General features: G+C 44.4%; 48 protein-coding genes (1 of these 48 cut by a window edge). 19 read left to right on the top strand and 29 right to left on the bottom strand.

The window, feature by feature from the left end; genetic code table 11:
- The 3 genes from ACPUEY_RS02525 to ACPUEY_RS02515 form a co-directional block, all read right to left on the bottom strand.
- Positions 1–761: PIN domain-containing protein (locus tag ACPUEY_RS02525; RefSeq protein WP_425121041.1), on the bottom strand; the 761-nt coding region annotated here is incomplete at its 3' end.
- A gap of 21 nt (positions 762–782) precedes the next feature.
- Positions 783–1,784 (bottom strand): hypothetical protein, encoded by a 1,002-nt coding sequence (locus ACPUEY_RS02520; protein ID WP_425121039.1) that lies wholly within the window; start codon positions 1,782–1,784, stop codon positions 783–785.
- 227 nt (positions 1,785–2,011) lie between these two features.
- Positions 2,012–2,257, bottom strand: a complete 246-nt coding sequence (locus ACPUEY_RS02515; RefSeq protein WP_092819062.1) for a SlyX family protein — start codon at positions 2,255–2,257, stop codon at positions 2,012–2,014.
- A 33-nt stretch (positions 2,258–2,290) separates the two neighbouring features.
- On the opposite strand from ACPUEY_RS02515, the gene ACPUEY_RS02510 reads away from it, so the two are divergent.
- From ACPUEY_RS02510 to ACPUEY_RS02500, 3 genes are all read left to right on the top strand, one after another.
- Complete coding sequence (locus ACPUEY_RS02510; protein WP_425121038.1) at positions 2,291–4,201, top strand: ATP-binding cassette domain-containing protein; 1,911 nt, start codon at positions 2,291–2,293, stop codon at positions 4,199–4,201.
- A 106-nt stretch (positions 4,202–4,307) separates the two neighbouring features.
- Positions 4,308–5,243 carry a lauroyl acyltransferase gene (locus tag ACPUEY_RS02505; RefSeq protein ID WP_425121037.1) on the top strand — a complete coding sequence of 312 codons (936 nt, stop codon included), beginning with the start codon at positions 4,308–4,310 and terminating at the stop codon, positions 5,241–5,243.
- A 267-nt stretch (positions 5,244–5,510) separates the two neighbouring features.
- Positions 5,511–6,611, top strand: a complete 1,101-nt coding sequence (locus ACPUEY_RS02500; RefSeq protein ID WP_425121036.1) for a glycosyltransferase family 4 protein — start codon at positions 5,511–5,513, stop codon at positions 6,609–6,611.
- Between the two features lie 143 nt (positions 6,612–6,754).
- Here the strand turns inward: ACPUEY_RS02500 and ACPUEY_RS02495 are convergent, their stop codons facing one another.
- Together ACPUEY_RS02495 and ACPUEY_RS02490 are read right to left on the bottom strand one after the other, a co-directional pair.
- Positions 6,755–7,147, bottom strand: a complete 393-nt coding sequence (locus ACPUEY_RS02495) for a hypothetical protein (protein ID WP_425121035.1) — start codon at positions 7,145–7,147, stop codon at positions 6,755–6,757.
- A gap of 220 nt (positions 7,148–7,367) precedes the next feature.
- A complete protein-coding gene (locus tag ACPUEY_RS02490; RefSeq protein ID WP_425121033.1) occupies positions 7,368–8,498 on the bottom strand; it encodes an endonuclease/exonuclease/phosphatase family protein in 1,131 nt (376 codons plus the stop codon).
- A 189-nt stretch (positions 8,499–8,687) separates the two neighbouring features.
- Between ACPUEY_RS02490 and asd the strand changes: the two genes are divergently transcribed.
- The 5 genes from asd to truA all read left to right on the top strand — a co-directional run bounded on the left by asd (position 8,688) and on the right by truA (position 14,599).
- A complete protein-coding gene (asd, locus tag ACPUEY_RS02485) occupies positions 8,688–9,806 on the top strand; it encodes an aspartate-semialdehyde dehydrogenase (protein ID WP_425121032.1) in 1,119 nt (372 codons plus the stop codon).
- 139 nt (positions 9,807–9,945) lie between these two features.
- A complete protein-coding gene (locus ACPUEY_RS02480) occupies positions 9,946–11,391 on the top strand; it encodes a hypothetical protein (protein WP_425121031.1) in 1,446 nt (481 codons plus the stop codon).
- A gap of 69 nt (positions 11,392–11,460) precedes the next feature.
- Complete coding sequence (locus ACPUEY_RS02475; RefSeq protein ID WP_425121030.1) at positions 11,461–12,774, top strand: fimbrial protein FimV; 1,314 nt, start codon at positions 11,461–11,463, stop codon at positions 12,772–12,774.
- Between the two features lie 46 nt (positions 12,775–12,820).
- Positions 12,821–13,789: an asparaginase gene (locus ACPUEY_RS02470; protein ID WP_425121027.1), complete on the top strand. Its 969-nt coding sequence runs from the start codon at positions 12,821–12,823 to the stop codon at positions 13,787–13,789.
- A 12-nt stretch (positions 13,790–13,801) separates the two neighbouring features.
- On the top strand, positions 13,802–14,599 hold the full coding sequence (gene truA / locus ACPUEY_RS02465) for a tRNA pseudouridine(38-40) synthase TruA (protein ID WP_425121026.1): 798 nt from the start codon (positions 13,802–13,804) through the stop codon (positions 14,597–14,599).
- A gap of 129 nt (positions 14,600–14,728) precedes the next feature.
- Here truA and ACPUEY_RS02460 read toward each other — a convergent pair whose 3' ends face one another.
- Positions 14,729–15,736, bottom strand: a complete 1,008-nt coding sequence (locus ACPUEY_RS02460) for an AraC family transcriptional regulator (protein WP_425121025.1) — start codon at positions 15,734–15,736, stop codon at positions 14,729–14,731.
- A gap of 231 nt (positions 15,737–15,967) precedes the next feature.
- Between ACPUEY_RS02460 and infA the strand changes: the two genes are divergently transcribed.
- Positions 15,968–16,189, top strand: a complete 222-nt coding sequence (infA, locus tag ACPUEY_RS02455; RefSeq protein ID WP_001284370.1) for a translation initiation factor IF-1 — start codon at positions 15,968–15,970, stop codon at positions 16,187–16,189.
- A 135-nt stretch (positions 16,190–16,324) separates the two neighbouring features.
- The gene (locus ACPUEY_RS02450) at positions 16,325–16,738 is read left to right on the top strand and encodes a hypothetical protein (protein WP_425121023.1); all 414 of its coding nucleotides are present in this window, start codon (positions 16,325–16,327) and stop codon (positions 16,736–16,738) included.
- A 62-nt stretch (positions 16,739–16,800) separates the two neighbouring features.
- Here ACPUEY_RS02450 and leuB read toward each other — a convergent pair whose 3' ends face one another.
- The 5 genes from leuB to ACPUEY_RS02425 all read right to left on the bottom strand — a co-directional run bounded on the left by leuB (position 16,801) and on the right by ACPUEY_RS02425 (position 21,228).
- Entirely contained in the window at positions 16,801–17,880 is a 1,080-nt protein-coding gene (leuB, locus tag ACPUEY_RS02445) for a 3-isopropylmalate dehydrogenase (RefSeq protein ID WP_261181235.1), read from the bottom strand.
- A 44-nt stretch (positions 17,881–17,924) separates the two neighbouring features.
- Positions 17,925–18,488: a hypothetical protein gene (locus tag ACPUEY_RS02440; RefSeq protein ID WP_425121022.1), complete on the bottom strand. Its 564-nt coding sequence runs from the start codon at positions 18,486–18,488 to the stop codon at positions 17,925–17,927.
- A gap of 105 nt (positions 18,489–18,593) precedes the next feature.
- The gene (gene leuD, locus ACPUEY_RS02435) at positions 18,594–19,244 is read right to left on the bottom strand and encodes a 3-isopropylmalate dehydratase small subunit (RefSeq protein WP_092819075.1); all 651 of its coding nucleotides are present in this window, start codon (positions 19,242–19,244) and stop codon (positions 18,594–18,596) included.
- Positions 19,245–19,358: 114 nt separating this feature from the next.
- Positions 19,359–20,792 carry a 3-isopropylmalate dehydratase large subunit gene (gene leuC / locus ACPUEY_RS02430; RefSeq protein WP_092819076.1) on the bottom strand — a complete coding sequence of 478 codons (1,434 nt, stop codon included), beginning with the start codon at positions 20,790–20,792 and terminating at the stop codon, positions 19,359–19,361.
- A 244-nt stretch (positions 20,793–21,036) separates the two neighbouring features.
- Entirely contained in the window at positions 21,037–21,228 is a 192-nt protein-coding gene (locus tag ACPUEY_RS02425) for a hypothetical protein (protein ID WP_261181233.1), read from the bottom strand.
- A 201-nt stretch (positions 21,229–21,429) separates the two neighbouring features.
- On the opposite strand from ACPUEY_RS02425, the gene ACPUEY_RS02420 reads away from it, so the two are divergent.
- From ACPUEY_RS02420 to ovoA, 3 genes are all read left to right on the top strand, one after another.
- Positions 21,430–21,672 (top strand): DUF2061 domain-containing protein, encoded by a 243-nt coding sequence (locus tag ACPUEY_RS02420; protein ID WP_092819078.1) that lies wholly within the window; start codon positions 21,430–21,432, stop codon positions 21,670–21,672.
- A gap of 202 nt (positions 21,673–21,874) precedes the next feature.
- The gene (locus tag ACPUEY_RS02415; protein WP_425121021.1) at positions 21,875–22,747 is read left to right on the top strand and encodes a LysR family transcriptional regulator; all 873 of its coding nucleotides are present in this window, start codon (positions 21,875–21,877) and stop codon (positions 22,745–22,747) included.
- A gap of 147 nt (positions 22,748–22,894) precedes the next feature.
- Complete coding sequence (gene ovoA / locus ACPUEY_RS02410; protein ID WP_425121020.1) at positions 22,895–25,111, top strand: 5-histidylcysteine sulfoxide synthase; 2,217 nt, start codon at positions 22,895–22,897, stop codon at positions 25,109–25,111.
- A 54-nt stretch (positions 25,112–25,165) separates the two neighbouring features.
- Here ovoA and ACPUEY_RS02405 read toward each other — a convergent pair whose 3' ends face one another.
- Positions 25,166–25,411, bottom strand: a complete 246-nt coding sequence (locus tag ACPUEY_RS02405) for a DUF2789 family protein (RefSeq protein WP_425121019.1) — start codon at positions 25,409–25,411, stop codon at positions 25,166–25,168.
- A gap of 271 nt (positions 25,412–25,682) precedes the next feature.
- Entirely contained in the window at positions 25,683–26,333 is a 651-nt protein-coding gene (locus ACPUEY_RS02400) for an HAD family hydrolase (RefSeq protein WP_425121018.1), read from the bottom strand.
- Positions 26,334–26,515: 182 nt separating this feature from the next.
- Here ACPUEY_RS02400 and ACPUEY_RS02395 point away from each other — a divergent pair, with 182 nt between their 5' ends.
- On the top strand, positions 26,516–26,992 hold the full coding sequence (locus ACPUEY_RS02395; protein ID WP_086195300.1) for an RNA pyrophosphohydrolase: 477 nt from the start codon (positions 26,516–26,518) through the stop codon (positions 26,990–26,992).
- Between the two features lie 88 nt (positions 26,993–27,080).
- Positions 27,081–29,378, top strand: a complete 2,298-nt coding sequence (gene ptsP / locus ACPUEY_RS02390; RefSeq protein WP_425121016.1) for a phosphoenolpyruvate--protein phosphotransferase — start codon at positions 27,081–27,083, stop codon at positions 29,376–29,378.
- Between the two features lie 7 nt (positions 29,379–29,385).
- On the opposite strand, the gene ACPUEY_RS02385 is transcribed toward ptsP, so the two are convergent.
- The 3 genes from ACPUEY_RS02385 to ACPUEY_RS02375 all read right to left on the bottom strand — a co-directional run bounded on the left by ACPUEY_RS02385 (position 29,386) and on the right by ACPUEY_RS02375 (position 32,118).
- Positions 29,386–29,577 carry a DUF7230 family protein gene (locus ACPUEY_RS02385; protein ID WP_261181228.1) on the bottom strand — a complete coding sequence of 64 codons (192 nt, stop codon included), beginning with the start codon at positions 29,575–29,577 and terminating at the stop codon, positions 29,386–29,388.
- A 161-nt stretch (positions 29,578–29,738) separates the two neighbouring features.
- Positions 29,739–30,119 (bottom strand): YkvA family protein, encoded by a 381-nt coding sequence (locus ACPUEY_RS02380; protein WP_425121015.1) that lies wholly within the window; start codon positions 30,117–30,119, stop codon positions 29,739–29,741.
- Positions 30,120–30,438: 319 nt separating this feature from the next.
- A complete protein-coding gene (locus tag ACPUEY_RS02375) occupies positions 30,439–32,118 on the bottom strand; it encodes an acyl-CoA dehydrogenase family protein (protein ID WP_425121013.1) in 1,680 nt (559 codons plus the stop codon).
- Between the two features lie 94 nt (positions 32,119–32,212).
- Between ACPUEY_RS02375 and ACPUEY_RS02370 the strand changes: the two genes are divergently transcribed.
- The gene (locus tag ACPUEY_RS02370; RefSeq protein WP_425121012.1) at positions 32,213–32,833 is read left to right on the top strand and encodes a TetR/AcrR family transcriptional regulator; all 621 of its coding nucleotides are present in this window, start codon (positions 32,213–32,215) and stop codon (positions 32,831–32,833) included.
- Between the two features lie 180 nt (positions 32,834–33,013).
- Here the strand turns inward: ACPUEY_RS02370 and ACPUEY_RS02365 are convergent, their stop codons facing one another.
- Both ACPUEY_RS02365 and katG read right to left on the bottom strand, forming a co-directional pair.
- On the bottom strand, positions 33,014–33,451 hold the full coding sequence (locus tag ACPUEY_RS02365; protein WP_092819087.1) for a hypothetical protein: 438 nt from the start codon (positions 33,449–33,451) through the stop codon (positions 33,014–33,016).
- A gap of 223 nt (positions 33,452–33,674) precedes the next feature.
- Positions 33,675–35,867, bottom strand: coding sequence for a catalase/peroxidase HPI (gene katG, locus ACPUEY_RS02360; RefSeq protein ID WP_425121011.1), 2,193 nt, complete (start codon positions 35,865–35,867; stop codon positions 33,675–33,677).
- A 369-nt stretch (positions 35,868–36,236) separates the two neighbouring features.
- On the opposite strand from katG, the gene ACPUEY_RS02355 reads away from it, so the two are divergent.
- On the top strand, positions 36,237–36,638 hold the full coding sequence (locus ACPUEY_RS02355; protein WP_425121010.1) for a DoxX-like family protein: 402 nt from the start codon (positions 36,237–36,239) through the stop codon (positions 36,636–36,638).
- Positions 36,639–36,643: 5 nt separating this feature from the next.
- Here the strand turns inward: ACPUEY_RS02355 and ACPUEY_RS02350 are convergent, their stop codons facing one another.
- The 9 genes from ACPUEY_RS02350 to hcaE all read right to left on the bottom strand — a co-directional run bounded on the left by ACPUEY_RS02350 (position 36,644) and on the right by hcaE (position 45,912).
- Positions 36,644–37,699, bottom strand: a complete 1,056-nt coding sequence (locus tag ACPUEY_RS02350; protein ID WP_131272879.1) for an MBL fold metallo-hydrolase — start codon at positions 37,697–37,699, stop codon at positions 36,644–36,646.
- A 75-nt stretch (positions 37,700–37,774) separates the two neighbouring features.
- Positions 37,775–38,713 carry a cation diffusion facilitator family transporter gene (locus ACPUEY_RS02345; protein ID WP_261181221.1) on the bottom strand — a complete coding sequence of 313 codons (939 nt, stop codon included), beginning with the start codon at positions 38,711–38,713 and terminating at the stop codon, positions 37,775–37,777.
- A gap of 658 nt (positions 38,714–39,371) precedes the next feature.
- Positions 39,372–40,283: a DMT family transporter gene (locus ACPUEY_RS02340; RefSeq protein WP_425121009.1), complete on the bottom strand. Its 912-nt coding sequence runs from the start codon at positions 40,281–40,283 to the stop codon at positions 39,372–39,374.
- A 325-nt stretch (positions 40,284–40,608) separates the two neighbouring features.
- On the bottom strand, positions 40,609–41,841 hold the full coding sequence (gene hcaD, locus ACPUEY_RS02335; protein WP_131272882.1) for a 3-phenylpropionate/cinnamic acid dioxygenase ferredoxin--NAD(+) reductase subunit: 1,233 nt from the start codon (positions 41,839–41,841) through the stop codon (positions 40,609–40,611).
- 11 nt (positions 41,842–41,852) lie between these two features.
- Positions 41,853–42,815, bottom strand: a complete 963-nt coding sequence (locus tag ACPUEY_RS02330; protein WP_261181219.1) for a 3-carboxyethylcatechol 2,3-dioxygenase — start codon at positions 42,813–42,815, stop codon at positions 41,853–41,855.
- A 70-nt stretch (positions 42,816–42,885) separates the two neighbouring features.
- Positions 42,886–43,701, bottom strand: coding sequence for a 3-phenylpropionate-dihydrodiol/cinnamic acid-dihydrodiol dehydrogenase (hcaB, locus tag ACPUEY_RS02325; RefSeq protein ID WP_076752999.1), 816 nt, complete (start codon positions 43,699–43,701; stop codon positions 42,886–42,888).
- Positions 43,702–43,703: 2 nt separating this feature from the next.
- Positions 43,704–44,030, bottom strand: a complete 327-nt coding sequence (gene hcaC, locus ACPUEY_RS02320; RefSeq protein WP_076752998.1) for a 3-phenylpropionate/cinnamic acid dioxygenase ferredoxin subunit — start codon at positions 44,028–44,030, stop codon at positions 43,704–43,706.
- Positions 44,030–44,548, bottom strand: a complete 519-nt coding sequence (gene hcaF / locus ACPUEY_RS02315) for a 3-phenylpropionate/cinnamic acid dioxygenase subunit beta (protein WP_076752997.1) — start codon at positions 44,546–44,548, stop codon at positions 44,030–44,032. Before hcaF ends, hcaC begins: the two co-directional genes overlap by 1 nt.
- Positions 44,545–45,912, bottom strand: coding sequence for a 3-phenylpropionate/cinnamic acid dioxygenase subunit alpha (gene hcaE / locus ACPUEY_RS02310; RefSeq protein WP_131272884.1), 1,368 nt, complete (start codon positions 45,910–45,912; stop codon positions 44,545–44,547). The genes hcaF and hcaE overlap by 4 nt, the downstream gene beginning before the upstream one ends.
- Before the next feature lie 282 nt (positions 45,913–46,194).
- Between hcaE and hcaR the strand changes: the two genes are divergently transcribed.
- Both hcaR and ACPUEY_RS02300 read left to right on the top strand, forming a co-directional pair.
- Positions 46,195–47,094, top strand: coding sequence for a DNA-binding transcriptional regulator HcaR (hcaR, locus tag ACPUEY_RS02305; RefSeq protein WP_131272885.1), 900 nt, complete (start codon positions 46,195–46,197; stop codon positions 47,092–47,094).
- Positions 47,095–47,373: 279 nt separating this feature from the next.
- A complete protein-coding gene (locus ACPUEY_RS02300; protein WP_425121008.1) occupies positions 47,374–48,045 on the top strand; it encodes a DUF1345 domain-containing protein in 672 nt (223 codons plus the stop codon).
- A gap of 55 nt (positions 48,046–48,100) precedes the next feature.
- On the opposite strand, the gene ACPUEY_RS02295 is transcribed toward ACPUEY_RS02300, so the two are convergent.
- Positions 48,101–48,958 carry an alpha/beta fold hydrolase gene (locus ACPUEY_RS02295; protein ID WP_425121007.1) on the bottom strand — a complete coding sequence of 286 codons (858 nt, stop codon included), beginning with the start codon at positions 48,956–48,958 and terminating at the stop codon, positions 48,101–48,103.
- A 296-nt stretch (positions 48,959–49,254) separates the two neighbouring features.
- Positions 49,255–50,406: the 3' portion of an OprD family outer membrane porin gene (locus tag ACPUEY_RS02290; RefSeq protein ID WP_425121006.1), read on the bottom strand. Its footprint extends 138 nt past the window's final position; the window shows 1,152 of its 1,290 coding nt (coding positions 139–1,290); the start codon falls outside the window, past its right edge; the stop codon is at positions 49,255–49,257.

Genomic DNA, 50,406 nt, shown 5'->3' with positions numbered 1-50,406 from the left:
GCAGTTTCAGCAGTTTCAGCAGTTTCAGCAGTTTCAGCAGTTTCAGCAGTTTCAGCAGTTTCAGCAGTTTCAGCAGTTTCAGCAGTTTCAGCAGTTTCAGCAGTTTCAGCAGTTTCAGCAACTCGCATATTCGATTTCAAATACTTCTGCAAACTCAAATCTTGATAAAATGGTTTTCCATTATCCAAACGGATAATTTTGTGTTTTTTTAATATCTCGACCAAGACCTTAGCAACATCATCATTCACTTTTAATATCGCTTTTAGGGAGTTTAATAAACTTTCTAACTTTGCAGGTCTAGCGGCATTTTTTGTTAAATATTCACAATATTGAAAAATTAAATCATCAACATTCTGTTCAGCTTTAACTTCATTTACGACATGAGGGGAAACTAAAGGTTTCTCATGAATAATTTTTGCTTCAAATTTAGCTATTTTCAATAAATCAATAACATACTCCATTGAGTGATCATTAGACATTACATCAAAACTAAAGTCTTTAGACGAAACTTGTGTAGAAAGTTGACCTGCTATAAATGTTAATCCAAAATCTGCTGCATCTTTACCAATCTTGGGCATTTTTAAAACTTTTAATTTTCCATTCATGATAAATGGAGATAACTTTACTAAACCATCCAAACTAAAATTAATTGGAGACTTAGCGTAAACTAAATATATCGAAGAATATTGTTTTAAATAAGTCAGTAACTCATTTTCAGTCTTATGTAAATTTTCAATATCAAGTAATAATATTTTTTTCATGCTTCCCCTCATGCGATGAAATTAATTCAAGAACAGCTCATGACTATATAATATTTCACTACCATTCCAGTAAATATATCCTTTTTCAATCAACTCTTTAAGCAATAATCGGACATCCGATTTGGGAAACATTTGCTCCAGCAAATCACGCAAGGCATAAATGTCTTTGGGCTTGTCTGATTTTAATTCGCGTAATTTTTGCGCCACAATCACCTGAACAGGATCAATTTTGGAAAAGTTTTTAAATAACTCTTTTTGTGCATGATGCAGCGTATTGGCCTGCTCTGCCTCGACTTCTGGTGAAGAATATGCAGGGGAAAGTTCTGCAAAAACAGAGGAAATATCAGGTTTTTTCTCTATAGACGATTTCTGCTCTAAATCCAGCTGCATCCACTGCTTAATGACTTTTTTACGAAAGCTGATTTGCTCATCAAAACATTTCACAATTTTTAAATTAATCAATAAGCCCGTGAAATGCTGAAGCTGATCATTTGACAGTTGCAAAATATTCGCCAGCGAATTCTTCAACTTCTCTAGCGTATTTGGTTTACCTTTCATTTTTCCCAAAGCATCGCAATACTTTTTCACCAAAAGCAAATCCGGTTTTTGCAGAATCGTCTCGACACTGGGAATTTTATATTTTGGATTTAACGCCGGTTGTTCCGCCTGAATCTGAATCAGGCTACAGTTCAGGTTTGAAGATTGCAGCATTTCCAGCAGCGTTTCACTGCTTGGCATGGCAGATATGAGTTCAATAGAGGTATCGGCATCTAGCAGCGCAAGCAGTTGTCCAACCACAACCGCGTATTCAAACTCTTTATGCTCGACTTCTGCCGTTTCCAGAATGACCACTTGCCCGCTGCTGACCCAACTTGAAAATTCTGTTAAATCTTCCAGCGAATATTCAAATTTTCCCTGGCAATTAAACAGGTAAATTGCCGCGTAATGCGGAATGATGTTACGCAACAATTGCGCAGTCGGCATATTATTTTCAAGATCAAGAAGAACGACTTTATGACTCATATCTTCGAATAGACAGTTCGGCTAGGCAGATGCGGTGCATTAGAACGGGAACCATGACAAAGGTCAAATATTTTATGCTTGAGGTTTTCTATTCTGCGCCATGACTTAAGCGGAATGCCCTGCGTTTAGAAGGTTATTCAATGGCGCAGCAAAGGATAAGTTAAGTTCTTTTTCAAATAAAAAAGCCCTGATCAATACCAAGGCTTTAATACACGGACGGGTCTGGCTCAATAATGCGGTGGGCGGTTGGTCATCGGGTCAAAGGCAGCAATGCCTTCCGATAAATCGGCCGATTCCACACGCTGATAAAGCAGCTGCATTTGCTTCTTTAAATCCATAATTTCAATATGTTGGCGTGTCACCTGTTCATTGAGTTGTTCAACTAAATCATCTAAAAATGTAATTCGGACTTGCAAATCTTCCAAGTGTGCGGAAAATGACGCCTGATCATTAAGATTTTTTTGTTTAGTCATTTTAAGTCCTCATTGGGGATTTCAGGAAACAGTATGGCCTATATTACTTTAAGGGATGTCCAACTTGCGTTTGGCGGACCGTCCCTGCTCGACGGCGCGAACTTTAATCTGGAACGCGGTGAACGGGTCTGTTTGATTGGCCGTAATGGTGAAGGTAAGTCTACCTTACTTAAACTCATCGAAGGAAGTTTACTGCCTGATAGCGGTGAAGTTTCGTTGCAAAATGGCATTACCATCTCCATGCTGGCTCAGGATGTCCCGATGGATTCCGGCAAAGTCGCTGATATTGTTGCCGAGGGTGCAGGTGAAGCTGCCGAAGTATTAAAAGCATATCATGAAGCCAGTGATGCCTGTGTACTGGGAGATATGGAAGCCTGCGACCGTATGGGTCATTTGCAACATAAAATGGATCAACTGGATGGCTGGGCTTTAGAGACCAAAGTCAATTCCATTTTAAGCAAGATGGGGCTAGATCCTGAGGCAGATCTGGCTGATTTATCCGGTGGTCGTAAACGTCGTGTACTGCTCGCCCGTGCTTTGTTGATGCAACCCGATGTGTTGCTGCTGGACGAACCGACCAACCATCTGGACGTTGAAAGTATTGAATGGCTGGAAAAATTCCTGCTCGATCAAAATAACCTGACCCTGTTATTTATTTCGCATGACCGTTCATTTGTCGACAACATTGCCACCCGTATTGTAGAACTGGATCGCGGCATTTTACGCAGCTATGAAGGTAACTATTCACGTTATCTCGACTTAAAAGCGCAGCAAATGGAAGCCGAAGAAAAACAGAATGCGCTGTTTGATAAAAAACTGGCCGAAGAAGAAGCCTGGATTCGCCAAGGCATTAAAGCACGCCGTACCCGTAACGAAGGCCGTGTCCGTGCCTTAAAAGCCTTACGTGAAGAATCCAAGGCACGTCGCTTCCAGCAAGGTAAAGTCAGCATGGCGACTCAGGAAGCCAACCGCTCAGGCAAAGTGGTGTTCGAGATTGAGCATTTACGTGTGGCCTTTGGCAATCAGGAACCCATTATCAAGGATTTCTCAGCGCTGGTCTTACGTGGCGACCGCATTGGTTTAGTCGGTGATAACGGTGTCGGCAAAACCACCCTGATTAAAGCCATTTTAGGTGAAATTGAACATGGCGGTTCGGTGAAAACCGGTACCCAGCTTGAGGTTGCCTACTTTGACCAGCTGCGTAATGCACTGGATCTGGAAAAATCCGTGGCGGCAAATGTCTCTGAAGGTTCGGACTTTGTTGATGTCAACGGTGGGCGTCGTCATATCTATAGCTATTTACAGGACTTCCTATTCTCGCCTGAACGTGCGCGTACCCCGGTCAAAGCGCTTTCCGGTGGTGAACGTAACCGTATTCTGCTTGCCAAACTGTTGCTCAAACCATCCAACCTGATTGTGATGGACGAACCCACCAACGACCTGGATATGGTGACGCTTGAATTGCTGGAAGAAATGCTCGGCGATTATAAAGGTACCCTGTTACTGATTTCGCATGACCGTGCCTTTATGGACAACGTGGTGACATCAACCTGGGTATTCGACGGTAAAGGCAATATCGATGAATACATCGGCGGCTATCAAGATTACTTGCAACAACGTCCTGATCAGACTGTGGTGGATCAGAAAAGTGATGTCAAAAAAGCCGTAGCTAAAGCAGAAGCCAAAGCCGCAGAACCTGCTCCAGCAAAGAAAGTGAAACTCAGCTATAAAGATCAGCGTGCTTTAGAGCAACTGCCTGCTGAAATGGAAGCGCTGGAAAAAGAGCAAGCTGAAATTAACGCTCAACTTGCCGATGGTTCCCTGTTTGTGAGCGATGCAGACAAAGCCATGAAACTTTCCAACCGCCTGACTGAAATTGATGACCTGTTACTGGAAAAATTAGAGCGTTGGGAAGAATTGGAAAATCTTGTTAACGGCAATTAATCTGGTTCATCATGCGGGCACCTGTAATTGACTTTACAGGTGCTTTTTTATTTAAAAAATAACTTCATGTTACACTTGCAAAAAACTTTTGTTCAAAATGGTCACTATGAGTAAAAAGCCAGATTACACTCCCGGAGAATTCCAATGGTCTTTCCTGCTGCCTCAATATTGGGGCATCTGGATTGGGATTGTATTTCTGATGATTTTGGCGATTTTACCCTGGGCGATTCAGTACCGTCTGGCCACTTTTCTGGGCAATCTGGCGTTCAACAAGCTGAAATCTCGGCGTAAAACCACAGTCCGCAATCTGGAAGTCTGTTTTCCTGAATGGACGCCTGAACAGGTACAGGAACATGCGCGTCAGGTTTTTATAGACCAGATGACTGGGATCTTTGAAACCTTGAATGCCTGGTACTGCCCGCACTGGTTTAAAGGCCGCGTCACGATTGAAGGGCTGGAACATATTCAAAATGCCCAAGCCGCAGGAAAAGGGGTTTTATTGCTCGGAACGCATTCCACCTTGCTGGATGCCGGTGGCTACCTGTGTGCCCAGTATTTCGAACCGGATGTGGTCTATCGTCCGCAGAACAATCCCCTGCTCGACATGCTGATTTACCGCTGTCGTGCCACCATTTATGCCCATCAGATTGACCATGACGACATGCGTGGCCTGATCCGTAACCTGAAAGAGGGACACGCGATCTGGTATAGTCCGGATCAGGATTTTGGTTTAAAGCAGGGCGTGATGGCACCGTTTTTCGGTACACCTGCTGCCACAGTCACGGCACATCGCCGTTTACTGAAAATCTCCAAAGCCGTACCGATTCCTTTATATTTTTATCGCACTGGTGATTTAAAAGATCCGCGTTATCACGTGCTGATTGAACCTGTGGTGGATAATTTGCCCAGTGAAGATGAAGTCGATGATGCCACCCGGGTCAACCAGATTATTGAACGTCAGCTGCGTATTGCCCCGACCCAATACATGTGGTTCCATCGCCGCTTTAAAACCCGTCCGGAAGGCTTTGAGGAAATCTATTGATATAGATGCAATGATTTTAAATTAGCAGTGAACACGGCCTCGATTTAAGGTGATATTCAAATTCTTTCGCATAGGCATCCCTTACTTTTCAGGGATGAAAAGTAAGCAAAAATCCTGTGTTCCGCTGATGTTACATCCTTGTAACACAGCGAAACGGCGACATCCATGTCGCTATCACGATAGTAAATTTCGAATAAAAATTTATTGTTTAAGATGATGATATACCTGTGAATTATTCATCTTTATGAACATATAAGGCAAAAAACCATGAAAGTGATGCAACTTCTTCCTGAACTGAATAGCGGTGGCGTAGAACGCGGTACTTTAGAAATCGCCCGCGCCCTGGTTGCAGAGGGTCATGAATCTTTGGTGGTGTCGAATGGGGGGCGGCTGGTGGCCCAGCTTGAAGCCGAAGGCTCAAGGCATCTGACCTTGGCCATTCATAAAAAAGCCCTGTCGAGCTTATGGCAAATTCGTCCACTGCGTCAGCTGATCGAGCAGCACCAGCCCGACATCGTGCATGTGCGTTCCCGCGTGCCTGCATGGCTGACCCATTTTGCCTTAAAAGGCATTCCAGCTGCGCGTCGGCCACATTTAATCAGTACTGTGCATGGCTTCTATTCGATTAACCGATACAGCCAAATTATGACCCGGGCTGAAAAAGTCATTGCCGTATCCGACAGTGTGGTCAAATACATTACCGACAATTACAAAAACTGCCCAGCGCAGGATATTGTGCGAATTTACCGTGGCATAGACCCTGCTGCTTTCCCGCATGGTTATCAGCCATCAGTACAATGGCTGAATCAAACCTTTAAAGATTTTCCCGAGCTGGAAAACAAGTTTCTGCTTTGCCTTCCAGGACGGATTACTCGTTTAAAAGGCCATGAAACCCTGATTGAGTTAGTCGAAAAATTACAGCAACACTACCCGAATTTGCATGCAGTGGTGGTGGGCGGCGCTGACCCGAAAAAAGCCGCTTATTTGAAAGAAATGCAGGACACCATTCAAAACAAGGGCTTGAGTGACAAAATCACTTTCGTGGGTCATCGCTCAGATATCCGTGAATGGCTAGCATTTAGCGATGTGGTGCTCTCCCTTTCCAATCAGGCAGAAACTTTCGGTCGTACCGCTTTAGAAGCACTATCGGTAGGCACTCCAGTGATTGGCTGGAACCGTGGTGGCGTGGCAGAAATTTTATCGCAGGTCTATCCCCAAGGTTTAATTGCCGTGGATGATCACGCTGCACTGTTCAATGCGGTCAAGCAGCATATAGATGAACCGCAACAAGTGAAGCCGGTCACAATGTTTAGCCTGAAAGAGATGTGTGATCAGACGCTTCACTTATATAAGCAAGTCTTGAAATAGACTGCATTGATGGGGCATTTTTCAAGGGCGACACGCGGTGAGCAATACCGAAACTAAAAACAAATTTTAGTAACTATTGGATATAGGAGGATGGCAGGCATTGATATTGCAAAAGTCATCATAGAATTAACCCCTCGATACGCTTAACCCTTCCACAGCCGAAATCGTGCCATGAGCCAAATGAGCAGCGGCCAGAAAATGGTGTTAATGATATCGTGCAGACTGGCACCAATGCGCCACAGCCCATGGTTGATTAAATTATCACGGGCATCAAACAGCTCTGCAGCAATTGCAACAATGAGTACAGTCCAAATCGACCACTTCGACTTCAACTGACGATGGTGGAAAAACGCCACGATAAAGAATAGCATCAACCCGGCATACATATGTAAAGCATCACGTGATAGTTCCGTAAAATTTACGATATAAATTTTAAGTTCTTGAAACTTTGATAAATACATGACTGAAATTTTATTTTTAGGATGTTCTATAAAACCATAAACCCGAGTTCTGCATCCTGCAAAACTCGGGTACATGAGGTTGTGCTTCCAAGTGTTATTTTTATTTTGTTATTGCTGTCCATTGCTGCATCATATCCATGATGACTTTCTCTCAGCCGCAAATTTCATCTTCCATAATGGGATGTTCCTTTCCCGGCTCCTTGGCTGATGAGTTTAGATTAAATGAGTTTAGAAAAAAGAACTATTCGCAATTGACCTAAATCGGTGTAAGCCATTTCGTACACTTTTCTATTATTTATTCAGTCTGCTTTATCCCATTTTTATAGGCCTGGGCAATTTCATCGGTGACTGGTTTTTCTTCTTTTTCAGCTTTTTCAATACCTTCTTTTATTGTTTCGTGTGCCTCCCGCTCATCGGCATCCGTTTGCTCCAACTCCTCTTGCACCTGTTCAAAAATCCGTCCTGTCTGTAAAACCACATATACCGGAAAATGGTCTGAACCGATATGGGGCAACCTTTTCATGCGCACCAAGGCAAAATCGGTACTGTGAAAAATATGATCCAGTGACCAACGCAATAAGGGATAATCGGCATGGAAGGTGTTCACAAAGTGCCGCCCCACCCGTGGATCGAGCAGGCCACTTATCCGCTGAAACAGTCGGGTTGTTCTCGACCAGGCCACGTCATTCAAATCTCCCATCACAATGCAGCTTTCATCCAGATCCTTGATCTGGTCACCCACAATTAATAGTTCCGCATCCCGTAAGGTTGAATCTTTCGCTTCAGTGGGGCTGGGCGGTTTGGGATGCAGGCAATAAAGCTGTACCGGCTGGCCTGAACGTAAAATGACTGTGGTATGAATGGAAGGGATCTCATCACTTAAGATGAACTTGACTTCGGTATCTTTCAGCTCTAAACGGCTATACAGATGCATACCGTATAGATTATCCAGAGGTACAGGCACCCGGTAGGGATAATCTTTTTCAATCACGGAAAGTGCTTTTTGCCAGACCCGGTCTGATTCCAAAGTTAATACCAAATCAGGTTGGTATTTTTGAATCTGCTCAAGCAGCAACTGGTATTTGTTATTTGTCGTCAGAACATTGGAAATAATCAGGGAAATTTGCCTGTCCGGATTGAGCTGATGTTTGCGAACATGCTTGACCTGCTTTTTCCAGATAAAGGTATAAGGCAGCACCATTTTGAGCTGGTACGCCAGTGCCGCCATCAGACCGATAAAAATAATTTTCCGTGTTAAATTCCAGGGCTGATCCCAGACCAGCAGTAGAATAAAAGCAATCACTCCTAGAAACAGAATTTGCAAACGTGGAAAATCAGCACCTCGAATCCACCATTCATTCCGTGGAATCAGTGACCAGAATGTCAGCCATATCACCAGAACTGCAATTATTTCCACCCAAATCATCAGCTTTACTCTTTTTATCTTGGTAATTTGATCTGCAGTTGAAAAACTTTATCAATTTTGTATGTAACATAAACAAGATATTTCGCTCAATAATATTGATGTTTTCATTATGTAGTACTTGCAGTCACGTCCCTTTTTGATACACTCGAATCCCTTTTGATTTTTTTTAACGCACCGAGGCGAAGTGGCATGAAAGTAGGTCTGGTCGGTTGGCGCGGGATGGTGGGTTCCGTCCTTATGCAACGTATGGTTGAAGAGAATGATTTCGCTCATTTTGAGCCATTCTATTTTTCTACCAGTAATGCAGGTGGTGAAGCGCCTGCGTTTGGCGGTAAGACTGCCCCAGCACTTATGGATGCATCAGACATTAACAGTCTGAAGCAAATGGATGTCATTATTACCTGCCAAGGTGGTGATTACACCACTGAGGTTTTCCCGAAACTGAAAGCTGAAGGCTGGAATGGTTACTGGATTGATGCGGCATCTACCTTGCGTATGGCGGATGAAGCCATCATCGTGCTTGACCCAGTCAACATGAACGTAATTAAAGATGGTTTGGTGAACGGGACTAAAACTTTCGTTGGCGGTAACTGCACCGTTTCCTTGATGCTGATGGGCTTAGGCGGTCTGTTCCAGAATAATCTGGTGGAATGGGCAACCTCAATGACTTATCAGGCCGCTTCAGGTGCGGGCGCGCAAAACATGCGTGAACTCATCAACGGTATGGGCTATCTGTATAACAACACCAAAAACTTGTTAGACGACCCACGCTCTCCAATTTTGGATATCGATTCTAAAATTGCGGCATTACAACGCGGTGAAGGTTTCCCATCAGCAAACTTTGGCGTGCCTTTAGCAGGTTCCTTGATTCCGTATATCGACAAACAGCTTGAAAGCGGTCAGTCGAAAGAAGAGTGGAAAGGCCAGGTTGAAACCAACAAAATCCTGGGTAACTCGCAGATTGTTCCTATTGATGGCCATTGTGTACGTATTGGTGCGATGCGCTGCCATTCTCAAGCACTGACATTGAAACTGAAAAAAGATGTACCGCTTGATGAAATCGAAGATATCATCGCAAGTGCAAACGACTGGTCTAAAGTTGTGCCGAACACCCGTGAAGCATCGATGACTGATCTGACTCCGGTAGCAGTCACAGGTACCCTGTCTGTTCCAGTGGGCCGTTTACGCAAGCTTAACATGGGTAAAGAATACCTGGGAGCATTCACTGTAGGTGACCAATTGCTCTGGGGCGCTGCAGAACCTTTACGCCGTATGTTACGTATCCTGATCGATTACAAAAATGCTTAATAGCTAAATGAAAGAAAAGCCGGTCACAATTGATCGGCTTTTTTTATGTATCCTTTATGTTAAATGTTTTACAATTCTTCAACACCTCGTTAATCTATAACTTTCGCAGTGCGATAAAAAAACCGAGCTAAAGATTAAGATGACCGTATATAACAAATTAAAGATAGCCATTTTAGCCATTATTGCTTCGCAGAATATTCATGCGATTACTATTGATCCTATTCAAGTTCAATCTGCAGCAGGTGAATTACTGTATGCAGAAATGAATTTCCGCAATGCTGATCCGCAGGCACAAATTCAGGCCAGCCTGGCTGATGCGGAAGATATCGCAACTTTAGGCGTTGCCTATCAAGCTCCCGGACATCTCAATTTCTTTACCCGTCGCGATAGCTCGGGCAACGGTGTCATTACCATTACCTCGTCACGCCCCTTAACGGATGCTGAACTGAACATTATTATTAAAATTCAGGAAGGCAATGCGACACGTTTACAGCATATCAGGACCCCGCTGAAACGCAGCCAGGCAAATATTCAGGCCCGACTCTCAGGCAATGAAAAACCGTTAACCCCAATCACCATTGTCAGTGAAAAGGATATTGCATTACAACTGCCTGAAAGTACACAATATCGGATTGAAAAACCACAAACAGCACTTCAGCAATCATTTGAAGCGCCATTAATGCTCCATAAAGCTGCTCCACCGAGTTTAAACAGTTCTGCTGCACCTGTGGTTATTTCTGCAATGGCAGTGCCATCTGTACAGCCGGTTCAAACTCCGCAAAATGCTCCGACTGAAAGCAAGAGTACCATTCCGGCAAAAATTTCAACAAAAAATGAAGCAAAAATTTCAAATAATTCAAATGCTTTAAACCCTAGTATCTCGGCAGATCCTTTAGTCAGACAATATGCAGCATCTGCACATCAACAAATGGCTAAACCCAAAGTAGCAGCAGAACCTGTAGCAGCTACAGCACCGAAAAGCAAACCGGAAACAGCACCTGCAACATCGCCTCAGCCTACCGTGACAGCACAGGCCAGCAAGCATGTGGTGCAGTCAAATGAGTCACTCTGGGCAATTGCATCACGTGTGGCCACTGAGCAAAATCGTCCAATTGGCGAAGTCATGAAACAAATCAAGGCCAATAATGAGCATGCGTTTATTCAAGGTGATGTGAACCGTTTGCGTCGCGGCGCCGCTTTGAATTTAAATACTGGGACCATCCCAAAAGAAGAGCCAAAAGCAAAAGTTGCCCATTTAGCCAAAGCACCTTCCAAACCGTCCAATCAGTCAGCTAAGGCCAAATATCGCTTAAATCAGGCAGAAATGAGCCTGGTTGCAGAGAAAGAACAAGATTCAGCCAGCGGTTCTGCCAAAAAGAACACAGAAAAAAAGCAAACTTCTAATGAGTTATCATTAAAAGTTATGACATCTCGCGAAAAAACCGTTAGATTACAGAGAAACGTAACTCAATTAGAATTGGCACTAAATCAGAAGGATCACAGAATTCAATTATTAAATGCCCGTCTAGCCCAATTGCAGCAACAATTGAAAGCTCAACAGGCAGATAAGAAGCCAATACACTAACTTAATGTTACATACGATGATTTTTTGAGTAGGCACATCTCTAAAGTCCTACTCTCTAGGGGTTAAAACATGCTGATTTATGTGATTCCATTAGTAATATTAATTATTGTTTTGGTCGTTTTCAAAAAACGTCAAGACAGCCAAGAATCAGGTAAAACAACAACAGCTAAGGGCAAAACTCAAAAAGTAAGCTCAACTAAAAAAACAGTGACAAAAACAAAAGAAGTTGCTGATACTGTTGTTGCAAAGAAAAAAACCACCCCTTTAGCTGCCGATGTCCGCAATAAAATTGAAGCCCTGATTCGCGAAAACAATTTTTTCTCTGCTGAAGCACAGATTAATCAGGCTTTAAATAAAGACAATTCACAGCACGAATTGTATTTGTTGTTGCTGGACATTCACATCCTGCAGAAAGATGAATTTGCCATCAGCCAGCTGATTAATCACCTGCGCTCATTAGAACTGGATGATTTTCTGGAACAGGCGCTTGCTAAAAAAGAAGCACATGAGAAGCAAGCTGTAGGTTCTAAAGATACCATTGAGTTTAAACCATCCTCCACTGTTGCTACAGCGGCTGAACCAGCGCTTACCGAGACCAAGAATACTGCTGATTTTGATGCATTAATGAATGACGCTGTTGCACCTGCTGCAACAAATGATCTTGCCTTTGATCAGTTACAGCAAGACCAGCTTGCTCCGCAAACAGCAGCCGTTGAAGAAATCAAACCTCTTGATTTCAGCAGTCTATCTCTGGATTCAGCGGCAGAAGCAGCAACTGCACCAGCTGAAGAAATCAAGCCTCTAGATTTTAACAATCTCAATCTTGATCCTGCACCTGTAGCAGAAAGCCAGCCAGAAGCTGCCCCGGTTCAAGAAATCCAGCCTTTGGATTTCTCATTTAGTTTAGACACTGCAACAACCGGACAACCGGCAACTGAGAAAGCTGCCAGTATTGAGCCTGCTGTAGAAGAAAAACCTGAATTTAATTTTGATTTCTCCATTGCAGAAGCGCCAGCAGCTGAAACAAAAGTTGCAGCTGAAGAGACCACACCAAGCCTGGATCTGGACTTTAATTTAGAGCCAGCGACCCCGATTGAAGAGCCAATTGCAGAGGTAGTGCCAGCAAAAGCTGCGGGCGTAAACTTTGATATTAGCAATATCAGCTCATCTGCAGCCAAAGCAGATAAAAATGATCCGTTGGTTCAATCCTTCCCTGAGCTGACTGAAGTGGATGAAATCAACCTGAATCTGGAACTGGCACAGCAATACATCCAGCTCGGTGCGGTGGAATCGGCACGCGAATTACTGGCAGAGCAAGAGGCTGGCTATACGCCTGAACAACGCCAGCTGGCAGATCATTTACGCAATCAAATAGCATCTTAAGCGATTTCGATCTACTATAAAGCAGTCATCCTTGGCTGCTTTTTTTATGATGAAAAAAATAGCATTAATCTATATGGGCGGTACATTTGGCTGTATTGGTGATCCACTCAGCCCGATGCCGGCCGAGCAATTTATTCCGAAACTGCAACATGTTCTCCCTCTCGATCAGCAGATCGAATGTTTTGTTGCACCGGCCATTCAGGACAGTAGTGCCTGCACAGCCCCAGACTGGCTGAAACTGGTTCAATCTATTCAACAGCTTCAGCTACAGCATTTTGAACATTTTGTGATTATTCATGGAACGGATACCCTTAGTTATGCCAGCGCCGTCCTGTCACGCTTTCTGGGCCAATCTGCACATGTGGTCATGACCGGCAGCCAGTATCCCCTGTTAAATGCGGCGGGAAACAATACCCGCGAATTTACCGATGCGATTGACAATTTGAACTTTGCCTTGGACTGTGTAGTTAAATATCCGGTAGGGGTTTATTTGGCTTTTCATCATCATTTGGTTCATGCCCAGACTGCATTAAAAATTCATACCACAGAACTGGATGCCTTTAGCGGAATCAACGCAGCCGAATCTATTGCCCATAGCCCCAGCTATATCGTCCATGAGGATGATATCAATAAGGCAGCCTCCTTTAACTGTTTAAGCCTGATGATGCAGCCCCTGGATTTGGTCCAGCAGATTGCTAATCTGCAAACCATTTGTCAGGCCCCACCCAACTTCCTGATTCTGCAAGGCTTTGGCACCGGAAATCTGGCAGTGAATGATCAACTGATAGCTTGCATTCAAAAACTGCAACAAGCCGGCTGTGCAGTGATTTTAACCACTCAAGTACCTTTTGGGGGAATTGATCAGCGTTATGCCATTAGCCAATGGACACTGCAAGCCAATATTATCCTGAGTGATTGTCTGGGACATGCAGATCTTTATGCAAAAGCACTGAAAATGTATTTACAATACGACGCTGTAGACCAATGGCAGGCTCATTGGCATGATCACATGTAATTTGAGGTAAATATGCAACGTTTTGCGGTTGGTATTGAGTTTTGTGGCGTTCGATATAGAGGCTGGCAAACTCAGCAGCCTGGCGTTCCAAGCGTGCAGGAAACCATTGAAAAAGTGCTGAGCAAAATTGCCGATGAACCGATCATTTTGCACGGTGCAGGTCGTACCGATGCCGGTGTTCATGCCACCAATATGGTGGCCCATTTCGATACCCATGCCATCCGCCCGATTCGTGGCTGGCTGATGGGGGCAAACAGCCAGCTGCCTAAAGATATCGCCTTTCAGTGGATCAAGCAGATGGACCACGATTTCCATGCCCGCTTTAAGGCTCAGGCACGCCGTTATCGCTATGTGGTCTACAACAATCCGCAGCGCCCCGCGCTTCTGCATAAACAGGTCACGCATGCTTACTACCCACTAGATGTAGAAAAGATGATTGCAGCGGCGAAAAAGTTTGAAGGCACGCATAACTTTGAAAGTTTCCGTGCCGCAGCCTGTCAATCCAACCAGCCGGTTCGTCATGTCAAGCATTGTCGCCTGATTCAACATGGTTGCTATCTGGTTTTAGATATTCAGGCAGATGGCTTCTTGCACCATATGGTACGCAACATCATGGGCTGTTTACTGGAAATTGGTCAGGGCATGTATGATGTTGATCATATTGATAGCATTTTTGCCGCTGAAGACCGCAAGGCAGCAGGAATCACCGCACCACCGGATGGCTTGTATTTTATCCATGCCGATTACCCTGAACAGTTTGAGCTTCCTAAAATGCCTTTGGGCCCGCACTGGTTAAATATGCCGGAGTGATTTAATCCCTCCCTACCTCCCTTTTCCAAAGGGAGGAGTTCCATTTCGAGACTTTAAAAACGAAAGTCCCCCTTTCAAAAGGGGGATTTAGGGGGATTCTGTTTAGGAAAGGTTTTTAAATTTTCAAACTTAACGCTGCTTCCTTTTTCGATATTCCACCGGCGTTTCATTAGTCCAGCGCTTAAAGGCACGATAAAAAGTGCTCGGCTCGGAAAAACCGGTCAGATACACAATCCGTTCCACGCTTTCCGCCGTATTGGCCAGTAATTTCTTTGCCAAACGACAGCGATAGTCGGACAAGATTTGCTGAAAACTGGTATTCGCTTCACTCAGCTGGGTACGTAAACGGCGCGGCGTAATATTTAAATGCGTGGCTACGGTTTCCAAAGTAGTTTCGCCACTTTCTAAAGTCGAACCAATTGCACGGCGCACTTCACCGACCAGATCATAACGCGCCAGTTCCTGCAGCTTTTCAATGGCCAGCTGCTCATGTAACTGCAACAGCTCCGGCTCTGCTTGCCATAACTGGTAATCTAAAATCGCAGGATCGAAATATAAACGGGTTTCTTTTTGTCCTAAGCTGACTGGACATTCATAGACCCGGAAATATTCATCATCAGGTGCACCCTGACTAAAGTTAAAATCGATATAGATCGGCTGAAAACGGCCTTCAGTAATAAATTTGAAGAAACGCAGCACACCCGACATCGCACACTCAGAAAAATGCCGATTAACGATATTTTCACCCCAAGGTTGCTCACCATTGGTCAAATAGCAACGGTCATCTTCAATCACCAGCTTGGCATGAAAAGCATCACTGATCAGGCGCTGATAAGCCAGAGCACGCTTCAGCCCTTCACCAAAGTTTTCACTGGAAATAAACAGGTGTTCAATCACTTGCCCACGGTATAAAGGCAGGTGTTCACCCAAATGCAAACCAATATCGGGATCTTTACTGACCTCTTCCGCAGCCACCCAAAACGCATATTGAGCACTAAGCGGGGTACGGTCATTGGTTTCGACCTGATTTAAGGCCACACCAGCTTTCATTAAAATTTCTTCAGTTGGCAAACCTGCACGACGAATGGCTTGATAACCCAATCGTAAAACAACTGATGCATCAGTTAGCTGACCCACGCAAAAACCTTCCTTGTATGTTCTTCATTTATACTTAAAAAGATTGATTTTAGATTAACTGCGATTGACCAAACTGACAACAGAACAATGCGCTTTTTTACAGAAAATCTTTATACGGAGAGTTCGCTTATTTAACTGACAGATGAACCAGCAAAGCCGCATTGTGCCTTGTTTTATGCAAAAAAATTGACTATAATTTGCGCCTTTCCAATTTATTCATTCAGGTAGGCTATGGCCAATAAAGAGGAACTCATCGAGTTCGAAGGCGTTGTCACCGAGACGCTTCCTAATACTATGTTCCGTGTACGTTTAGAGAACGGTCACGAAGTGATTGCCCACATCTCTGGTAAAATGCGTAAACATTATATTCGTATTTTGACTGGCGACAGTGTGAAAGTAGAAATGACCCCTTATGATTTGACCAAGGGTCGTATTACTTATCGTGCACGCTAAGTTTTAGCGTAAGCAAAAGCCACTTAAACAGTGGCTTTTTTATTGGGTTTATACTTACTGACCGTGTATCAAATCACAACGTTCATTCAAATTTCTCTGTTTAAAATAAAGTTTTATTTCAATGGAGAAAAGGCGATGTCATTTCTTCACACCTTCAGTCTTTTTGCAATTCTGGGCTTAATGATGAGCTTGCTGTATGGCTGCTCGACATCACCAACAACCAGTGCACAACAACGTGATGCCTATTTACAGCAATTTATCGGACAGACCAGTCAAAGCATTCAGGCCAGGCTGGATTTAAACAGCATCGGTTACCAGCAGGTGTTAGCGCCTATTGCAAATGATCAGACGCTCACTTATACCGTCATTCGTCCTGTCAGCATTCCGCTACCGATGGCACAAAATCCTGCCGATATTGATGCCGGCAATATTCCTGTACCCGTGACGCCCCGATCACAAAGCTATGATGTCAACTTGCAATGTAAAATTATCTATCGCTTAGAACACAACATTGCCACATCGGTTCATTACACTGGCCATACCTGTTAAAACCCTCTGAAAAGGCCATAAAAAAACGCAGCTCATGGCTGCGTTTTTTCTGTCAGGCGAACTTAATTCAATGCAGTAACCACGGCCTGGCCCATTTCAACCGTACCTACCTGAGTATTGCCTTCTGACATGATGTCGCCAGTACGTAAACCTTGATCCAGTACATTGCCTACCGCATCTTCAATGGCTTGCGCTGCAGCTTCTTCACGGAAGGTATAACGCAGCATCATCGCCACAGAAAGAATGGTCGCTAACGGGTTGGCAATGTTTTGGCCTGCGATGTCAGGTGCTGAACCATGACATGGCTCATACATACCTTTACCGTTTTCATCCAGTGATGCAGATGGCAACATGCCGATCGAACCGGTCAGCATCGCTGCTTCATCAGACAGGATGTCACCGAACAGGTTGCCGGTTACAATCACGTCAAACTGCTTAGGCGCACGTACCAGCTGCATTGCAGCATTGTCGACATACATGTGCGACAGGTTAATTTCTGGATATTGTTCAGCATGTAACTGGGTTACGGTTTGCTTCCACAATTCAGTCACTTCAAGGACGTTGGCTTTATCGACTGAGCAGACTTTAGCACCACGAAGTTTCGCCATTTCAAATGCCACTTTCGCAATACGTTTGATTTCTGACTCTGCATATACATCAGTGTTGAAACCCTGTTTTTCACCATTTTCCAGTTCACGGATACCACGTGGCTGACCGAAGTAGATACCCCCGGTGAGTTCACGAACAATCAGGATATCTAGGCCTGATACGATTTCAGGTTTCAAGCTTGAAGCACCGGCAAGTTGCGGATAAAGAATTGCTGGACGCAAGTTTGCGAATAAATTGAGTTCGCTACGTAATTTTAATAAGCCGCGCTCTGGACGGATTGAACGTTCAATCGTATCCCATTTTGGACCACCGACCGCACCCAATAAAATGGCATCGGCTTTTTTCGCCTGTTCAGAAGTTACTGCTGGGTACGGTTCGCCATGCGCATCAATCGCTGCACCACCCAATAAACCCTGTTCCCAAGTCAAACCCAGATTAAATTTTTCATTCACGCGTGCAAGCACCTGTTCAGCTGCTTTTACGATTTCAGGACCAATACCATCACCTGGTAAAATCAAAATATGTTTTGACATGAGTGTTTCCATTTATGAAGTCGATGCATTCCATCGACGGGATTTTAAATTTTCTTTTCCACAAACTCACCCAGACCGGTCAAGGCATTGTAGGGTCTGCAGAAACGTCGGATTGTCTTGTGTTCTTGCAGGAGATCTACACACAAGGGTTCAGGTGCAGATACATTCAGCAAGCTGCCCTGCTGTTTGTTGCGTTCACGGTACATTTTAAAAATGTAACGCTGCTTCGGCTTAAACTGGTGAAAAACATGAAGGGTTTCGGCACGATCCCTGGAAATCGGATAAAAGCGGATCACCACTTCATGTTGCCCCGGAGGGATTGAAAGATATAACGCATTCGGCTGACTTAAGGAGTTTGCCTGTAAACGTAAAATACCCGATTCAACCGCAGCACTATTTACACGGCGCTGGGCTGCATCAATAATTTGAATTTTATTTAAACGTTCAAATTCACAGTTTGCAGTACCCGCACAGTAAATCAAGGCATTCGTTTTGCTACTTTCAGTTTCTTTTACATGTTTAATCCGTACAGTATCAATGCTTTGGCACGCAGTTAAAAATGCGGCCACAAGACCCAGTACAGCAAGCTGACCATAAACTTTTGTCATTGTTCGAGCCCAACCCTCACCAATTAAAGCCAACTAAATATTTTTATGGATCCGATATTAGCAAGAGTTAGGCCTGGATACTACTAGCGCTGAAAATTCAAGTAATTAACCGTGAATTTCCTGAAATACCCAAGGACGTGACTGTTTGGTCTTTTCTTCATAGGCACGAATATCATCTGCAGCCTGTAAAGTTAAGCCAATATCATCCAGACCATTCAACAGGCAGTGTTTGCGGAACGGATCGACTTCAAATTTAAAGCTCTCACCCGATGGCGTACGTACTTCCTGCGCTTCCAGGTCGATGGTTAACTGGTAGCCTTCAGTTGCCGCACATTCTTTAAATAACTGATCGACGATTTCTTCAGACAAGATCACCGGCAACATGCCATTTTTAAAGCTGTTATTAAAGAAAATGTCGGCATAGCTTGGTGCAATCACGGTACGGAAACCGTATTCATTCAACGCCCATGGCGCATGCTCACGGCTTGAACCGCAACCGAAGTTGGCACGTGAAATTAAAACTGTCGCACCTTGATAACGCGGCTGGTTCAAGACGAAATCTGGATTCTTAGGACGTTTTGAGTTGTCTTGACCCGGATAGCCTTCATCCAGATAACGCAATTCATCAAATAAGTTTTCACCAAAACCGGTACGTTTGATCGATTTCAAAAACTGTTTTGGAATAATTAAATCTGTATCGACATTGGCACGATCTAATGGTGCAACGATACCTTGTTCAACGGTATATTTTTTCATGTTTATTTCCCAATAAATCCGTAACCTCTCCCTAACCCTCTCCTATAAGGAGAGGGAACTCCTTCTCTTGCGCCATGATATGGCTCAGGAAGAAAGTTGGGATGAGGGCTTAAACTAGAACGTACGTACGTCAACGAAATGACCGGCAATCGCTGCAGCAGCTGCCATCGCAGGACTCACCAAGTGCGTACGACCGCCATTACCCTGACGACCTTCGAAGTTACGGTTAGAAGTTGAGGCACAGTGCTCGCCCGGTTGCAATTTGTCAGCATTCATGGCCAAGCACATTGAACAGCCCGGTTCACGCCATTCAAAACCGGCATCCAAGAATACTTTATCCAGACCTTCAGCTTCAGCTTGCTGTTTTACCAAACCAGAACCCGGAACCACCATGGCCTGTTTAATTGAAGCAGCCACTTTACGGCCTTTAATCACTTCAGCTGCAGCACGAATATCTTCAATACGCGAGTTGGTGCAAGAACCGATAAATACACGGTCTAACTGAATGTCTGCCAATGCCTGACCGGCATTTAAACCCATATATTGATAAGCACGGGTCCAGTCATTGCGTTGCACGTCATCTTTGGCCTGTTCCAAGGTTGGCACCGCTTGGGACACCGGAATCACCATTTCAGGCGAAGTACCCCAAGAAACTTGCGGTTCAATCTCTTCACCCTGTAACACCACCACAGTATCGAAATGCGCACCTTCATCAGAGTGCAAGGTATTCCAGTAGGCTACAGCAGCATCCCACTGCTCACCTTTCGGTGCATAGTTACGGCCTTTCACGTATTCAATGGTTTTGTCATCAACAGCGACCATACCGACACGCGCACCGGCTTCAATCGCCATGTTGCACACGGTCATACGGCCTTCGATAGACATGTCACGGAACACCTGACCGCCAAATTCAATCGCGTGACCGGTACCGCCTGCAGTGCCAATTTTACCGATAATCGCCAATACCACATCTTTTGGTGTAACGCCCTGGCCCAATTTGCCGTCAACACGCACCAACATGTTCTTCATTTTCTTTTGAACCAGGCACTGGGTTGCCAATACATGTTCAACTTCTGAAGTCCCGATACCGTGCGCCAAACAGCCAAATGCACCGTGAGTTGCCGTATGCGAGTCACCACACACCACAGTCATGCCCGGCAAAGTCAAACCTTGCTCAGGTCCAACCACGTGTGCGATCCCTTGGCGAATATCGTTAATATCAAATTCAACAATATTGAAGGTTTTACAGTTGTCATCCAGGGTTTGTACCTGGATACGCGAAGTGTCATCTTCAATACCGGCAATACCCTGCTCACGCTCGGTTTTTGAGGTGGGTACGTTATGGTCTGGCGTGGCCACATTGGCACTTAAACGCCAAGGTTTACGACCTGCCAGCTGCAAACCTTCAAAAGCTTGGGGCGAAGTTACTTCATGTAATAAATGACGGTCGATATAAAGTAAGGCTGAGCCATCATCGCGTTGTTTTACTAAATGGTCATCCCACAATTTATCGTATAAAGTCTTTGCTTTTGGGGTATTGCCTGCCATGTCGACGCGCTCCATAGAACTGGGTAATGCTTTCATTAACTTCGATTATAACCACGTATTTACATAAATCTAATTTATCATTTTTATTAGTTTAAAAACTTTTTGGAATTAATTTTGACCGTATTTAAACCCTGCATTTTGGCAAAATTTCATCCCTTCAGTTTTTAAGACGGCAATCTCCTTATGCTCATGCTCAACAAATGAAAGGCTTTAACGCTGCCTGCAGAGAGTACCCATGCTGAATTTAACCCGACGGTTTTTGTTTCGCTTCTACCAGCTGTTCAATTGCCCGGATGAGTTCTGCTTTCGCTGCACCGCATTGGGCAGCCGCCTGATTTTCATCATCTTCATCATCGGCAATTTCATAGACCTGACTGCGTTTTTCTACCGCTTCTTCAAAAATATCAAGAAGGTATTTGATGTGTTTAATATCCATGATGTTCACCCTTCCAGAAAAGTATCTCTAGACATATCTCTCTAGGCGATACCGTTCCCCTGTTGTTGTATTGATTGTTCAGTTGAACCAGCCAAACAATTTATAAAACCGATTAAAAACATAAAAATGTTCGTTTTCACAAATTAAATAAGACTGATTATCATTTAGCTATATCCCGAGGCAAAGATTGAGGAACACCCCATGGCCCATATCCAAAAATTTGTGAATAACAACCAGCGTATGTTCAAGAAAACCTTTAGCTATTACATTATGCACATCACCATTGCCATGTTGGTCGGTTATTTCGTCACAGGAAGTATCTGGATGGCAGTGACCTTGAGCTTGCTTGAGCCGACCATTCAGGCAATCGCGTTCTTCTTCCATGAAAAAATCTGGGAAGCCAAACCGGTGAAAATGCAGAACAGGAACAACGCGGCCATCTAAATATTGCCGGGCTATAGAAATATCATGGGTTCCTGTTTTCCGCTTTACAAGCATCACTTCATTGGCATGAGGTGATGTTTTATTTTTACCTGTTAAGTTCACATCTGCATACATTTTTTCGGGTCTTTTTTAAGATGAAACGCCCCTTTGATATAAAAATATTTTATAATAATTTAATTTTCATATAACCAGATATCCCCTTATGAATCTTGCTGCCTTTGAAGCGTTCATTAAAGTCATGGAAACCGGTTCTATTTCTATGGCTGCCGATTTATTGTTTATTACCCAGCCTGCTGTGACTAAACGCATTCATAGCCTGGAAGAATATTTTGGCGTGAAACTGTTTGAGTCTGCCGGTCGTGGCGTTCAGGCGACGCATGCTGCACATTCTTTATTGCCGAAAGTGAAAAACTGGCTCAATGAACTGGGCGATATTCACCATACCCTCAGTCACGAACAGGAACAGGTGCAAGGCAAACTGAAAATTGGCACCAGTCATCATATTGGCTTGCACCATCTACCGCAGCACCTGCGCAATTATGTGCAAAAATTTCCTGACGTCACTTTAGATGTGCATTTTGTTGACTCGGAACAGGCGCATGAACAGGTACTGGCGGGTGACCTGGAACTGGCCTTTTTAACCCTGCCGCCGAAAGGGGATGAACGCCTGAGTTATGTGACCATCTGGAATGATCCGCTGGTCTTTGTGGTGGCACCTTTTCATCCGCTGGCACAAAAAAAGCATCTGAGTCTGGAAGACTTGATTCAATATCCCAGCCTATTGCCCGCCTCGCAAACCTATACCACGCAAATCACCTTGGCAGAGTTTGAAAAGCAAGGCGTTAAACCGAAAATCACCATGAGCAACAATCCGCTGGAATCCATCCGCATGCTGGTTTCAATTGGTTTGGGATGGTCGGTATTACCGAAAACCTTGCTGAATCAGGACCTGCAAATGCTGGATATCAATGTGCAAATGCAACGTCAACTGGGCATGGTCTGGCATCCGGGGCGCACCCAGTCACGTGCCGTACAGGAACTGGTGGCCATGATGCAAAACTCGCATCTCGGCTAAAACCGGCTTGAGCGCTGCATCTGCCTGGATGCAGCATTTTGTTACCTTAATCCTTAGCATAGCGGTACAGCTTTCGGGTACTTTTAAATAAAACACATAAAACAACATGTTTTAAATGTGCAAAAGAATTCGAAGGAGTATGGAGCTATGCTGAGGGATTTATCACCAACCCTATCTATAACAAATTCACCTGAAACAACCGAAGCTAAAACACACCCAGTCAAAGCCGATGTCGATGCTCCAAATCTATGGCAAAGCGCTAAAATTTCTTTGCTGCCTACGCCCGATTTAAACTTTGCTGATGAAGCCACGGCACGGCATAGCTTGCGTGATTATTTTCTGAATACTTTTGACAGCTATGAACGGCTGTTTGACTGCCTGAAAAATGATGCAGCCTATTACCTTAAACCCATCTCTTTACGTCATCCGCTGATTTTTTATTTTGGTCATACGGCGACCTTTTTTATCAATAAACTGCTGCTCAGCAACCTGATTCACGCACGTTTGAACCCAGAGCTGGAAAGCATTTTTGCTGTCGGGGTCGATGAAATGAGCTGGGACGATCTGAATGAGCAGCATTATGACTGGCCGAATGTAGAAGAAGTCCGGGCTTATCGTGGCCAGGTACGGACACTGGTCCTGAATCTGATTGAGCATGCCCCCCTGACGTTACCCTTGAACTGGAACCATCCGTGGTGGTCGATCCTCATGGGCATTGAACATGAACGGATTCATCTTGAAACCTCCTCGGTCCTGATTCGCCAGCAGCAGCTGGACTATGTATACAACCATCCGCAGTGGCATGCCGAGGTCATCACAGACATTGCACCCGAAAATACCCTGATTGCTGTTCCTGCAGGACAGGTCAACCTAAACAAGACTTTCGACAGTAACTTCTATGGCTGGGACAATGAATATGGCCGGCATCAGGCAGATGTGGCCGCTTTTCAGGCTTCACAATATCTGGTTTCCAATCAGGAATTCTTGAGTTTTGTGGAAGATGGCAGTTATGCCACTGATCGCTACTGGACCGCAGAAGGACAGGCCTGGCTGAAATTTTCTCAAGCCCAGCATCCTAGCTTTTGGCGAAAAACCCCTTCAGGCTGGTCACTGCGTTTGATGCTGGAAGAAATTTCCATGCCTTGGGACTGGCCGGTAGAAGTGAATTATCTTGAAGCCAAAGCATTTTGCAATTGGAAAGCCGAGAAAACCGGTCAAAGTATTCGCTTGCCCACAGAAGATGAGTGGTACCGGCTGTATGATGTGGCAGGGTTGGATGCCAATCTGCCCAGTCCTGAACAGGCCAATATCGAACTGAAATACCGAACCAGTCCCTGCCCGGTGAATCATTTTCAGCAGGGTGATTTTTTTGATATTCAGGGCAATGTCTGGCAATGGACTGAAACCCCGATTTACCCTTTTGACGGTTTTCAGGTGCATCCGCTCTATGATGATTTCAGCACCCCAACCTTTGACGGGCAACATAATTTAATCAAAGGCGGTTCCTGGATTTCTGCCGGCAATGAGACATTGCACAGCTCACGTTATGCTTTCCGCCGGCATTTTTTCCAGCATGCCGGGTTCCGCTATGTCGCTGCTTCTCAAGAACTTCAGCAGTTTCAATCGCAGTATGAAACGGACCAGATGATCTCACAATATCTGGAATTTCAGTACGGTGCAGAATATTTTAACGTGCCCAATTTTGCCCAAAGCCTGATGGACATTGCACAGCCCTATTTTAAGGATATTGCTACCGAGAAGGCATTGGATATCGGTTGTGCCACGGGTCGGGCCAGCTTTGAACTGACAGCTTATTTTGATCAGGTCACAGGCCTGGACTTTTCCGCACGCTTTATTCAGCAGGCGGTACAGCTGGCGCAAGGAGAAACGCTACGCTACACCCTGCCGATTGAAGGGGAACTGGTGGAATATAAAGCCTGCAACTTAAAAGAGTTGGGCTTAGATCAGCTTGCGCATAAAGTCGATTTTTTCCAGGCCGATGCCTGCAATTTAAAGCCTCATTTTAGCAATTATGATTTCATTCTGGCTGCAAATTTAATTGACCGCCTGCATCATCCCAAAGATTTCTTAGCCGAAATCCATCAGCGTTTAAAACTGGGTGGAATTTTAATGCTGGCCTCCCCCTATACCTGGCTAGAAGAACATACTGCACGTGCTGAATGGCTCGGGGGCTTTAAGAAAAATGCGGAAAACTTTAGTACGCTGCAAGGTATTACGGAACTGTTGCAAGCGCATTTCGAAATGCTGGATGAACCTCAGGATGTGGCATTTGTGATTCGTGAAACCGCGCGTAAATATCAACACACCCTGTCCCAAGTCACCTTATGGAAACGGGTCAGGTAAATTCTTTACAAAAATAAAGCCAATCTGAGAATTGGCTTTATTTCGCTATGATCTTTATCGGATCACTGAATCTTCATGCAGCGATTCATTCAACTGGTCAACAATAATCGCCCATGAACCATCGGACTTGATTTTTTCTGCCAAAAACTGGCGCTGCGCTTCGTTCCAATATTCGGCTTCGGTAATCTGGGTCTGGGCATTGAGTTGATGCGTAGCAATAAACAGGGCAATCGCCTCTTCACTGGAATCTAATCCTAACTGCTCAAAAAGATTGGTCATTCTTGGACGTGTTTGGCTCATTTTAATCTCCTGTTCTTGTTCAATTTCAAACAATAAATTTTGTTTTTTACCCTTGTGCTTTCATTCTAATATACGGCAAAGGCATACTCATGGTAAGGCTTATTTTATCGTCCCTTAGTCGATATAACCCCTTCAATCCGGTTCAGCAGTTTGGTAGCAACCCTCTTCCAACATGCAAGGATTTGGGTGCAATCCATTTTTTATTTTTCACGTTTAAAGTGGAGAGAACCGCCCTATTCCGTAGGCTCCCCCCTCCGTCAAAACAAATTGCCTAAATTGACCAATCCTGAATTTCCCAGTTTTGTGCTTTGGCCAAAGCCTCTAAACGCTCATCCGGGTTGACCACAATGGCATGGTCGGCATATTCCAGCAAGAAACGGTCATTGAATGAATCTGAATACGCCCATGACTCCTCGATATTGCGCCCTTCCAGCCATTGTTCCAGACGGATCAATTTCCCTTTTTGATAACAGGCAGTGTTGATGACTTTACCGGTATATTTGCCATCCACCACTTCTGCATTGGTGGCAATAATTTCAGTAATACCAAACTCGTGAAAAATCGGTGCGGTAATAAAATCCGAAGTTGCGGTAATTCCCACCAGCTCGTGTCCGGCATCCTTGTGACGTTGAATGGCAGCAAAACCTTCGGGACGCATTTGCGGACGAATGATTTTTTTCATGAACAATTCATGTAATTCGGTCAAATAATCATTGTCATGCTGGGTTAAAAATTCAAAGACGAATTCGTTATAGGCAATCGGGTCAAGTTGCCCTGCTTTATAGTCCTCATAAAATTTGTCATTCATTTGACGATGTCGGATTGGATCGACTAAACCTTCGTTTACTAAAAACTCACCCCATGAATAATCTGAATCGGTATTTAATAGGGTGTGGTCGAGGTCAAATAAAGCCAATTTCATGAAAATACTCGTAAAAACTGAAATTTAAGAAAAAAATTGTAAATCTATCTCCGCTAGTCGATAGAAATTCGTTAAGATCATAGCAATTTTTAACATTTAATCTGTGCTTTTTTTCGAGATGGATATAGAAATAACAATCCCCGAACAAAAAGCCATACATTACAGAAAATTTAGGTAGCCAAATGATCGACTCAGAAGGTTTCCGACCGAATGTCGGGATCATTTTGGCAAACGACATTGGACAAGTTTTATGGGCAAAACGCATTGGACACAATGCTTGGCAATTTCCGCAAGGAGGGATCCAGTTTGGAGAATCCCCCGAACAGGCACTTTATCGTGAGCTGAGAGAAGAAGTTGGCTTATTGCCCGAACATGTTCAAATTGTAGCGCAAACAAAAGGTTGGCTGCGTTATCGTTTGCCGCAAAGATATATACGCCCGGATTCGGACCCGGTGTGTATTGGTCAAAAACAGAAGTGGTTTTTACTCCGGCTGACAGCGCCAGCAAAGCATATTCAGCTGGACCTGTCAGACCCACCCGAGTTTGACCAGTGGCAATGGGTAAGCTATTGGTACCCATTGGGTCAGGTCGTGAATTTTAAACGCGATGTATACCGGAGGGCGATGGTGGAACTGTGTCAGCAGTTGCCCTCGCTCTAGCTCGAAAAAATTGCATGAAAATGCAGATTTTTTAGTAGCATGTTGTTATAAATAAAAACAGTTTTAAACTTATTTTGGAGCAGATTTTATGTCGAATATGCAACTGGACACCTTAAGACGCATTGTGCAAGAAATCAATGCGTCCACCAGTTTGCATGAGTCACTCGACATCATGGTCAATCAGGTTGCTGAAGCCATGCGCGTGGATGTCTGCTCCATTTATCTGCTGGATGAACGAAACCAGCGTTATCTGCTCATGGCATCTAAAGGGTTAAATCCTGAAGCTGTGGGACATGTCTCCTTACATACCAGCGAAGGCCTGGTGGGACTGGTGGGACAACGCGAAGAAATCGTCAACCTGGATAATGCACCAAAGCACGAACGCTTTATGTACCTGCCGGAAACCGGCGAGGAAATTTATAATTCCTTCCTGGGTGTTCCAGTCATGTACCGCCGCAAGGTGATGGGCGTTTTGGTGGTGCAAAATAAGGAACCACAAGATTTTAGCGAAGCCGCGGAGTCGTTCCTGGTCACCCTGTGTGCCCAGCTGTCCGGTGTGATTGCCCATGCCCATGCCGTGGGCAATATCGATGTATTCCGCAAGCCAAGCAATTTACCTGCTTATAAAACCTTTCAGGGCGTTTCCGGTTCAGGCGGGATTGCTTTAGGGCGTGCCGTAATTCTCTATCCGCCTGCCGATCTGGCTGCTGTGCCTGATCGCGAAGCAGATGACATCAGTGAAGAACTGGCTCTTCTGGATGCCGCATTAAATGCCGTGCGTCAGGAAATTCAGGCACTGGATGAAAAAATGCAGGATGCCTTAATGGCTGAGGAACGGGCTTTATTCAGCGTGTTTTTGCGCATGCTGGATGAAAACTCCCTGCCTGCTGAAATTAAGGCTGAAATCCGCGATGGGAACTGGGCACAGGGTGCTGTACGTATTGTCATTGATAATCACATTGCCCTGTTTGCACAAATGGAAGATGACTATTTACGCGAACGTGTGTCCGACCTGAAAGATCTAGGGCGTCGTATTCTGGCCTTTTTGCAGGAAGCCGATGCCAGCCATCGGGAACTGACCGATGAAAGCATTCTGATCGGGGAAGACATTTCAACCGCGGCACTGGTTGAATTACCGGTGGATAAAATTGCCGCAATTGTCACTACCGAAGGTGCCATGAATTCACATATGGTGATTGTGGCACGTGCCCTGGGCATTCCAACTGTGGTCGGTGTGACTGAACTGCCAATCAATACCCTGGATGATGTCGAGATGATTGTCGATGCCCATCAGGGACGTGTGTTTATCAATCCACCGCGCCGTTTGCGTACCCGCTATAAAGAAATCCAGAAAGAAGAAGAACAGCTGGCGAAAGACTTAAAGCAATACGAAACCAAAGATGCCATCACCCCAGATGGCGTTGCAGTCAAACTGTTTGTCAATACGGGTTTAATGATTGATGTCGTTCGCGGCGTACAGCGTGGTGCCAAAGGCGTCGGTTTATACCGCTCTGAAATTCCGTTTATGCTGCGTGACCGCTTCCCTGGCGAAGAAGAACAGCGTGCCATTTACCGCCAGCAACTCAGCCACTTTGCCAATAAACCTGTGGTGATGCGTACCCTCGACATTGGTGCAGATAAAGATTTACCGTATTTCTCGATTGAAGAAGAAAACTCGGCGCTGGGCTGGCGCGGTATCCGTTTTACCCTGGATCATCCAGAAATTTTTTCTGCCCAGATTCGTGCCATGCTCAAAGCCAGTATTGGATTGAATAACCTGCACATTTTACTGCCCATGATCACCAGTGTCAGTGAAGTGGAAGAAGCCCTCTATCTGCTGGACCGTGACTGGACCGCAGTGCAGGAGGAAGAACAGGTCAAAATTACCAAGCCCAAAATTGGCATTATGGTTGAAGTTCCGAGTGTGCTGTTACAGATTGAAGAGTTTTCCGAACTGGTAGATTTTTTCTCGGTCGGTTCAAATGACTTGACCCAGTATTTACTGGCGGTTGACCGCAATAACCCTCGGGTTGCCAATGTCTACTCGCACTTCCATCCGGCTATTTTACGCGCTTTAACCCGCTTGGTTCAGGAATGTCATAAATATGATAAACCGGTGAGCATTTGTGGAGAAATGGCTGGCGACCCATTGGCAGCGGTACTATTGATGGCGATGGGCTTTAATACCCTGTCGATGAGTTCAAGCAATATTTTGCGGGTGCGTAAAGCCATTTGCCATGTCCCTATGACCGATGCCCAGGAACAGCTGGAACGTGTATTAAAAATGAGTAACCCACTAATGGTGAAAAGCTGGATGGAATATTACTTCAAGACCCATGGTCTAGGGGATATGGTGAAATCTGCAACCCGTATTTTGGGTGCTTAAAATGGGGTTATAGCACAGCAAATACCGTGCAAGAAAAAGGGAGATAATCATTTGAGTATCTCCCTTTTTTGTGCTTGTCATAGCCACGTTTTGCATTTTTCTTGCGGTCTACAAAGACCTGGCTTTTGTTGACCTCATGCATATGTTTTGCCACAAAGTTGTGAATCACCACTTCTGGCACTGCTTTTTTCTTTGCCATTTTACTCACCTGTTTTCATGCACCATCCGGATTGGACAGTAAGCTGATATTACGCTTTTTTGTACAGAATTCAAGCGGTTTTTGCAGTGAGATACGTTTTATATAAAATTTAATTATTTCAAATACTTAATCTTATATTTCAGTCTTTACCTACCCGTTTATTACAATTTCTGCATCTTCAAAAAATGCATGGCCAAATAGGCCAAAAAAAGCAGCCAGATTAAAATAATCACCCCTGCCGCCCAACGGTTGACAGGCCGTTCTGCCAATAGCGAGGCACGAATCCTGCAATCGTCTAGAATTTCTTGTGGTGTCAGCTTGATCACCAATAACAGCCCCAAGGGCACAATAATAATATCATCCAGATAGCCCAGCACTGGAATAAAATCGGGAATCAGGTCAATCGGCGATAGCGCATATGCCGCAATAATCAGCGCCAGTATTTTGATCCAGACAGGTGTGCGCTGGTCTTTAGCCACCAGCCAAACCACCAGAACATCTTTTTTGATGGTTTTGGCCCATTGTTTAATTTTTTGATACATACAGGTAAGGAAAATCAAAATTTCAGAATGACATCTTAAATAGGTTTTCTTAAATGAATATAAATTTTGCAGCTTCAACCTTATTTTTATGTAAGTGTTAGCAAAGTAAAATTAGGGAAAAATCAAAAGATATCTGCCGAATTTATCAGTGAATCCTGAACTCGAAATGAAAACTCCCTCTCTCCTTTAAAAGATCAAACATCCTCAAATATTTTGAGTATACAAAGGAGAGGTTCTTTGATTCATATTTTTATCCCTTCTCATCCCTCCTTCTCCCTGAGCCATATATGGCGCGAGAGAAGGAGCTTTCGTCGCGAAATTATTTTTCTTTAGCCAACGCCCTTTCCAGTACCCGTTCCACATCAACCTGCTGCGCAGCAAGCATACCTACCACTCGGCCATGAAATTCGCTATAGCGCGTTTGAATAAAAGCATCCGCCACATAGTCCGGTGCATAACGTTTCAATAAAACAGCTTGAGCCAAAATGACCAGACGGCTGACCAGACTACGCCCCATAAACTGCAAGTCATCAGCAGATTGCTGCAACAGTTTGAACAGGCTTTGTAATTCATTTTTCAAGGTTTCATCTTCTAATGCAGTTGATGCCAGATCTTTAAACAATAGCTCAATCGATTCAGGTTCACGACTGATTGCACGCAATACATCGAGGCACATGACATTGCCCGACCCTTCCCAAATGGTATTCACCGGGGCTTCTTTAAAAATACGCGCCATGATGCCGTTATCGACATAGCCATTGCCGCCAAACACCTCCATCATCTCGCCAGTCAATTCAACAGCACGCTTGCAGATCCAGAACTTGGAAGCCGGGGTCATGATTCTTTTCCATGTCAAAGACAGGGCATCGTCAGTTTCATAACAATGCGCCAGATGAAAACTTAAATGCATCGCGGCTTCGGTTTCCAGGGCTAAATCCGCGAGTACTGCTTGCATCAACGGCTGTTCGGCTAAATGTTTGCCAAAGGCTTTGCGTTGACGGGTATAGGCAATACATTGCACTAAAGCCTGACGCAGCATGGCGGTACTGCCCACAGAACAGGTCAGGCGGGTGTAATTGGCCATTTCAATAATGGTCGGAATACCACGCCCTGCCTCACCCATCATGATGCCCCAGGCCTCTTTAAATTCGACTTCGGAACTGGAATTACTGCGGTTGCCGACTTTTTCTTTTAGTCGCTGCACATGAATATTATTTTTTGTGCCATCTTCCAGCCAGCGCGGCACAAAGAAACAGGCCAAGCCATCCTGCTCGGTTTTCGCGACGACCAGATGAGCATCACACATCGGCGCGGAGAAAAACCATTTATGCCCGGTCAGTAAATAGGCCTTACCCCGGCCTGATTCAGCGACAGGAACAGCTAGGGTTTCATTGGCCCGCACATCGGAACCGCCCTGCTTTTCAGTCATGCCCATACCCAGCCAGATCGATTTCTTCTGGGCAATCGGCAGGTCACGTTCATCGTATTCGGTGGATAATAATTTTTCGCCAATTTTGGCCCACAGTTCAGGTTCACGCTGCATTAAGGGAATGCTGCCAAGTGTCATCGATGTTGGACACAGACTGCCGCATTCGACCTGTCCGCTTAAGTAAAAACGCGCTGCCCATGCCACCCATTTCGAAGATGATGCCGCATGGTTAAATGGATGGGCATGGCTGTCGAATTTGCGGTTTAAAGCCATCCACTTGTGCCAGGCAGGATGAAACTCGATGTAATCTTTACGGCGGCCACGAGCATCGAAGGCATGCAGAATGGGCGTGTGCTTATTGGCTAAATCGGCATATTGATAATATTCGGCTGATCCCACCACTTTGCCCATATCACACAAGGTTGCTTGGTCATGGCTGCCATAACGCTTCAATATTTCATGTAAAACCGTATCGGATGAAAATAAATTGTAATCTTGCAGTTCATCAAACTGGTTGCTGATTTGATGGGTCATCCATGTCTGATTCAATAACTGGTTCGATGTATTCATCGTCTATATTTCCTGCTTGTTGTTCTGGGCTTTTCATTCCAGTATAGAGAAAAATTCGCCACAGCATGTTCGGCTTTATTGAGTCTAATTTTTTATGAAAAATCCACAGATACAGGTACGGCGTAAGCCACGCCAGTCACGGGCCAAGCTGACTCAGGAAGCCTTGCAGGACAGTTTTGTTCGGCTTTTGCATGAGCGTGCTGCACATGACATTACCATTCGGGAGATTACCGATTTGGCCGGTGTGGGTTTGGGTACGTTTTATGAATATTTTTCCAAAAAGGAAGATTTGATTGCGCTGACCATTCACCAACATGTGAAAAACAATGCCGAGAATTTAAAAACTTATGCACAAAGCCTGATCAAGTTATCCACAGATATGGCTCTGGATGATTATTTAAAACAGGTGATTCACTTTCAGCTTAAGCAGATTCAGGCACAGCAGTTTTTATGGGCACAGACTTTTTTGCTGGAACGGCAGATTTCCAATATTGAGAGTTATCGCAAGAGTTATGAGATGATGGTGCAGATGTGGCAAAGCATTCTTGTGCCATTTATTCAGGATGCTGAACAGCTGAAACGCATGAGTTTAAATGTGCAGCGGGTATGTTATGGCTTTGTGTCGCAGACGTTGTTGGTAGAGCCTGAGTTTGGGGAATGGAAAATTTTAGAGGAGGACATTATTCAAACTTTTGCCAATATAATTTTTAATTAAAAATGTCCTTTTTTGAAGTTAAATATCCGTTTTTAATTGACAAAACACATCAAAATCGCTCACAAAAAAACCGACTTGTTTCCAAGCCGGGATTCTGCTGATCTTTTAACTTTTTATTTTGTCTTAACATGTTGATATTAAAATATTATTTAAATTTAATTTCGTATAACGGCCATTATGTTAAATGGGATACTCATCATGGATATTAGAACCAAAAACTACTCTTCTATGATGAATGTATAGTCCCCAATTTAGGCTATTATCAAAAATTGATATCTCATCAGAAGAGTAATAAAAATCATCGAAAAACTTTACGAAAATTTTCCAGTTAGTACTAACAGCAATATCAGGTTGCCAAACGACATAAATATCTTTTTGAAAAGCTAACCCTGTATGAAATAACCATTTTTTTATTGTTTTATCTTCGGCATTAATTTCTCTAAAACAATTAAAATTCTTTTTTTCTATCAAGTTTTTAGTAATTTCAGAACTATAATTCCAAAGGAAATTTGAAGCCTGTGGAGTCATAGGCTTTATTTGATCTAAATGTATCTGATTAAGCTGATTATAAGAATCATCGTCAAATCTCCAATGTATTGGAAATTGATCAAATGACATTATGAAATTGTTTAAACTTTTTAAATCCATAGTTATTAGAAAGTCTTTAACTTATTCTAAAATTAACATAATACACCTTATACGAAATTCAATATAAGTTAAATAAGATCAATATTTTAAAATCTATAAAAAGCTAAGTGAGTAGAAATTCAGCTTTTTACATGACATTTCTACGTTCATTAAAAAACCGCCTCTCAAGGCGGTTTTTACATCTCAATGCAAATTATTTCTTCACATCAAAACGGTCTGCATTCATCACTTTAGTCCAAGCGGCAACAAAGTCCTTTACGAATTTTTCTTTGTTGTCATCTTGCGCATACACTTCTGCATAAGAACGCAGAATCGAGTTCGAACCAAACACCAGGTCCACACGTGTTGCCGTCCATTTCGCTGCGCCCGTTGCACGGTCTACAATCTCATAACGGTTTTTGCCGACCGGTTTCCAGTTGTATGCCATGTCGGTCAGGTTCACAAAGAAATCATTACTCAACACGCCTTCACGGTCTGTGAACACGCCTTCTTTCGCACCAGCATAGTTAGTACCGAGTACACGCATACCTCCAATCAGTACCGTCATTTCAGGGGCAGTTAAACCCAGTAACTGAGCACGGTCTAACAGCAATTCTTCAGGTTGTGCAGTGTAGTCTTCTTTTAGCCAGTTACGGAAACCGTCGTGTTTTGGCAACAAGTCTTCAAATGAATAGACATCGGTTTGCTCTTGGGTGGCATCCCCTCGTCCCGGTGTGAATGGAACTTGAATGTCCACACCCGCAGCCTGCGCCGCTTTTTCCACCGCAGCCGTACCGCCCAGTACAATCAGGTCGGCAATGCTGACTTTCTTCTCCAGACCGGACTGAATTTCTTCAAGTTTCGCCAATACTTTCGCCAGACGTTCAGGTTCGTTACCGACCCAGTCTTTTTGCGGAGCGAGACGGATACGCGCACCGTTCGCACCGCCACGGAAGTCCGAACCACGGAAAGTACGCGCGCTGTCCCATGCGGTGCTGATTAACTCGGCAGTGCTTAAACCGCTGTTTAACAGTTTCGCTTTAAGCTCTTCAATTTCAGCTTCAGACAGCACATAGTTCACCGATGGAATCGGGTCTTGCCAGATCAGCTCTTCATTCGGCACATCGGCACCTAAATAACGCGATTTTGGTCCCATGTCACGGTGCGTCAGCTTGAACCAGGCACGAGCAAACACTTCCGAGAAGTACGCAGGGTCTTTGTAGAAACGCTCTGCAATTTTACGGTATTCCGGATCGACTTTCAGCGCCATATCGGCATCGGTCATCATCGGGTTACGGCGCACATTTGGGTTGTGAGCATCAACAGGTTTGTCTTCCTCTTTGATGTTGATCGGTTCCCATTGTTTCGCACCTGCCGGGCTGATGGTTTTTTCCCACTCATAGGTGAACAATAAATAGAAGAATTCATTGTCCCATTTGGTTGGATGCGTGGTCCATGCCCCTTCCAGGCCACTGACCATGGTATTGGCGCCATTGCCCGTACCTTCAGGGTTATGCCAGCCTAGGCCCTGGAATTCGACATCCGCACCTTCAACATCTTTACCCAGCAATTCAGCCTTGCCGTTACCGTGCGCTTTACCAATGGTGTGACCACCTGCCGTCAATGCCACCGTTTCTTCGTCATTCATGCCCATGCGGTCGAAGGTCACGCGCATATCCTGTGCAGTACGCAGCGGATCCTGTACACCATCCACACCTTCAGGGTTGACGTAAATCAGGCCCATCTGCACCGCAGCAAGCGCATTGTCCAATGACTTACGGTCCTGGTCATTTTCATAACGGTTTTTGGTGGCATCCAGCCATTTCTCTTCAGCACCCCAATTGATATCTTTTTCAGGATGCCAGATATCTTCACGGCCACCGCCAAAACCAAAGGTTTTCAGGCCGGCTTCTTCATACGCCACTGTACCGGCCAGGATGATCAGATCGCCCCAGGAAATTTTATTGCCGTATTTACGTTTAATCGGCCAAAGCAGACGGCGGCCTTTATCGGTGTTGACGTTATCTGGCCAGCTGTTGAGTGGCGCAAAACGCTGGTTACCGGTATTGGCACCACCGCGACCGTCCTGCTTACGGTAAGAACCGGCCAGGTGCCAGGCCGTGCGCACGAACATGCCAATATAGCTGCCATAGTCCGATGGCCACCAGTCCTGGCTGCTGTTAATCAGTTCGCGTAAATCCTGTTTCACTGCTTCCAGGTCCAGTGAATTGAATGCCTTGGTATAATCGAAATCGGGATCTAGCGGATTGGTTTTTTTGTCGTGTTGAGCAAGAATGTCGAGATTGAGCGCATTCGGCCACCAATCCCGGTTTGAGCGGGCAGCGCGGTGATCCGTACCGGATTGGTGAAAAGGACATTTTCCTGCAGCTTGTGTGTCATTATTCATAGCTAAGCTCCAAATCTAATCACAAAACCATCATTGTGATGAACCGTTAAAAATTTCTAACTCATCTTCAAAATAGCTGTTTTTTATGACAATAGAAAGCAAGTTATATGAATGAAAACAATCGAAAAAGCCTATTCTAAAACAGGAATAAAAACAGGATTAATCAACCTTCACAACCAGAAGTGGAATTTTTAGAACTGCATTATCAATTCGCGATAAAGACCATCAGGATTTGAGATTTTGGACCATATTTCTGATTAAAAATAATGTGCTATATTGAGGCCATAACAAGCAAGAATCCTCCAGCATGTTGATCAGGCAGGATCGCTACTGCTGAGAACAGATTGCCTTTTCTGGAACCTGCCATTCGTGAATCATAAGCCCGTCTTGGAAAAACCGCTTCGACTGATTCAAATCACCCTTGCTGTTCTTTGGATTTATCAGGGATTGATACCCAAAATCCTGTTTCAATCTCATGCAGAAATCGCCATCTGGCAGAGCATGGGCTTAGAACTCCCTCTGGCAAAAATGGCGGTTAGCCTGTCGGGCGTGATTGAAATGGCATTTGGCTGTAGTTTTCTGCTTTGGCAAAGAGCCGTCATTTTGCATCAGCTGAATATTATGGGTTTAGCCGGATTATTAGGGCTGATTGCCCTCACCGATCCTATGCAACTCAGCACGGCGTTTAACCCGGTCGTGATGAATATCGCCATGCTCGTTCTTTCAATGCTTGCCATTCAACTTTTAAATGTGAGCAAACAGCAAGCTTAAAAAAATCAAACCACCAGACGCCGTCCTTCCCGTACACAGATAAACGGTGTCATCAATTTGGAGGTATTTTTCATGGCAATCTTTAAATCAATTTCCGGTTGTTCCCGACGTTCATCGGTCAGTTGAAAGGTTCGGTAATGAATGGCCAGCGAACATTTGGAATGCAAATCCTGATGCGCCTGGAAAGCCTCTTGCGGATTCATGTGTGTATAGCCCATCAGCTCGCGCGGTTCATACGCCCCTATTGGCAACAGCGCGACACGCGGTGCTCCCAAACGGTTTTGAATCTCTTTAAAATGCGGTGAATAGCCAGTATCTCCGGCAAAGAAACAGTGATCTTTGCCATGCAGCACTGAAAAACCGCCCCAGAGTGCCCGGTTTTGATCACGTAAGCCGCGACCTGAAAAATGCTGTGCCGGCGTATAAATAATTTTTAACTCATGCAATAAAGACGATTGCCACCAGTCCATTTCCAGCACATAAAAACTTTTCGGCAAATACCACGCGTTGCCCAGCCCGGTATAAATTGGCATGGCAAATTTCTCATGCAGCCACTGCAAGCTGGCCAGGTCCATATGGTCATAATGGTTATGGCTGAGCAATACTGCATGAATGGTCGGCAATTCTTCCAGAGCAATGCCCGCAGGAATCACCCGCTTGGCACCTTTGCCCGGTGCAGGGCCGGCATATTCGCACCAGACCGGATCGGTTAATAAATTATAAGGTCCGATCTGCAACAGTACCGTTGCATGGCCCACAAACCACACTTGCCAGTCGTCCATACTGGCGTTGGGACGGTTCTGGGGAATGGCGCGTTTGCTGGCATGGAATTCGGCATGTTCTTTGTTGATATCGACATTCCAGGTCGATGACTTGCGGGTGAGCAGCCATTTGATCAGCTCGGCCCGTCCACGTCCTGCTGGACTGGGCAAGGCATTGAAGAATCGATCACCGTTATGATGATTCGAATACATAAACTTGAATGAAGGCTGACGCCAGGTATGTGACCAGCATGATTTGGTCGGGAGTTGAAAGTGTAATTGCTCAGGCTTCTGCTTCATGTCCATTCAATTTCTTAGTGTGACCTCAACCTTCAGAATCCGATATTCTGAATGCTGCGCCATATATATCACGTTTTATTCCAAACGTCCTTGCATACGTTCCAACCACACCTGTTTAGTTTGCGGTTTGATAAACAATGCCACAATTTCCGGATGAATCTGTTTGATTTTCGCTTCAATTCTGTTGACACAGGCTTCGATGTCATCCGAACTCAAATTGTCTTCAAATTCCAGACTTAAGGAAGCAAGCACCTGATGCGCGCCCATCTGTTCGGTCAGCACACCATTGGCCGACTGTACCGCCTCATCTCCCTGCGCAATCAACAAGATGTCATTACGCAATTTTGGATCGGCCGTTTCACCCATCAATAATCCCTTGGTTTCACGGGCCAATAAAATGGCAGAAATTGCCAATACTATCCCTATCAGGATTGAAGCCACGCCATCCAGTTCAGGAATATTCAAGGCATGGGCCAGATAGATCCCGATCAGGGCAATCAGCAGACCACATAACGCGGCAGTATCTTCAAACAGTACGGTAAAGGTGGTGGGGTCTTTGCTGTGTCGAAAAGCCTCGAAATAACCTTGCTTGCCTTTCACCTTGCGGAATGCTTTTAAGGCCACCAGCCAGGAGGTGCCTTCACACAAGATGGCGATGATTAACACAATATAATTGATGGTGGGATTCAGCATTTCTTCAGGATGCAGCACATGCTGTATGCCCTGATAAATCGACACCACTGCACCCAGTGCAAACACCATCAGCGCCACAATAAAGGCCCAAAAATACAGCTCACGGCCATAACCAAAAGGATGCCTGTAGTTTGCCGGCTGCTGGGATTTTTTCATGCCATAGAGCAGCAGAATTTCATTCAGGGTGTCCACCACCGAGTGCACAGCTTCACTGAGCATGGCCGAACTGTTGGTGATATAGGCCGCCACAAACTTGACCAGCGCAATCGCCAGATTACCTGCCAGTGCTGCATAGACCACAATCTTATTCGAATCAGACATTCAAATTTGTCCCGAGTGTTTTTGTTAAGCGTTATTGTTATCAAATAGATCTATTTGATTTTTATAGCTCTTTGCATAGTACTGAATGTGGTTGTGGTGGTGGTTTATTGTTTTGTTGTTTTTAGCGCGACTGCTGATTATTTCGCCAGTGCGTATATAAATGTTCCATGTGAAACGCTGTGGTGAAATATGATGCATTTGTACGATTTACGCAGATTGCAAGCTCCTAAAAAGGAAGCCTAAACTCAGTACTGTCCCATAGTTCTGTTAAGGGCTTTTATTTTGCTGAAAACGGTTAATTTCGAATTAGAATCATATAAATGAATTTTCATGAAGTTTGTTTGTAGATATTTGTTTGTTAATCCAGTATTCGTTATTTTCTTTAATTCTTTACTGATGAGAAAGCTTAAAATTTCATAGAATAGATAAGTTAAAGTCTTTCACAGCCACAATTTTTCAATAAAATCGAAATGTATTTGTGTAGGCGATGTCTTACTTTTGACAGGCCAAAAGTAAGCAAAAGCCTTTGTTACCCACACATAACATCCATGTTATGGTGGGTAACATGTGGCATCCCTGCCACATTCGTCAATCCAAAGTTTACTTAAATTAAATTATGGAACAGCAGAGGCTTAAACTTCCTTTTTATCCTGTTGTATTAACGCAGTTTAGAAAAATACTGCTGGCGCCATTCTTTCCAGAAATACATCACAATCCCGAACATCACCACCACAATCCCGAAAAAGGCATTCGGACTGATATGTTCATTATTCAAGGTGGCACCCAAAACCAGGGCAATCACCGGCGTCATGACATTACTCAAGGACACGGTCGAGGCATTCAAACGCTTGATCAGCCAGAAATAACACAGCATGGCCACAATGGAAGACATGATCATGGTAAAGATAAAACCAATCATCGCCCGTCCGCCAGGCATAGCCGTTGGAAAATGCTGCCAGATAAACGGAATGATCAGCAGCGAACCCAATGCAGATACAATGAGTGAACCGGTCGCCTGGGACATTGGTTTGAGTGGAGCATTAATCTGTTTGACCCAGAAAATCGAGCTGATATAAGACACCATGCTAATCAGCATCAGCACCACACCAAGCGGATTGATTTTACTGTCGGCAGAATCGGCAAAGACAAAAGTCAGGCCGGAAACCGCAATCGCCATACCCAACCATTGCAGCCAGATCAGCCTTTGGGTTTTTAAAATCACATGGCCGATCAGGCCTGCAATCAGCGGTGAAAAACCGAAGATCAGTGCCATTAGCCCTGAAGTCAGATAATTGGCGGCCAGATAGATAAACAGCTGCGCACCAATTAAATTAAGGCTGCCCGCCACATAACTTTTTAAAGAAGTCGAATCAAAAGGCAGCGGGTCACGCATCAGCTTTAACAGGAACAGGGCAATGACCGACGCGCCAAAATAGCGGATGATCAGTACCCACATTGGATGAACTTCCTGCACGCTCCAGACAATTGCCAGTGGCGTAGTGGCCCAGATAAATACCAATAAAGCGTAAATACTTGCCGTCACCAGCATGGGAGATGAATTTGAATTCATAAATTGCTCAATTTGATTTTGTAGTAATGGATAAGACTGCCAACTGCTTATTTCCCATTATAGGCACTATGCCAAAGGCGACAGGGAGGTCAACCGCTGATCTGGGGTATATGGACATCTTGCGAAGTATACTGCTCAATATCAGTAAAAGATTTTTGTCACCTTGCGCCATGTATGGCTCATCCTTCAAAAGTAAGACATCCCCTACGCAAAGCCCATCCAAATCCATCCCACAAAGTGCGGGGGTGTTCATCAACGCCCAAAACAAACATAAAAAAACAGACCTATGCAAGCATAGGTCTGTCCAGAAATATCTCAATAAAACTTAAGCAACTTTGCGTAAATCAAGGCTTAAATCAAGATGTTTTTCTGCCTCAAAAGCGGTATTTTTGCTGATCATTTTTTTCAAATGACGCATTTCTTTCGCGGCATTGACCGTAATACCGGCAACGATTTGACCATCGGTCACACCGTACATGACGAATGAATTTTCTGCGCCTTTGGCTGCATCCATTTCACCGCGAATATGCCATTCAGCTGCAGCCATATCGCCCACAAACTGGAAGTTGATATTGAGCTGATCGGTCCAGAACCAGGCCGGATTTGCTTTCGGATGCTCTACACCCATCACGTGACGTGCGAAGATGCCTGCCTGAAGGTTGGCATTTTCCCAGGTTTCAACACGACGGTGTTGGCCATCTTCACGAAGCTGGGTCGCAACGTCACCTGCCGCATAAATGTCAGCATTTGAAGTCTGGCAGTTTTCATTGACCTGAATCGCAACATCCACGTCCAGACCGGCATCCACTGCAAGCTGTGCATTTGGCACAATTCCGATACCGTACACCACCGCGTCGGCACGAAGTTCTTCGCCACCTTCAAGAGTCACAACCACTTCTTCACCGTCTAACTTGCAGTCTGCAATCTTGGTTTCAAGACGTACATCCACACCATTTTGACGATGCTGCTCAAGCAGGAATTCGCTCAGGATACGTGGTGAACAACGGCCCATGACCATAGGACCCATTTCAATCACAGTCACCTGGCAGTCTTTGTAACGTGCCGATGATGCCAGCTCAAGACCGATCACACCACCACCGATCAGAATCAAACGACGGCCCGGTTGCAGCACAGGAACCAGCGCTTGAGAATCTTCAAGGTTACGCAGGGTATAAACGTGTTTGCCCAAAGCATCGAAGTTCGGTAAACGGCGCGCTGCACCACCGGTTGCAAGAAGCAACTTGTCATAAGCAACAAGGTCACCATTTTGAAGCTCAACCGTTTTCGCCTCGGCATTGATTTTCACCACGCCATTGCCACGAATGGTTTCCACACCCAAATCTGCCAGTTTTTGTTCTGACAGAATTTCGATTTTGGTTTCCTCTGGCTTTAAGATCACGTCTTTAGACAAAGGCGGACGCTCATAAGGCAGATGTGTTTCATCACCCACCAAAATGATTTTGCCTTCGTATTTGTTGGCACGGAGTTCTAAAATGGCGCTAGCACCAGCTTGACCAGCACCGACGATAACGATGGTTTCGATAGCATTTTGGCTCATGGGTTTAATCCTTATTTCAATTCTGCAGATACGATGCCGAAGCCCGCAATCCACTCACTAATATCTTCGTAGCAATGAGTTGTCATTTCATACTCACCGACTTCATGTAATGCAGCAAAAGCAGCCATCCAGGAACGGACTTCCTGACCACCACGGCCACCCTCGACACGAATTTCAGCTTCCGTCATCGCTTCAATGGCCGCAAAGTCTGCTTTCTTGAAAGTTTCAAGCAATGCACGATCCCACTCAGGGTTCAACGGCACTGCAACAGATTTATCACCTGCAGCCAATTTTTGACCCACTGCGATAATTTTTGCCTGACGGTTCTGGCGCGACTCTTCAGACGGGTTACGACCTGCAATCAGGAATTCTTCAACTTCAGGAGGAACCGAACCCATTTGCGGTGTTGGTGGATCATGTGACAGACCACCCGTACCCAGTACCAGTACACGTTCATTTTCCAGGTTCAATGACTTGATGAACTGACCTACCGCACGGCCCAAAGCCACTGTACGTTTAGTCGTTGGCATTGGTGTAGCCGCACCATTGATGAAAACCGGAATGGTTGGATAACGATCGAGCTGACAGCCACACAGGAAATGCAATGGCTGAGTCACGCCATGATCGGCTTGCATACGATATGAGTACGCAACATCCACACCTTCATCCAACACACGACGCACTAGATTAAGGGCTGTTTCTTCAGGCACATTAATGTGGTCATTGTCTTTACCGTAATCCCAGTCCCCTGCTGCTTTGGCACGAATACCCACGCAGAAGCTTGGCATCAGGTCATAGAAGAAGCCATTAAAATGGTCTGGACCAAAAGTAATGATTAACGTTGGATTATAGTCTTCAACTTCTTTGGCAAGTTTGGCAAAAGCTTCACGAACGGCTTGTTCTTTATGCTTTTCTTGCGGTGAAGCGAATTCCATTAATGGGCTGTGCGACGCACAAATAAGTTTAACGGCCATGAGAGACTCCAGAACGGAAGGTAGCCCAGAACAGGCTACCGAGTAAGTCCATTACATTTCAGACTGAATTTTATTCGTCAAAGAAACCTGCACGTGGTTGACGTAAACCACGAATACCCAGACCACATTCAGCGTTAATTAACACACCGGTCAAAGGACGGTTGTTTTGACGAGATGCCAAGAGCACGTATGAACCCGTCATGTCTTCCGGTTCAGGCAAGAAGTTCAGTGGCATACCACGTGCAATTTTCTCAGGATCACGGGCATCCAGCAGGCCAAGATTTTCCTGACCCAATGATGCCGCACCTTTGATATTCACATTCATACCTGACGGTGCAACAGCGTTCACTCGTACTTTAGGCGCAAGTTCGTAAGCCAGTTCTTTCATAATGCCGACCCCTGCATGCTTAGATGCTGTATACACGGGGCCTCCGCCTGCCGAGTACAGTGCAGAATTAGACAAAGTAAATATGATAGAACCTTCAGAAGCGATCAATGCATCCAGCGCAGCTTTAGCACCCAAGATGAGTGACTTGGTATTAATGCCCATGATTTCATCAAAGGCTTTTTCCAGTTGCTCACCCGATGTATTGACGATATCTGCATAATGATCCCAGATACCGGCATTGCCAACGAAACAGTCAAGCTTGCCGAAGCGCTCAACTGTTGCGTTTACAGCACGGACGTTGTCTTCATAGCTGGCCACATCACCTGCGATCGCAAGCACGCGGTCACCGAAATGTTCTTTCAAAGCATCAACTTTTGACTGTGAACGTTGAAGAACCGCAACTTGTGCACCTTCTTCCAGGAAACGTTCAACCAGTGCCCAGCCTAAGCCTGAACCACCACCAGTGATGAGTGCAACTTCGCCTTGTAGCCAACCCATGATTACTCTCCTGCCATTTCTACAAATAACTGACCATCTTCAACAATCACCGGGAAAGTCTGGATTGGATCAGTTGCTGGTAAACATAATGCTTGACCAGTTTTCAAACAGAAACGCGCTGAATGAAGCGGGCACTCTACAGTACCGTCATCTTCAAGATAACCTTCTGACATAGAAGCGTTACCATGTGAACAACGGTCGTTCATTGCGAAGAACTCACCGCCATTGTTGAAGACTGCAAGCGCTTCGATACCGTTTACGCCGCAATCTACTTTCAACGCTTCGCCTTCGTCTAATTCGTCAACTTGGCAAACAAAAATCTTATTCATTAGAAGAACACACTCAGGTTATGTGAGTTATAAGTCACCTGATCAAGGGTAATCTTACGGTTGAAGATCTGGAAACCTTGAGCAGTATCGACTTTGCGGATCTTGTCGTGACGCTTGCCACAGTAGATGGTGACATCTTTCTCTTTCTGTGTACGGTACAACAAGTACGTTACGTAAACGTCGTATTCACCTTCAACTTCCGTTGCCTCAACGATGATGTTAGACACCATGTGAGTGGTACGTGAAGGAGGTTCTTCAGCCCATGCCATACCTGTCTCAAGACGGGCAACACGGCGTTCCAGCAGGTCTTTGGTATCGTTAAATACCCAAGTTGTTGGTGGCTCGATCGAACGACGACGGTCACGAGTTTGAGCGTTCGGTGTGGTACGCAAGGTATAAGAAATATCTTCTGCCAATACGTCTAACCAATCGCGGAATTTCCAGTCGTCAAGCAGCTTTGCTTCACGATAGAGGAACTGACTAATTTGATGTTGAAGTTCTAAACTGATCTGACTCATTTCATAAGCTCCTTCTCGTATTCGTCAGCTGCTTTTTCCACGTCTTCCCATTTTTCATGGATCAATAAATCTGCCCAACGGCGGTACATGCCACGTGCTGCAGTTTCAGAGAAAATGTAGTTGGTAATACCCGGAATACCATCTTCACGAACTTTCTCGTTGCCTTTACCCATTTCCATGATCAAGGCATTCTTACGAGCTTTATAACCACGTAATACTTTTTGGATTTCGATCCAGTTCTCAGAGTCATCTTGCTCCAGGAAACCGGCAGGACCGAAGGCACGCGTTGCAGAACGTTCAAATGCTTCTTTCACTTCCTGAGACGCTTCAGCATCGGCAATACAGAATGCCCAAACTTCAGTTTTGTTTGGACCACGTGGGTGCCATACGCGAAGTGTTGCAGTACCGTTCAACCAAGACAATGTTGGGAACATGGTGTTGTGACCCGCAAGACGTAAAGCACGAACTTCGCCTAAACGCTCTTTCACTTCTTCGTAAGTTTCACGGAAATAGTTGGCAACTTCACCGTCAACCCAAACGTTCGCATCTGGTTTTTCTGTGAAGAAGAAACCTGAACCGTGACCACGTGAACCGTACTGGATCGCGTCTTTCGCAGTTTCCCATACAGGACGGGCTGTTTGCGCAGCACCTAATTTTTTAGATGATTCGTCATCAGGTTTTGCACCCAATACTTGAATCGCAGAGGCATGAGAGAACAATGCGTGATATTGGTCAGATGCGAACTGTTCAGCTGCAAATTTCCAGTTACACTCGATTTCCCACTTGTGTACACCACCGATAATTTCAGTACCACCCGGACGACGGTCTAATACGCCATCGAGATACCAGGCGATATCACCCATGTATTCTTCCAGATCTGGAGTGGTTTCATCCCAGCATCCGAAGACTAAGCCTTTGTAAGACTTCACACGGTTCACTTCAACCAGACCCCATTGCTCTTTGCATGCGCCATGCGGGAAAGCACGCTCTTCAAGCGGGATGTCTTTTAAAGAACCGTCAATACCGTAAGACCAGCCGTGGTATGGGCAAGTGAACGCACGGGTATTACCACAGTCTGCGAAGCTCACACGCATAGAACGGTGACGGCACTGGTTTAAAAATGCTTTGATTGAGCCGTCTTTTTGACGTGCCACAATAATTGGATCTTCACCCATGTAGGTATTGAAGAAGTCACCAGCCTTAGGAATTTGGCTTTCATGGCAAAGGAATAACCAGGTACGACCGAACACACGTTCAAGTTCTAATTCATATAGATCTGGGTCTGTATAGATTGACGGTGAGATACGTCCATTTTGTGCATCGACTAAAGCGTCGATTTCGCGCACATCAATTTTTCCACTCATGAAAAGCTCTCCTGTGACCAGTAACGGCACAAAGTAAATAGACTCAACTTTTCAGCGATAATGGATTTTTAGCCAGTTTTGGGGAAATATTTTTTTTGTTTTAATTAAGATATTTTATGAATTATTTAAAATTTAGCTTTATATATTTAAACACTAATAAAAAATGCAAGATCATTTATTTTCTAAATGGCAGAATAATCTTCACCTAATAGTTGTTTATAGATTATACTGCTACAAAAATATAGTAAGACATTTTTTGGATTACTCTTTTGGACGAGTTATATGGAATTACGACACCTACGCTATTTTATCACCGTTGCAGAAGAACTTAACTTCAGTAAGGCTGCATTAAAGCTTTATACTGCTCAGCCTTCTTTAAGCCAGCAAATTAAAGATCTGGAAGAAGATGTTGGGGTAAAACTGCTTTATCGTACCAAACGCAAGGTAGAGCTGACTGAAGAAGGTGCCGTATTTCTCGAGCAGGCCCGCTTAACCCTGGCACAGGCAGATAAAGCTATTGCCATGGCACGCCAGGTTTCCCAAGCCAAACAGCAAATGCTGCGTATTGGCTTTGTTCCGGTGGCGGAAATGAAAATTTTCCCTTATGTGCTGCCGAACTTGCGCGTGCAAAACCCTGATTTAAAAATTGATTTGCTCAGCTTAAACAATAATGAACAAATGAAGTTGCTGAAAAAAGGGGAACTGGATATCACCTTTACCCGACACAACTTTAACAGTGATGAAATTGAAAGTTTATTCGTGCTACGCGAGCCGCTGATCTTTATTTTACCGAAAGATCACCCTTTGGCTAAGTATGAACGCATTCCTGTTAAAGAATTGAATGGTATAGATTTTATTATTCCTGCTGCTGAGCAGTCCTTAACGTTGCATAATGCCATTATGGATTTTGCCCATGCCAATGGGATTGAATTCAATATTGTGCAAAAAGCCGATAACATCCTGTTTAACATCAACTCTGTAGGGATAGGTTTGGGCTGCACCATTCTGCCGGGCTATGTTGCGCCACTGACCATGGAAAATACCGTGATTCGCCCCTTGGATGTGGAACTGCCTTACCTCGACCTGTATGTGAGTTACCATAAAAACAGCAGCTCTGTCGCAGTGAAGAAATTTATTGAATTGCTGACCCATGTGTTTTATCTAAACATTAACCGCAATTAAAAAAACTTTTGCACTGAATTAAAGCCACCATTATTTTGCTAATAAATAATGGTGGCTATTTTTATTACAATTTGTGTATTTTTAGACCGAACTAGACTTAAGTCTTACGTTTTTTTCTTATCGGCAATGCTGAATTGATAGGGAATAACGTACAACTTGTTTCCTTCATTCCTTATAAATGAAATTTCATCATCGCAAATTACAACTTAAGTCTAATAAATTCCCCACGACTTTTTTAAAATGTTAAAAAACAACAATAACAATAAAGGGCAGATCATTATGCATCCGCTACGCCGTATAAAAACCGGGATCCAGCACCATCTTTATTTCTTTCTGACCTTTCCCTTTATTGCAGTGCTGTATGCTGCTTTTCAGTTGATGACCTCATGGGGCTGGTCAACCTGCCTGTTAATGAGCTGGAATATTGTCATTTATGCTTATTTATTTTTTACCCTGAAAAAACTCTGGCACATTGACCATGCACATATCCTGCAACGTGCCAAGGAACAGGATGCCAGTAAATGGCTGATTCTTTTTCTGGTCCTGCTGACCTTAATCATCTGCTTCATCGCGCTAATTATTGAAGTGAATAATTTGCCGAGCAACACGCTCATTCAAACCGCTCATATCGTTTTATCCATGGTGACCATTACCTCTGCCTGGTTCCTGATGCATACCATTTTTGCGATTCATTATGCGCATGACTTTTATCTGGCACTCGACAGGAATAATGAAGGCGGGCTGGATTTTCCCAAAACCCCCAAGCCCACTTATCCCGACTTTTTATATTTTAGTTACATCGTCGGGACTTCCGCACAAACGGCGGATGTTTCCATTACCCACTCTTCAATGCGGGTGCTAAACACCCTGCACCTGCTACTGGCCTACGGATTTAATACCACCATTCTGGCCATCACTATCAATGTGGCAGCGAACTTTATCAGTCCTTGAGCAGCAACAAAAAAGGATGACCGAAGTCACCCTTTTGATTTGCTAGACAGCGAAATTAAACGCCGCGAGCAGTCAAATAGTTTTTAATTACTGTATTGAACTCTTCAGCTTTTTCTACTTGAGACCAGTGGCCACATTGGCTGAAAATGTGTGCATCAGCATTTGGTACAATGTTCAGGATATCCCAGCTACGAGAAACTGGAATTACCACGTCTTGAGTACCATGAATCAACAATACAGGCACAGTGATGTCTTTCATTTTTTCGAAGTCTAACGGGAATTCGAAACGGTCACGGTCACGTGCGCCCACGACGTCCATCAAACGGTTCGATGCATAGTCATTTGCAGCAGAAGCAAAACGTACTTTTACCAGCTCGTCTGTGATCAGGTCTTTGTTTACCACGAACATCGACAATGTTTTCTTGATGCCTTCTTCAGTCAATACCGGGTTGGCATGTGCTTTCAGCGCAGCAGTCTGTTTTGCACCGCCTGTACCCATAGATACGATACCAAGTACACGTTCAGGGTAGTCTAAAGCCAACTGGAATGCCAACCAGCCACCGAGCGAGTTACCGACCAACCAGGTTTTTTCAATGCCCAGTGCATCTAAAGTACGCACCGCATGGTCCACCCAAGCACGGATACCGTAAGCTGTACCTGGCGCTACTACAGTTTGACCATAACCAATAGTGTCGATAGCGATACAACGCGCCTGTTCACCAATTTGTGGCAAGTTTAACCACCAGTTTGCCGCGGCAGATACACCAGTACCTGAACCGTGCAAGAACAGGATAGGTGTACCCTCACCCACTTCGTGATAGTGAGTCAACTCACCTTCTGCAGTTTCAATCCATTTGTCTTCTAAGCCAAAGAATGGATCTGTTGTATATTCAGGGATTTGAACAGTGCTCATACATACTCCTCGTACAGTCTTTAGCTTGCGTTTCCATCTTGATTCAGAATTTAACGTCAAGTTGACTCGGTGAAATTTACTTTTTTACCGCCTTATATTACCTGTTCAAAGCGGTCAAACTGATACAAATTTACGATCAAATACTATAAAAAAACGATAATTTAACTATTTGTTTTTAAAGAATTTATTAAAGACAAAACCCTTATTTTTATTAAGGCATTTAATAAAAAAATAGCTTTCTACACAGCAAAAAAAAGCGACTGATTTAAAGCCGCTTTTTTTATGACACCGCTTAATTAGAACTTATAAGTATAAGTTGTTGCTACACGGTGTTCTTGAAGGTCGTTACCGAAGTTATAGTTGGTATCGATGAACATGTAGTTGAAGCCTAAGCCTTTTAACTTACCTTCAGGTACAACATAGTTTACGATCACGTTATTTTCGTTTTCTTTGCCTTCCTTCTTACCTGCACCTAGATCAATATTGTCACCACGGAAGTGACGTACTGTCGCAGTTAGACCAGGAACACCTGCTTCAGCAAAATTATAGGTATAACCTAAACTCCATGAACGCTCATCTTTACGAATGAAACTTGCAACAGACCAGTTGTCTAGGAATGGTTGTGGTACCCAACCGCCCAATGTAGGGAACAGTGCGACATCACCAAAGTCACCAAACATTTGTTGATAACCCAACTGAACAGTGTGCATACCGTGATTTACTTTAGCACCTGCAGAAACGGCTTGGCTGTCAATCTTGCCATATAGTTTGTCGCCAGACTCACTATTGTCAAAATAGCGAACATGGGTATCTAGTTTGGTTTTTTCAGCCAAAGTTGTTTTGTAGTTCGCAGCAACATAATGCTGTTGATAGATGTTGGTGACATCTGCATACCAGTAGCTACCACCCAATTTTGGTGTAAATTGATGATCTACGCCAACAATGTACATGCCATCATCAGTAGACTTATTCGCCGCTTTTGCTTTAGCAAAATCATTTTGTGGGAACAAGGTCAAATCTTGATATTGATTGTCATAACGTGCATTGATGCCATCAATATAAGCCAAGGTCAGCTTCGTATTTTTAAGCTCTTTAGATTCCAACCAAGCACCGCTATAAGTGGTTAATAATTGGCGCGATGGATCAAAGAACACCACAGGTGACATTGGCTGTAAGTCACCTACTTTTAATTCAGTTTCAGAAACTTTAACTTTTAAAGTTGCACCTAACTTAGCATTATCACGTTCAGTTTTCTTCTCATTTTCATTGTATGGCATATGAATGTCATTCACATTACCACGTGATTTTAGACCAATCGCATATTGTGCCAATAGATCAGCACCGACTTGAATGCCTGCACCAATATCGTGATAACCCGACTTGGCATCTAAAGTGACTGCTTGAGTCCAGTTGCCATAACCTGGGTTATAAACTCCAGCTGTATCATG

Source organism: Acinetobacter sp. G11, assembly GCF_049808495.1.
GTDB lineage: Bacteria > Pseudomonadota > Gammaproteobacteria > Pseudomonadales > Moraxellaceae > Acinetobacter > Acinetobacter kookii.
Note: the sequence above shows the minus strand (reverse complement) of the source record. Positions and strands in the feature narration are given on the sequence as shown.

Excerpts from the sequence above, each read along its gene's own strand:
- ACPUEY_RS02520 (WP_425121039.1), bottom strand. The coding sequence starts at position 1,784 with ATGAGTCATAAAGTCGTTCTTCTTGATCTTGAAAATAATATGCCGACT.
- ACPUEY_RS02515 (WP_092819062.1), bottom strand. The coding sequence starts at position 2,257 with ATGACTAAACAAAAAAATCTTAATGATCAGGCGTCATTTTCCGCACAC.
- ACPUEY_RS02510 (WP_425121038.1), top strand. The coding sequence starts at position 2,291 with ATGGCCTATATTACTTTAAGGGATGTCCAACTTGCGTTTGGCGGACCG.
- ACPUEY_RS02505 (WP_425121037.1), top strand. The coding sequence starts at position 4,308 with ATGAGTAAAAAGCCAGATTACACTCCCGGAGAATTCCAATGGTCTTTC.
- ACPUEY_RS02500 (WP_425121036.1), top strand. The coding sequence starts at position 5,511 with ATGAAAGTGATGCAACTTCTTCCTGAACTGAATAGCGGTGGCGTAGAA.
- ACPUEY_RS02495 (WP_425121035.1), bottom strand. The coding sequence starts at position 7,147 with ATGTACCCGAGTTTTGCAGGATGCAGAACTCGGGTTTATGGTTTTATA.
- ACPUEY_RS02490 (WP_425121033.1), bottom strand. The coding sequence starts at position 8,498 with ATGATTTGGGTGGAAATAATTGCAGTTCTGGTGATATGGCTGACATTC.
- asd (WP_425121032.1), top strand. The coding sequence starts at position 8,688 with ATGAAAGTAGGTCTGGTCGGTTGGCGCGGGATGGTGGGTTCCGTCCTT.
- ACPUEY_RS02480 (WP_425121031.1), top strand. The coding sequence starts at position 9,946 with ATGACCGTATATAACAAATTAAAGATAGCCATTTTAGCCATTATTGCT.
- ACPUEY_RS02475 (WP_425121030.1), top strand. The coding sequence starts at position 11,461 with ATGCTGATTTATGTGATTCCATTAGTAATATTAATTATTGTTTTGGTC.
- ACPUEY_RS02470 (WP_425121027.1), top strand. The coding sequence starts at position 12,821 with ATGATGAAAAAAATAGCATTAATCTATATGGGCGGTACATTTGGCTGT.
- truA (WP_425121026.1), top strand. The coding sequence starts at position 13,802 with ATGCAACGTTTTGCGGTTGGTATTGAGTTTTGTGGCGTTCGATATAGA.
- infA (WP_001284370.1), top strand. The coding sequence starts at position 15,968 with ATGGCCAATAAAGAGGAACTCATCGAGTTCGAAGGCGTTGTCACCGAG.
- ACPUEY_RS02450 (WP_425121023.1), top strand. The coding sequence starts at position 16,325 with ATGTCATTTCTTCACACCTTCAGTCTTTTTGCAATTCTGGGCTTAATG.
- leuB (WP_261181235.1), bottom strand. The coding sequence starts at position 17,880 with ATGTCAAAACATATTTTGATTTTACCAGGTGATGGTATTGGTCCTGAA.
- ACPUEY_RS02440 (WP_425121022.1), bottom strand. The coding sequence starts at position 18,488 with ATGACAAAAGTTTATGGTCAGCTTGCTGTACTGGGTCTTGTGGCCGCA.
- leuD (WP_092819075.1), bottom strand. The coding sequence starts at position 19,244 with ATGAAAAAATATACCGTTGAACAAGGTATCGTTGCACCATTAGATCGT.
- leuC (WP_092819076.1), bottom strand. The coding sequence starts at position 20,792 with ATGGCAGGCAATACCCCAAAAGCAAAGACTTTATACGATAAATTGTGG.
- ACPUEY_RS02425 (WP_261181233.1), bottom strand. The coding sequence starts at position 21,228 with ATGGATATTAAACACATCAAATACCTTCTTGATATTTTTGAAGAAGCG.
- ACPUEY_RS02420 (WP_092819078.1), top strand. The coding sequence starts at position 21,430 with ATGGCCCATATCCAAAAATTTGTGAATAACAACCAGCGTATGTTCAAG.
- ACPUEY_RS02415 (WP_425121021.1), top strand. The coding sequence starts at position 21,875 with ATGAATCTTGCTGCCTTTGAAGCGTTCATTAAAGTCATGGAAACCGGT.
- ovoA (WP_425121020.1), top strand. The coding sequence starts at position 22,895 with ATGCTGAGGGATTTATCACCAACCCTATCTATAACAAATTCACCTGAA.
- ACPUEY_RS02405 (WP_425121019.1), bottom strand. The coding sequence starts at position 25,411 with ATGAGCCAAACACGTCCAAGAATGACCAATCTTTTTGAGCAGTTAGGA.
- ACPUEY_RS02400 (WP_425121018.1), bottom strand. The coding sequence starts at position 26,333 with ATGAAATTGGCTTTATTTGACCTCGACCACACCCTATTAAATACCGAT.
- ACPUEY_RS02395 (WP_086195300.1), top strand. The coding sequence starts at position 26,516 with ATGATCGACTCAGAAGGTTTCCGACCGAATGTCGGGATCATTTTGGCA.
- ptsP (WP_425121016.1), top strand. The coding sequence starts at position 27,081 with ATGTCGAATATGCAACTGGACACCTTAAGACGCATTGTGCAAGAAATC.
- ACPUEY_RS02385 (WP_261181228.1), bottom strand. The coding sequence starts at position 29,577 with ATGGCAAAGAAAAAAGCAGTGCCAGAAGTGGTGATTCACAACTTTGTG.
- ACPUEY_RS02380 (WP_425121015.1), bottom strand. The coding sequence starts at position 30,119 with ATGTATCAAAAAATTAAACAATGGGCCAAAACCATCAAAAAAGATGTT.
- ACPUEY_RS02375 (WP_425121013.1), bottom strand. The coding sequence starts at position 32,118 with ATGAATACATCGAACCAGTTATTGAATCAGACATGGATGACCCATCAA.
- ACPUEY_RS02370 (WP_425121012.1), top strand. The coding sequence starts at position 32,213 with ATGAAAAATCCACAGATACAGGTACGGCGTAAGCCACGCCAGTCACGG.
- ACPUEY_RS02365 (WP_092819087.1), bottom strand. The coding sequence starts at position 33,451 with ATGTCATTTGATCAATTTCCAATACATTGGAGATTTGACGATGATTCT.
- katG (WP_425121011.1), bottom strand. The coding sequence starts at position 35,867 with ATGAATAATGACACACAAGCTGCAGGAAAATGTCCTTTTCACCAATCC.
- ACPUEY_RS02350 (WP_131272879.1), bottom strand. The coding sequence starts at position 37,699 with ATGAAGCAGAAGCCTGAGCAATTACACTTTCAACTCCCGACCAAATCA.
- ACPUEY_RS02345 (WP_261181221.1), bottom strand. The coding sequence starts at position 38,713 with ATGTCTGATTCGAATAAGATTGTGGTCTATGCAGCACTGGCAGGTAAT.
- ACPUEY_RS02340 (WP_425121009.1), bottom strand. The coding sequence starts at position 40,283 with ATGAATTCAAATTCATCTCCCATGCTGGTGACGGCAAGTATTTACGCT.
- hcaD (WP_131272882.1), bottom strand. The coding sequence starts at position 41,841 with ATGAGCCAAAATGCTATCGAAACCATCGTTATCGTCGGTGCTGGTCAA.
- ACPUEY_RS02330 (WP_261181219.1), bottom strand. The coding sequence starts at position 42,815 with ATGGCCGTTAAACTTATTTGTGCGTCGCACAGCCCATTAATGGAATTC.
- hcaB (WP_076752999.1), bottom strand. The coding sequence starts at position 43,701 with ATGGGTTGGCTACAAGGCGAAGTTGCACTCATCACTGGTGGTGGTTCA.
- hcaC (WP_076752998.1), bottom strand. The coding sequence starts at position 44,030 with ATGAATAAGATTTTTGTTTGCCAAGTTGACGAATTAGACGAAGGCGAA.
- hcaF (WP_076752997.1), bottom strand. The coding sequence starts at position 44,548 with ATGAGTCAGATCAGTTTAGAACTTCAACATCAAATTAGTCAGTTCCTC.
- hcaE (WP_131272884.1), bottom strand. The coding sequence starts at position 45,912 with ATGAGTGGAAAAATTGATGTGCGCGAAATCGACGCTTTAGTCGATGCA.
- hcaR (WP_131272885.1), top strand. The coding sequence starts at position 46,195 with ATGGAATTACGACACCTACGCTATTTTATCACCGTTGCAGAAGAACTT.
- ACPUEY_RS02300 (WP_425121008.1), top strand. The coding sequence starts at position 47,374 with ATGCATCCGCTACGCCGTATAAAAACCGGGATCCAGCACCATCTTTAT.
- ACPUEY_RS02295 (WP_425121007.1), bottom strand. The coding sequence starts at position 48,958 with ATGAGCACTGTTCAAATCCCTGAATATACAACAGATCCATTCTTTGGC.